A 57,671-nucleotide genomic window follows, 5' to 3' on the forward strand; every position below is an offset into this window, starting at 1 on the left:
CTTTAAAACACAAAACTTCTTAAAAACATACCTTTAATATAAGTATTTATTCGGTTTATGTAAAATTTAACAGAATAAATAATATTTATTTTTACATGAACAAACCAAATAACCTGCCAAAACCATTAAACACAATCCTAAGCAGACTCCATTTCTGATTATAAATTGGCTTATTAATTCCAAAAATTAATTTTTGGCATAAATTTTATAATTATTTAAGGCTAGAATATGAGAAGTGAAAAATCAAAAGCCGATTAAAACTTGGTGCAACCGAGCATAGTGTATCATCCGTTTAAAAATTTGATTCTCAGGGTAGACAAACCGGATTCGGGAATTTAGAAAGAAAAAAAGGTATCATCCTATATTTTTGAGATTAAGAATAAAAGAAAAACCTTTTTATAGAAACGAATAGTTCTTATTTTAGCGAATTAATATAAATTTTCAAATTTTATATTTGATTATTGCAATAAAGATATTTCATAAAGATAGGACTTGGGAAGCAATTCAAAACCCTCTGATTATCAATTATATAATTCTGAAATGACCCATAATAATATTAACGAAACTGAAAGGTTGGAAACCCTCAAATCCTATGATGTGCTAGATTCACATTCAGAGAGTGAGTTTGATAGGCTGACCACAATAGCTTCTTTAACATGCCAAACCCCTATGGCGGTCATTTCTCTTATTGGAGAAAACAAGCAGATTTTTAGATCCACGGTTGGTGTCGAAATAAAGGAAACCGATATCCAGTGTATTTTTTGTTTAGAATGCATTAAACAAAAAGAACTCGTCATCTCTGAAGATGCTAGCAAGGATGAGCGCTTCAAAGACAATTCCCTAGTTACTGGACCTCCCCATATCCGTTTTTACACAGGCGTGCCCCTATTATCCCCAGAAGGCCATGTCCTGGGGACATTAAGCGTGATGGATGACAAGCCCAACAGCCTGGACGATAATCAAATCAAGGTTTTAAAACTTTTAGCCCAACAAGTTATCACGGCCATCCTGGATAACAGGAAGAGAAAACAACTCCAGCAATATGAGGCGCTTTTTAAGTCCTCGTTGGATATAATGACCATTGTAGATAAAGATGGCAAAAACCAAATAATCAACCAGGCCTATATGGACATCACTGGTTGGGATGAGGAGAAAATCAAAACTAAAGGTGAAACTATCGTTCACCCCGACGATGTGCCTAGAGCTTACAAGGAGTATGAGAAAATCCTAAAAGGCAAAAAAACTATTAACTACCTTCAGCGGACGCTTACTAAATCCGGAGAATATAAGACTATTCAATGGCATGCCAACAAAAACCCTGAGACAGGGGACGTTGTAGCTGTAGGCCGCGATGTAACTGAAGACCTTAAAACCAAAGCAGAACTTCAGCAACAGAAAGACTTTCTCAATTCAATTGTAGAAGGAATGTTGGAAGGCTTTGCCATGGCTGATAGAAGCGGCAAGAAAGTTCGGGTCAACAAAGCACTATGCCAGATGACTGGCTTCTCGGAAGAGGAACTTCTGGGCCAGACTCCGCCTTACAGCTATTGGCCTAAGGATATGCAGAAGAAAAATAGCTACTACTTCACCAAGGCCATAAAAGGCGAGCTGGATGAAAATGTATTTGAGCTTGTTTACCAAAAAAAGAACGGTGAAAGATTCCCTGTATTGGTAAATACCTCTGTTATCCAAGACCCCTCTACCAAGGAAAAATTTGTTTTTGCTACGGTACAAAACATATCGGCTACCAAAAGGACCGAGCAGAAACTTCTGGTGACTCAAAAAATGATGGAGCAGACCAATCGTGTCGCTCATGTCGGGGGCTGGGACGTGGATTTAGAAACCAACACCACCTATTGGTCAGATATTACCAGAGAAATTCATGAGGTCCCTGATGACTTCAACGTGACTCTTGAGGCTGGACTCAACTTTTACAGACCGGGACGCTCACTGGAAACGATTAAGGAACATTGGAAAAAAGCAGAAGAAGAAGGGGTTCCTTTTGATTTGGAGCTCGAAATTATCACCTATAAAGGAAAATATAAATGGATACGGACCAAATGCCAGTGTGAGAAATTGCATGGGAAAGTGACCCGTATTTATGGGACTTTCCAGGATATCACCGGTAAGAAAAAGTCGGAGTTTGAAATTGAAAACAAGGAAAAGATGCTTAAAGGTATCTCCTTGGCTACCGACCAGCTATTATCCAACCGAAAATTTGAGGATGCTATAGAACGTTCTCTTAAGATTTTGGGGCAAACCGTGGAAGTTGGCAGAGTTTATCTTTTTGAAAACTCAAAAAATGAAAACGGGGAATTGGTAGCCTCCCAAACTTTTGAATATGCTGCGGATGACTGTTCCCCTCAATTTGAAAATCAGGATCTACAGGACATTTACCACAAGGACTTCGAGGATTTTTTCCAGCCCTTGAGTCAAAATAAAGTCTTTTTAGCGAAAATAAGTGATATTCAGGACAAGCCGCAATTGAAGGAATTTTTGGATATGCAGGAAATCAAATCTATCCTTGTTATTCCGATTTTCTATAGCGATAATTTCTGGGGCTTTATCGGATATGATGAATGTTATGAAGAAAGAGACTGGTCAGATGCGGAAATCTCACTTCTGAAGAGTTTTGCCAAGACCATTGCCAACGCTATTGAACGTAAAAACATGGACCTTTCCATGGAAAGAGCCATTGATCAGGCAAAATCTGCCAATATAGCCAAATCCGAATTTTTGGCCAACATGAGCCATGAAATCCGCACACCCCTGAATGGTATTATCGGGTTTACTGACTTGGTGATGAAAACCAATCTGGACCCAACCCAGTCCCAATATCTGGGAATCGTCAACAATTCTGCTAATGCACTATTGAGTATCATCAATGATATTTTGGATTTCTCTAAAATTGAAGCGGGTAAACTTGAATTGGACATCGAACGGTTTGATGTATATGAAATGGCCAGCCAAACGGCTGACATTATCAGTTACCAGGCCCAAAGCAAGTATTTAGAAATGCTATTGAACATTTCTCTGGATGTTCCAAGGTTTATTCATACAGACGAGGTGCGCATTAGGCAAGTACTCATCAACCTGCTTAGCAATGCCGTGAAATTCACGGAAGTAGGTGAAGTGGAATTGAAGATAGAGGTAATTGAATATCAAGATGAAGAATGTGTGCTCCGCTTTTTGGTAAGGGATACCGGAATTGGTATCAAAAGAGAAATGCAGGAAAAAATATTCGAGGCTTTCTCCCAGGAGGATGGCTCCACCACTAAAAAATACGGCGGTACAGGTCTGGGGCTTGCGATTTCAAACCAGCTTTTGGGACTGATGAGCAGCCATCTCAACTTGGAAAGTGAACATGGAAAAGGAAGTACATTCTACTTTGATTTAAGAGTAAAGGCAGATCAAGGTGAAAGCATTGAGTTTGAAGAGGTGGAAAACATTCAAAAAGCATTGGTCGTTGACGATAATGACAACAACAGAACCATCATTCACGAAATGTTGAGGCTGAAAGGTATTGACATCGAGGAGGCCTCCAGCGGATATGAGGCGTTACAGATGATGGGCACCAGGAATGACTTTGACGTCATTTTGATGGATTATCACATGCCTTATATGGATGGTCTGGAAACAATCCGCAAAATAAGAAGCAATTTCGGAACCCAAGCTGATGAGCAGCCTATTATTCTCTTATATAGTAGTTCTGACGATGAGCGCGTAATCAGAGAGTGTGAGGAACTACATGTCACCCAACGCTTGGTGAAGCCTATTAAGATGCACGACTTGTACAATTCCTTGGCAAAGCTTCACAAATCCGATGTCAAAAAGAAGAAGGAAATTGAAGAGTCTACTGCCGAGGCGAGCTTTGAGTCCAAATACAATGTTTTGATTGCCGAGGATAATCAGATCAACATGTTCTTAGCCAAAACCATCATTCAAAGGATTTTGCCTAACAGTACCATATTCGAAGCACCAAACGGCCAAATCGCCTTTGAACTCTACAAAACCAAGCAGCCGGATCTAATTATCCTGGATATTCAGATGCCAATCATGAACGGCTATGAAGTCACCGAAGCAATACGTAAGGCAGAATCAGGGACCAGGACTCCAATATTGGCACTTACTGCGGGCAATGTGAAGGGAGAAAAAGAAAAATGCCTCAATATTGGCATGGATGACTTTATTGCCAAGCCTGTAGTGGAAGAAACCTTGGAAATGGCCCTCCATAAATGGTTACCTTTGAATAAGGACAAAAAAGAAGAACCTGAACAGGTAACAGAAACAGAAGATATGAATAGCGAGCGATTTGATATTAAAGTGTTGGAGGGTTATGTGAAAAACAATCCAGACTTAATGCAGGCTTTTATGGATATTACCATTAAAGAGCTCGAAAATGCCAAAGTAGAGTTGAACGAAAGTCTTTCTCTACAAAATCTAGCTGATATCAATTCGGCCGGCCACAAACTGAAAGGTACAGCATCCTCTGCAGGTCTAAATTGGCTGTTTGAAATCGGACTGGAGCTTGAGGGACTCGACGAGTTTGATTACAGAAAGATCAAAATCCTGATTACAAAGGCTCAAAATGAGATTGATGAAGTCCTCACGCTATTGAAAGCAAAAAAAGAAGAATAGATAAAATTTGAGATTGAGAAGGGGAATTGTTAAATTAAAAACAAATCCTTAATCATGAAATTCAACAGAAGACAATGGTTAAGAAGCGCTGCCCTCACAGGTGGTGCTTCTTTAATTTCCGGCCTAGGCATTATCCCCAAACTTTCGGCCGAAGAGATAGCCAAATTCAACCCTCGCCCCTTAGAAGATCTCGCCCGACTGAGTTCAAATGAAAACCCCTATGGCCCTTCAAAAAAAGTCAGGGATAGGTTGTTCAAATCATTTGATGACGGGTGCCGGTACCCTTATAGCTACCAAAACGAACTTTTAGATAAACTAGCCGAAAGGGAAGGTGTGCCCAAAGACCATATCGTGATTACCGGAGGCTCTACTGAGGCTCTCAAAGTAGCCGGGATTACATTTACCCGCAATGGTGGAGAAATCATTGCCAGTAAACCCACCTTTCTTGCCATGATGAGTTATGCGCAGATGTGGGGTGCCGAAGTCAATTGGGTGGATGTGGATGAGAACCTGCAACATGATCTTGATGGTATGCAGAAAGCCATAAACCCTTCCACTAAAATGGTTTTTCTCTGCAACCCCAACAATCCAACGGGAACGCTTCTTTCCGCTGATGACTTTGAAAAATTCTGCAGGGAAACCTCCAAGCATACGACTGTATTTTCCGATGAAGCCTATTTTGAATTTATAGACGAGCCTAATTATCCCTCCATGGTCAAGTTGGTCAAAGAAGGCGAAAACATCATCGTAAGCCGTACCTTTTCCAAGGTTTTCGGCCTGGCTGGGCTAAGAATTGGCTACATAGTGGCCCGACCCGATTTGGCGCATAAAATTAGGGAAAATGTAGTGGCCTTCACCAATGTACTGGCGCTGGAAGCCGCAAAAGAAGCCTTGGATGATAAAGAGTTTTTTGAATTCAGCTTAAATAAAAACAAGGAAGCCAAGAGCACTATTTATCATACCCTAGATGATTTGGGGCTTCGCCATTTGGAAAGCCACACCAATTTTGTCTTTTTCGAAAGTGGGATGCATATAGACAAGCTGGTCGATCAAATGAAGGACAAAGGGGTTTTGATTGGCAGGGAATTCCCACCTTTCTCCAATTGGTGCAGAATTAGTACGGGGACGCCAGAGGAAATGGAAAGGTTTGACAAAGCATTGAGAAGTGTTTATACCTAGATCACCACCATATCCAACTTCTCCCTACTCAAAAATGACCTGAGGATCAGACCCGTTTCCAAAACGGGCTTGACCGGTGTAAGGTAATCCAAAATCGACTCTGCCTGCACCTCCATTTCTTGACTGATGAATCCATAGGCTTTTAGAATACCATTATCAAAAACAATGGCCGCATGTTCATCTCTGGTCCTACCGGCAGACTTAATGAGAAGCTGTTTCGACACTACTGTTCCTTGGTTGAGCCATTCTTCCATTTTGAGATTATAGGTCTCAGGGCTTTCTTTTCCAAGGCATGCCCCTTCGCATTTGCCAAGAGGATAGTCATAGCACTCATGGGCTGACTTCTGGATTCCCGCCAATTTGGGGCAAAAACCAAATGCCCTCACACCACTCTGAACTTCTGCCCAAGCCTCGGCATGGGAATAGAATGTCATAATTGGTTTTAAGGCCTTTTGGACCTTCCCTACCTGTATACGCTGATAGCCGTTTCCATCCTCATAGGTATAAATACCCCATGAATGGCTAGGACGTTTCTGGGCACGATTATATTTAGGCCACAGCCTTTTGATCTCCAAGGCTTCCAATAGCAAAGCCAAAAACTCACTGCCTGTTTCGGAGAAGCTCACATCATGAATTTCACTTTTGAGGTCATTTCGGCTTTTGCCGCCAAAATGCCCCTTAAACCTGGATTGAATATTATTGGCTTTGCCTACGTAGATAACTTCATTGGTCTGGTTGAAAAAATAATAAACTCCCGGCCGCTGGGGCAAGGCATCAAATTTCTCTTTGCTGATATGTGGAGGCAAAAAAGCTTCCCCAGAGTTTCTTTTCAGGGATTTATCGATAATGCTGCGATCCAATGAAAAAACCTGTTGAAAGAGAATGGCCGTAGCCGCAGCGTCGCCATAGGCCCGGTGCCTATCCGTGATCCGAATGCCTCTTGATTCGCAAAGCCTGCCCAGACTGTATGAAGAATATCCAGGAAATGCTTTTCTGCTCAAGCGTACCGTGCAAAGTTTTGGCCTCCGGAAGTTTAGGCCCACCTTTCCAAATTCATGGTGGAGAAAATTGTAATCAAAATTGACATTATGGGCCACAAAGATTTTATCCTCCAGAAGCTCATAAAGCTCCTCGGCAATTTCTGCAAAAGTCGGCGCATCCTGCACCATTTCATTATCTATACCTGTAAGGCCAGTGATAAAACCAGGCACTATCCGCAAGGGGTTGACCAAGGTCTGGTAGGTATCCAAAACCTGCTTACCATCATGCACGATCACAGCCACTTCAGTAATCCCTCCACGTTGGGCTGTGCCGCCTGTCGTCTCAATATCTACTATCGCAAAAACCATCTTCGAAAGTAACGTCAAGTATTTGTTAATCATTCGAAATGAGATAAGTTTTTTGATTCCAGTGACAGCAGTTGTCCATTTAAAAATTTTTGAACCGAATTTTGTAACTTTAGGCAACTAACCGAATAAACCAATGAGCCAAAAACCAACCGAATGGGTAGCGGAAATAGATCGCATTACTGCTAAGTTTGAAAGAGAATTTGCGGAAATGAGCCTAGAGCAAATTTATTGGAAACCCCACCCGGAAGTCTGGTCAATCGGGGAAAACATCCAGCACTTGATACAATTGAATTCTTCCTACTTCCCAATGTTTCAGGAGTTGAAGGATGGGAAATATCAGAAGCCCTGGTCGGGAAATTTCAGCTTTATTTATAACCTAATAGGAAATTCCATTTACAAATCGGTTTCGGATGGCAGAAAAAAGAAAATCAAAACTTTTGCCTCTTGGGAACCCAAAATAGGCGGTACCCATCAGGACATTGTCCAAAAATTCACCAAGCATCAGCAGGAATTAAAAAGTTGGATAACCAAATTGGCTCCACAGTTTGGCAAAAACGTGGTGATCAATTCTCCCATTAACAAGCTCTTGCCTTACACCTTGGATAAAGCCATGGATATCATAGTGGCCCACGAAGACAGGCATTTCCAACAAGCCCTAGAGGTAAAAGAAGCCATAAAAAAAGCCCCATGACGGGGCTTTTTATTTTTAGGATTTGCCTTCGTGCATTTCCTTTATTTTTCTTCTAAGAATCTTTCCAACATTTGATTTCGGGAGTTCATTTACAAAATAAACCTCCTTTGGCACTTTGTAATTGGTCAGATGCTGCTTGGAATGGGCGATGACTTCTTTATCAGTTAGGCCGTTATCTTTTGGCACTACATAGGCCACCACCTTCTCGGTGGATTTATCATCGGCAATTCCTATGACACCTACCTCCAAAACTTTGTCATGGGCAGCAATTACATCTTCCACTTCATTAGGATACACGTTGAAACCGGAGACAAGAATCATTTCCTTTTTTCTGTCCACTATCTTCACGAAGCCGTCTGCCTCAATGATCCCGATGTCACCAGTTTTGAACCAGTCTCCGTCGAAAACCTGCTTGGTTTCCTCAGGCTTGTTCCAATAGCCGCGCATCACTTGAGGTCCTTTGATGCAAAGTTCCCCCTTCTCCCCTATTGGCACCTCATTGCCATCATCATCAATGGCCTTGATTTGCGTATTAGGAAGCGGAACCCCGATAGACCCAATGCGCTCGGTCCCATCGATTGGGTTACAGGTCGCGACTGGCGAAGTTTCAGTCAGTCCATACCCTTCGGCAATTGGCACTCCGGTCACTTTTTTCCATTTTTCAGCCACAGCTTTCTGCACGGCCATCCCGCCACCTACAGCAACACGCAATGAGCTGAAGTCCAGGTTTCGGAAAGCCTCCTGATTCAAAAGACCGTTATAGAGCGTATTCACGCCTGTAATTACACTGAATTTGTGCTTGCTCATTTCCTTGATAAAGGCCGGCATGTCTCGTGGGTTGGTGATCAACACGTTGTGTGCACCTATTTTGAGCATGGCCAGACAGTTAACCGTCAAGGCGAAAATATGGTAAAGGGGAAGGGCAGTGATGACCGTTTCCCGGTTTTCCTTCAGCTTTGGTGTCATCCATGCCGAAATTTGCTGCATATTGGCAATGATGTTGGCATGGGTCAGTTCAGCTCCCTTAGACACACCTGTCGTCCCGCCGGTATACTGCAGAAATGCCGCGTCACTTGCCACCATTTCCTCATGGCGGAAAGACATCGAGGCACCTTTGCTGAAAGCATCCTTCAAATTCAAGGCACCGTCAATCTGATAGGGTGGCACCATTTTCTTGATATGCTTGACCACAAAGTTTACGATGCCTCCCTTAAGCCCACCTAGCATATCCCCAATCTGGGAAATGATAATGTGCTTGGCCTTGATTTCACCTCTGATTTTCTGAAGATTGGAGGCAAAGTTTGCCAAAATCACGATGGTATCCACTTGGGCATCATTAAACTGATGCTTCATTTCACTCGGGGTGTAAAGCGGGTTGGTGTTTACCACAATCATCCCCGCCCGGAGGGCTCCGAACATCACGATGGGATATTGCAGCAAGTTGGGCATTTGGATGGCTATCCTATCCCCTTTTTTCATTTTGAGCTCATTCTGAAGATAGGCTGCGAAATTTTTGGAGAGTTCGTCTACCTGCTTAAAAGTGAGCGTTTTGCCCATACATTCATAGGCTATTCCATTTCCATATTTTTTGACGCTTTCCTCAAAAAGGTCGACCAAACTGTTGTAAGCATTTACATCTACTTCTTTGGCCACGGAGGGTGGGTATTGCTTAAACCATGGGAAATCTTGCATATTTGTAGTTATTTGGATTTACTTAATTTAAGTTCAGTTTTATTATTTTATACTAATATAAAATAAAACTTGTGTTAAAAAAAAGAAAACCACTTTTCCTACTACAGAAAAGTGGTTTTGAAACACTCTATGGTTTTTCAAGTTACGCCAGTATTTTTCTGGCTATCAGCTCTTTCATTATTTCATTTGTACCGGCATAAATCCGCTGCACACGGGCATCGGCATAGGCCCGCGCTACAGGGTATTCCCACATGTATCCATAGCCGCCGTGAAGCTGCACGCATTCATCCGCCACTTGACATTGAAGGTCGGTCATCATCATTTTGGCGGCAGAAGACATGGCCGCATCCACTTTCTTATCATTGTGCAACACCACCAATTGATCGCAATAAATCCTTGCCTGTTCTAGCTTGGCTGCCATCTCGGCAAGTTTAAACCTGGTATTTTGAAAATCAGCAACGGTTTTGCCAAAAGCAGGACGGCTTTTCACATACTCAATAGTTGAATTGAGGGTAAATTCAGCCAAAGACAATGCTGCAAGGGCCACAATTAGCCTTTCTTGTGCAAGTTCGGTCATCAGGTATTTGAAACCTTCACCGGTTTTTCCCATAAGGTTTTCTTTGGGCACCTTCACATCTTCGAAGAATAGTTCGCAGGTATCCTGAGCGTGTAGCCCCACTTTTTCAAAGGGAACCCCCTTGGTAAAACCTTGCATATCTTTGTCCACTAAAAACAGACTAATTCCCTTGGCTCCTAGTGTAGGGTCAGTTTTGGCCGCCACTACTACCACATCGGCCAAATAGCCATTTGTGATAAAAGTTTTGGTGCCGTTGATCAAGTAATGATCGCCTTTATCCTCGGCAGTAGCCCGGATGCTCTGAAGGTCACTTCCCGCGCCTGGCTCTGTCATGGCCACAGCCGAAATGTATTCCCCAGAGATCATCTTTGGGACATATTTCTCCTTGGCTTCTTGAGTGGCGTAGTGAAGCACATAGGGGAAAACAATATCATTGTGCAGCGGATAGCCAATCGCCGGCCCCGCACAGCCGCTCAATCCCAGTTCTTCGGTAAAGATGGCGTTGTACCTAAAATCCTGGATGTCCAATCCACCAAATTCCTCCGGAGCCTGGATACATAGAAATCCGTTTTCCCCAAGTTTCAACCAAGACTCCCGGGAAACCATTTTATTGTTTTCCCAATCCAAATTGTTGGGCGTAATTTCCTTGGCAATAAAATCTCTCAAAGACTGTCGGAACATGTCATGCTCCTCATTGAAAATAGTTCTAGGCAATTTTTGCATTATATTTCGGGTTTATCTTTATCTAAACAGAATAATATTCAAATCAACAATATGATTTTCACCATTGACTTTGTAATATAGTAGAATTATATAAAATTTAAAAAATTAATTTGGATCATGGGCATCAAAGGAGTCATTTTTGACATGGACGGGGTAATACTGAACAACCACCAATTTCACGTGGATGCATGGAAGCAGTTTATCGCAGACCACGGCAAGACAATCACCGATGAGGAGTTTTCAGCAAACTTCAATGGTCGGACTACCGGGCAGGCCTTAAAATACCTTTTCCCAGACATTACTTCGGAAGAAATCGAAACCTTAAAAGAGGAAAAAGAAAGTCTATACAGGAACTTGATTTTACCTACACTCAAAGAAACCGAGGGGCTGACTGATTTTTTGAAACAGTTGAAAGAAAAGGGATACAAAACGGCTGTTGCCACCTCTGCTTATCCCGCCAATGTGGAGTTCACACTTTCGAAACTGGGCCTTCACTCCTATTTTGACTCCATTTTGGATGAGACCTTTGTGAAGCACGGTAAGCCAGACCCGGAAATTTACTCCAAAACCATTGCAGCATTGGGCCTTGAGCCCGGGGAATGCGTGGTGTTTGAGGACAGTTTTTCCGGAATAGAATCAGGCCAGCGTGCAGGGACGGAAGTGATCGGCGTGGTGGGCACCGAAACTGAGGAGAACCTGAAAAAAGTGGTCAAAAGCACTGTCCTAAATTTTGTTAACTTTGAATTTTCCCTTTTGAATAAAGATTAAATCAATAAATTGGGATTAACTTAAAGCTTACTAGATTAAAACTAATGATTAGATTTTTACTCGGAATTGTAGTCACCTTAATAATTGGTTTGGGCGTTTTGTTTTTTATCAACAAAAACGAAAAACAGGAGCAAACGGAGATCAATTCCTCTATGATCCAGGAACAGATAAAAAATGTGGGCAAGCTGGTCGTGGTGGAAGGGCACTTCAGCCAAGTGATGGATTATAAAAACACCCGCCAAAATTTCTTCAGGATTTTTCCCTCCAATAAAAAGGTATTGGTGGTGGTCAATGCTAAAGTGACGGTTGAGTATGACCTAAGCCAACTTCAAACCCATATCGATGAGGAAAACAGAATGGTTTACCTCAATTACATCCCAGACGCTAACATCAACATCTACCCTGATTTGGAGTACTACGATGTGACTCAGGATTATTGGAACCCACTAAAGGCTGAAGACCTGAATAAAATCCGCAAAACGGTCGACAATGTGATCCATGATAAAATCGACAAAAGCGACCTGAAAAAGCGGGCACATCAGAATTTAATTTCCGAGCTGCAGAAAATCTATATCCTGACCAATTCTATGGGCTGGACTCTGGTGTATGATGAGCAGCCTGTGGAGTCACCGGACATGCTCATGAATATCCGTCTCAGATAAGCTTACTGCTGAAGCTTCAGCTTTATGGCCTTTACCCTATCCTTCAATTCCATTTTCGAAATATCCAGATTCTCAGAAGTGGCTTTCAAATAATCAACGACTGCCCCCTCATGCGTCGTCAGCTTTCCTTCTTTTATGGTCACATATTTTAAGGTGGTCCACAGCACGGTTTTCAGTTCCTTTCGAGTATCATCGGTCATATAGTACTCGACCAGCACCGTGTTGTGGTCATACCACAATATCCGGGTCATAATTCTCACCCACTCCCCCACTTTGGCAGGCCGCACATAGCTAATATTGTGATTGTACACCACCCAGGCAGCTTTGTATTTCTTGATAAAATCAATCATTTCTACACCGTACAACTTGGGCACCTGATCTTCCCGGGCATTGAAGAAATAATCAAAATATTTGGCATTGTTGAGATGCTGCAGCGGGTCACAATCTTGAAATCTGATGACTACCCTGCTTTCGGTTTCTTTTGGATAATGCTTTTCCGGATTATATTCAAACATGTCTGGTATACCTCTCTTTTAAAATGTTCATATGATGGATAAAATGCCCGGCCAAAATATTGACAATCGCCCTTGGAGAAATGTTTTTCCCATTTGCCGAACCTACTCTTTGCCAGTCCTGTTCCGAAAAACTGTGCCCCAAAAGCAGAATTGATTTTCTGGTCTGCTTAAAATCCTCCACCAGGTAATCAATAGACAACACATTGCCGTGAGAATGACTTGCGTAATCATCCTCATCAAAACCTGGCAAATTTTGCAGATCCCCTCTGCCAATACACAAAGCTCTATAAGCCATCACCCGCTCCGTATCGGTGATGTGCAAGAGCAATTCCTTTGGGGACCATTTGCCCTCCTGATAAGGAGTCCGCAGCCACTTTTCATCCATTTCCAAAAACTCCTCCTCCACCGTCTCCATTTGCTTGACCAGCAAATCCATCAGGATGGTATCTTCTGGAATCAGTTTCAGGTAGCGGACAAAATATGGATCATATTCACCTTCTTTGGGTACTATGCGCTCATTCATATAAGAAAACTTTCATGCCATGATCAAAAGGTTAAATTTAGCCTTTATTTCCAAACTAATTATTGAAACCATGAAGCAATTAATTGCGCTAGCACTATTTCTCTTAGCCTGGGACCTTTCGGCACAGACCAGGATGATCAACCGAAACCCGGAAATTGAAAAAATGGTAAACGAGGTGAAAGCCGAAAACCTGGAACAATACGTAAGGGACCTGGTGGATTTTGGCACCCGCCATACGCTAAGCGGCACTCAAGATGGAAACAGGGGAATTGTACCCGCTCAGCAATATGTACTGGAAAAATTCCGATCCTTTGAGGCAGATGCAGGCGGAAGACTTTCTTCCGAGATCGACATGTTCGACATCCCAGGTGATGGAAGAAGGATTCCAGAGGATGCAGAAATCGGAAACGTAGTAGCCACACTTAAAGGAACCGACCCAAATGACGACCGGATATTCCTAATCAGTGGCCACTTGGACAGTAGAGCCTCAGATGTCATGGACGCAGAAATTGACGCCCCAGGTGCCAATGATGACGGTTCCGGAGTCGCTGCCGTGATCGAAGCCGCAAGAATATTAAGCAAAATGGAATTTCCCGCCACCATTATCTTCATGGCGGTGTCAGGCGAAGAGCAGGGCCTAATCGGTGCTGCGCATATGGCCAAAAAGGCAAAGGAAGAAGATTGGAATATCGTAGCCATGCTCAACAACGATATGGTGGGCAACAGCTACTCAAGTGAGACCCACATCAAAGACAACACCAGAGTGAGGGTGTTCAGTGAAAGCATTCCTTTACTTGAAACCGAAGAAATGGGCAATATGAGAAGATACACCAATGGTGAAAATGACAGCAAATCCCGCCAACTCGCCAGGTACATCAAGGAAATCGGTGACCGCTATGTAGACCAGTTGGAAGTGAAACTGATTTATCGCAACGACAGGTTCCTGAGAGGCGGTGACCACACTCCATTTGCAAGAGAAGGCTTCACAGCTATCAGAATGACCGAGTACAATGAGAACTACCATTATCACCACCAGGATGTGCGGGTGGAAGACGGACAGCAATACGGGGACCTTCCTGAATTGGTAGACTATGAGTACCTGAGAAAGATCACCGCAGTGAACTTGGCCACTTTAGCTAGTTTGGCGGCAGCCCCATCTGCCCCCGAAAATGTGGGAATCGATGTAAGCAGACTTGTCAATACCAGCACCCTAAAATGGGAAAAACCAGCTACCGGAAATCCAAAAGGTTATTATGTCCTGATGAGAGAAACAGATCAATCCATGTGGGAAAAGAAGTTTTACACAGAAGACCTTGAGTTGACCGTCCCCTACTCCAAGGACAACTATTTCTTTGCCGTGCAGGCAGTGGATGAGAAGGGAAATGAAAGTTTGGCTGTATTTCCAAGGCCCTTGAGAAGGTAAACCCAAAAGCTGTCTCCCATCAGGAGGCAGCTTTTTCATTTTTAAGCCTACTCCTATTTTTTCTCCCCCTATTTGAACACCGAGGTTATTCAAGAGTTTTGTATTTTTACAAACAGACAAAGACACACAAACCAATTAATATATGAATCCATTGTTGGAAAAATTTGACACTCCATTTGAAACCCCACCTTTTGAGAAAATAAAAACTGAGGACTTTTTGCCGGCGATAAAAGAAGCCATTGAGCTTTCCAAAGCAGAAATTGAAAAAATAAAGGCAAACGAAAACCCGACTTTTGAAAACACCATTGAGGCAATGGACAACGCCGGAGAGAAACTAAACGTAATTTCCTCCATCTTTTTCAACCTCAACTCTGCCGAGACAAACGACGATATCCAGAAATTGGCCAGAGAAATCTCCCCTTTGCTCACCGCTTACAGCAATGATATCCTATTGGACAAGGAGTTATTTGATAAAGTGGATGCCGTACACCAGCTAAAGGACAAGCTGTCCCTGGACGAGGAGCAGCAGATGCTTTTGACCAAAACCTACAAGTCCTTTGTGAGAAATGGCGCAAACCTTAATGAGGAAGACAAAACCAAGCTGAGGGAGATAGACAAGGAGCTTTCCCAGCTTAGCCTTCAGTTTGGTGAAAATGTGCTGGCCGAAACCAATAAATACGAAATGGTAATCGAGCAGGAAGAACAACTCGAAGGACTCCCTGATTCCATAAAAGAAGCGGCCGCCCATACAGCCACCGAAAAAGGGCATGATGGCAAGTGGGTCTTTGACCTTTCATTTCCGAGCTATGTCCCATTTATGACTTATGCCAAAAACAGAGAGCTGAGAAAAGAGCTTTTCATAGCCTATAACACCAAAGCCTCCAAAGGCGACAACCTGGACAATAAAGAGATTATCAAAAAGCTTTTAAAGCTTAAAAATGACCGCATCAAGCTCTTGGGTTATGAGAAATATGCCAGCTTCATTTTGGAGGAAAGAATGGCCAAAAGCCCTGAGAGCGTGTTGAACTTCTTAAATGACCTGATGGTAAAAGCCAAGCCTTTTGCAGAGAAAGAGGTGAAAGAGTTGACTGAGTTTGCCAAAAAACTTGACGGGCTGGAAAAGCTTGAAAAGTGGGACTTTGGCTATTATGCAGAGAAACTCAAAAAGGAGAAGTATGCCGTAGATGACGAGTTGTTGAGACCTTATTTTGAATTAAAAAGCACAGTAAACGGTGTATTTACCACAGCTGAAAAGCTTTTTGGAATCACATTTAAAGAGAATATAGATATCCAGGTCTATCACCCTGATGTAACCGCCTATGAGGTATTGGACAACCAGGGCAACCACCTTGCAGTATTTTACGCTGATTTCTTCCCTAGAGCAGGCAAGAGAAACGGAGCCTGGATGACCAGCTATAGAGGGCAAAAAATCAAGGACGGCAAAAACCAAAGACCGCATGTGAGCATTGTGTGCAATTTCACCAAGCCCACCAAAACCAAGCCTTCCCTGCTCACATTCAATGAGGTGACCACCTTGTTTCATGAGTTTGGCCATGCCCTTCACGGCATGCTTGCCAACACAAAATATGAGTCCCTTTCTGGCACCAGCGTGTATTGGGATTTTGTGGAGCTACCTTCGCAGATCTTCGAAAACTGGTGTTATGAGAAAGAATGCCTGGACCTTTTCGCCAAGCACTATGAGACCGGTGAAAAGATTCCAGAGGAGCTAATCGAGAAAATCAAGGCTTCAAGCAACTTCCACCAAGGCTACCAGACCATCCGCCAGATCAGCTTCGGGTTACTGGACATGGCCTACCATAGCACGGACCCCGACAAGATTGCTGATATTCCTACTTTCGAAAAGCAGGCTATGAGCCAAACGGAACTGTTGCAACCGGTGGAAGGTACGTTGATGAGCACCTCCTTTTCCCACATCTTCCAGGGCGGGTATGCAGCAGGTTATTACAGTTATAAATGGGCTGAAGTGCTGGATGCAGATGCCTTTGAACTATTTCTGGAAAAGGGGATTTTCAATGAACAGGTAGCAAAGTCCTTTCAGGAGAACATTCTATCCAAAGGTGGAAGCAGACACCCTTTGGAGCTTTACAAAAATTTTAGGGGCAGGGAGCCCAAGCCAGATGCCTTGTTGAAACGGGCCGGATTGGTATAAAATAACAAAAGGGGATGATAGATCATCCCCTTTTGTTTTAACTAAAGTAAATTTTTATACCATATCTAAAAAGTAAGGTTTGAAAATTAAATTACTACGATGAATCCGATGATAACGGCCCATGCAATCGCTGAAAGGGTTAAAAACACCTTGAATTTTTTGTCCTCGTTCATGATAATATAGTTATTTGGTTAATTGATTTCTTTAATATGTACGCAAGGTACATTAAAGATTGTTCAAAATCAACTTTTATAGGTACAAAATACACTTTTACGTAGTTAATTTTACAAAAGATGGCCGTAAACGTCTACGTGGCAGATTTTATTATAAAAAAAATATTTTTTATTCTTTGGAAATTTATCGAATGGGCTAATTTTCTTTGCTTTTGGATCAATGTTAGGAATCATGGTCGGCCAGGAGAAAGAAGGATCTGAGGACAGTATATTTACTAATTCCCTTTCCTGAAAAAACGAAAGGGATGCTTTCGCATCCCTTTCATAGTGTGTAATTTTCTACCATATTAAAAAGTTTTAATGTGGAAACTGCATGGTGACAGTACAAGTGAACAAACGATAGCTCCTAAATCACAATTATGAAGCCGATTATGATAGCCCAAATAATTGCGGATAAAGCTATAAATACCTTGAATTGCTTTTCCTCGTTCATGACCTTTTTGCGTTTTATAGATTCTTGACCAGTTACTTAATACATATGCAAGATACATAATTTCAGGTTTTAAATCAATATTTTTAGGCATCAAACACAAAATATTTATTTGATTTTAACGATCCTTTCCAAACATAGCCCAAATATTATAAAATTTTCAATTCAAAATATAACTTAACCTTTTGGATTTAATTTTTTTAGAAATCAATAGACATAGGGTTTACTAAACATTTTATCCCAAAACCTGTTAAGCCGGACAATGAATTGATTCCCAATTTTTTAAGGAAAATTTGACAGAATTTTATCGCTTGGTAAGATCGTGGTAGTGCTTTTGGTTCTTGGCCATATTTACGGCATTCCACCTCACCCTTTTGATCATCTCATATTCCCGAACTTTGCAATCTGTAATTTGGCAGTAATGACAGCACTTAAACGGCACACACGGGTCCACATGAACGAACACCTCAATATAACCCGGCAAGTTTTCCTTCAGCACATCTTCAACCTCCTCTACCTCGTCATGGACTTTCTTGAGATCGTAGTAGTATGGAAGAGTCAGGTGAAGGTCAATATGCTTATCAGGGCCATATTGCTGAACCCGCATATTATGAATATCAATCCAATTGTTTTTCCTGCTCAAGTTTAGGACTTTCACCGCATCAGCCATGGCTATCGGGTTGGTTTCATCCATCAACCCCGCTACTGATTTCCTTACCAAGAGATACCCATTGTAAAGGATGTAGCCTGCGAAAAACAAAGAAAACACGCTGTCCAACATATACAGACCCGTCCAGTAGATCACCCCAACACCTACCAGCAACACCAAACTCGACACCGCGTCGGTTTGTAGGTGGCGCCCGTCGGCCTCTAAAGTTAAGCTATGTAGCGCCTTGCCTTTTTTATAAAGCACTAATCCCAGCAGGCCGTTTATCAAGCCACTTATTCCTACTAGGAACATGCCGGTAGGAAGATGCTCCAGAGGTTCTATGACAAATAAGCCGTAAATGGCCCTGTAAATTATAAAAACCCCAGCGAGCATGATCAAGGTCCCTTCTATCCCCGCACTAAAGAACTCGATTTTCCCGTGTCCATAGGGATGGTTTTCATCCTTTGGCTGGGCAGAAAGGTAAATACTGTAAAAGGCAAATCCCGAGGCAATTACATTCACTATGCTCTCGAGGGCATCCGTGAGTATTGCTGTTGAATTGGTAATGTAGTAGGCATAGAATTTCACCATAAGCAAAACTACGCTTACAATAACCGAAAGCACGATCCATTTTTTTCTCTCAGAATACACCTTGACACTCAACTAGGATGGGACATGTTACCAAAAAAAATCCCTCAAAAAGAGGGCAAATTAAATAAGGCTTTTTACATTTTCAGGTGGCCTGCCAATGACCGCTTTATCACCTTTTATGATTACTGGCCTTTCCATCAGGATAGGATTTTCTGCCATGGCCCTGATCACCTCTTCGGCAGTAAGGTTTTTATCTTTGAAATTTTCCTTCCACACTTTTTCGTTCTTTCTTACCAAGTCTATCGGTTCCACCCCCAGCTTTCCGACCAGTGACTTCAGATCTTCTGCATTCAGTGGGGAATCAAGATATTTGACCACCTCAGGATTAAGGTTGTTATCCTGCAAAATTTTCAAAGCCTCTCTGCTCTTTCCACAGCGGGGATTATGCAATATTTTCATGTGATAAGGTTTTTGATGGAAAATAAAGGTACAAAAAAAGCCGGATAAACCGGCTTTAGATATTTAATCATCAAAAAGGGTCTTTTTGAGATTGTCTTTGGTTTCTCCAGTCTTTTTCTGAAGCTTGCCCAATAGCTCATCCTCTTTTCCTTCGATATAGGTTAGATCATCATCGGTCAAGTTACCGTATTGTTGTTTTAACTTGCCCTTGAGCTCATTCCAGGTTCCTTTCAATTTCAAATTGGCCATAGTGGTTATATTTATGTTTATGATACGTTCCACTATCCAAAAACTATTCCACGTTCCTAAGCCATTTTGAGAAATTGCCAGCATGATTGCAAACCTTTCCTTAACTTTGCACCAGCTTCAAAAAAATCCCTATTATGAAATTCCATTACCTGCATTTATTTCTTTTATTTGCCTTGACTACCGTTTCATCCTGCGACAGTCCAGAGGACAAAAAGGGGAGATTTTTACTCAAAGGAAACAACCAGATACAGGAAAATGACTACGCAGGCGCCATACGTTTTTATGACGAGGCGTTGAGAATTGATGAGAATTTTGCCGAGGCACACCACAACCGCGGCATTGCCAATTATAAATCGGCCAACCTTGCCGCCGCAATCCAGGATTTTACAAACGCTATCCAAATAAACCCTGATTACACCGATGCCATCCATCAACGAGGGCTCGCCTACCTGGATCAGGGGGAGTATTACAAATCGCTGGAGGACGCTAACCGCCTGATTAAATCCGAGCAAGAGGACAGCAGGGGGTATTTTCTAAGGGGATTGGCAAATGAGGCAGTAAAAAGACATGAAGAAGCCCTAAACGATTTTGAAACGGCTTTGGGCCTCAATCCCAACAACCCGGATCTGTTGGTCAACAGGGCTACTATTTATTTTTACTTGGACAGATTTGACCTTGCGGAAAATGACCTTCAACAGGCCCTTGACCATGCGCCTAGAGAGTCCAACATTTTCAACCTGCAATCCATGATTGAATTTGAGCGGGGCGAGTATCAAAAAGCACTGGAGTCGGTAGAAAAAGCAATTGCGCTAAATTCTCGGCAGCCATTCTTTTACAACAATAGGGGCTTGTATAGAATCAAAACCGGAGAAATGGAAAAAGGGCTGGAAGACATTAATTTCAGCCTTAAGCAAAATCCACGCAACCTATATGCCCTGAGAAACAAAGGCATCTATTACTACTATGCAGGCCAGAAAACGCAGGCGCTTCAATATCTGGAAGAAGTCTACCAAAAGGACGCTTCCATCCCCTTGACCGCTGAATACCTGGAAAAATCCAAAAACCTTAATTGACCCTGATCAGGTGCTTAATCTCTGTTAACAAAGCCTTGGCATTAATAGGTTTGGAAACAAACCCGTCAAAACCATTCATTGCAATTTGGTCCTGAATTTCGGTTCTATTGGCTGCCGTCAAGGCAATTACCGGCACGCTGGAAATTGACTTAATGGTTTCGGTGGCCAAAAACCCATTCATTACCGGCATTTGTATATCCATCAGCACGATATCGTAGTGCTTTTTACCCACCGCATCCACGGCTTCCAAGCCATTGCTTACCCGGTCAAACTGGTAGCCCCATTTCTTTATGATCTTGCCCAACACCAAAGCATTAACTTCATTGTCCTCGGCTACTAGAATTTCAAGTTTCTGAGAAGGGATATTGGGATTAAATTCGGCGGATTGATCCATTTCGCTATCTTTTTTGGTTTCGTGGTTATTGGCTAAGGGTAAACTCAACATGAAATAAAACCTGCTCCCCTCCCCGACTTTGGAGTCAAGATGGATCTGGCTTCCCATTTTGTCGAGCAGCTTTTTGGTGATGGAAAGACCAAGGCCCGTCCCACCATATTTGCGGCTAAACGAACTGCTCACCTGTTCAAAGTCGTCGAAGATTTTGGAATGAAACTCTTGGGGAATCCCAACCCCGGTATCGACTACCTCAAAGTTAAAGTCTGCTCTCCCATCCCTAAATCCGGCAAACCCAACATTCACATCCACCTGCCCTTTTTTGGTAAACTTCAGGGCATTGGTCAACAGGTTATTTAAAATCTGTCCTATTCTGACCTTGTCACCCATTACTTCAAAATCCATATTGCCGATAAAGCTCATATTCAACTCATTACCGGTATCTGTGGCGTGAAAGCTCAAACCGTTCACCACCATCTCAACCAAATTCTGGATTTTGATGGGAGCTGATTCCAGTTTGATTTTCCCAAACTCTATTTTCTGAAAATCCAACAAGTCATTGATGATAGTAATTAAGTTTTCTGTAGCGAAATTGATGGTCTTCAAGGAGGATTCTAACCCATTTGGCAGGTTTTCCTGCAACAGGGAATATACCGATCCGGAGATCGCATTGAGCGGAGTGCGGATCTCATGGCTGATCATGGACAGGAATTCCGACTTGGTTTTGCTGGCCTGTTCGGCGGCTGATTTGGCCTGCTCCAGCTTGGACTCGGTCTGCTTGATTTCCGTGATATCGGTGAAGTAACCATACCAGGTAATCTCGCCGTTGGAAAGTTTCTCAGGAATGGAGCTGGCCTGGACCCATTTGTAATTCTCCCCATTTTCGGAAAGTATCCTAAACTGCCCATGCCAAGGCTTGAAACTTTGGGCTGATTGCAATATCCCTTCCACAAACTCTTCCACATCCTTGGGATGGATCCTGTTTAGGACCGCCTCAAATCCTCCATGCTGGTCAAATTCCTCCTCGCTGATCCCAAAAATCCTATTGATACCACTGCTGATGTAAGGAAATTGCAGCTTGCCATCCTCACCGCAAACCAACTGGTAAAGTACTCCGGGCATCTGATCCGTTACTCTTTGCAAAAACTGGTGGGATTCTTTCAGCGAAGCTTCCAACATGATCCTATCAGAAATATCTCTGGACATAGCCAAAACATATTCCTTGCCGCCCAATTTCACGAGCTTGGTATTCAGCTCCACGGGCACGCTTTCTTTTCCTATGATATGATGCTCACTTAGCGAAAGAAGGGACTTCTGCTTTCTCAGATTCTCCAAATGCTTTTCCCAACTTCCAGGTTTTCTAAATGCCGGCTCAAGCACCCTTAAATTCATCGGGCTCTTTTCCTCCCCTTCCTTCAGAATCCTTTCCTTGGCCTCCTCATTTTGGAAAATAATATTTCCATCCAGCTCCGCCACCTGCACAGCGTCTGGTGTAAGGTTGAATATTTCTTTGAACAACCCAAGGTTGACCATCACCTCTTCTTCTTGGGTGATGTCCTGAAGGGTACCAAAGGCTTTCTTCAAAACCCCATTTTCGGTCTCGCCTTTTCCAATGATCTTTACCCATTTGAAATTGTTTTCCTGGGTGGAAATCTGAACCTTGGTTTCAAATGACTTCCCGCTCTCGAGCAGTTCGCCAAAAGCAGCTTTTAATTTGGTCCTACATTCAGGCACACAAAGCTGAATCCATTCGAATATATCATAGCGGTTACCAGCAGGGAATTCATAAATATCATAAATCTCTTGGCTCCAAAAGGTGCGGTAAGTCAACAAATCCACTTCCCAAACCCCAAACTTGGCAGCCAGCTCTCCCATTTTGAAGAGTTGGTTTTGGGAATCCAAGGCCAACTGTTGGGACTTGAGGTTGTCTATGTCCCTGCCCACAGCGTGGAGCTTATCATGCTTATAGGAAACATTCCACTGCAACCATTTATAAGACCCTGACTTGGATTTAAACCTGAAGGAAAAGGATGTGGACCCGTTTTGAAGCTTAGCCTCCTGAAGAGCTGTTCTGAATGCCTCCCGGTCTTCGGGATGCACAAATAGGATCAAACTGGTGTTGGCAAATTCAGAGGGTAGATACCCTAGTAAATTGGTAATTGAATTACTGACCCAATGAAAAGAGGTCCCCTCCCCTATACCAAAAATATCTAGGCTGTTTTCAAAAAGTGGCAATGGAGAGGCATTGATCGGCTCGGGACTGCTGCTTATTTTCTTGCCTTTATGGAAGAGTAAGTAGTTCTCCCCCAGCCCTTTATTTCTTTCAAACTCAAATGAGAAAAGGCGCTCATTCAACTGAAAAGTAACCCGGTCGTTATTCTCAAAACTGGTAATATCTACACCTAAGCCTAACAGTGATTCTTTTTCAAGATTATACCCTACTGCTTCCTTAAAGGCTGCATTGACATAAAAAATCGTAAAAGGCGTTTCTCCATCTGCCATAAAAATCAGATCCGATGAGGCATCGATGATTTTTTTAAAAGTAGAATGGATCCCTCTGTTTTCCATCTGTTTATTTGTAGTTCAAAAACTGATTTTTGTATTTCATACAAATTTGATTAAATAATTGAATAAAACAAACCTTATATACAAAATAATTTACACACAGTTACAGGTGAATTACAATGGTTTACCGCCCTTTTATATATAAAGATTGGTGCCAATTGGCCTATAGGTACATTTTACCAAAAAACTAACCTAAAAAAGGCCGCTCAATTTGAGCGGCCTTTCAGCAATTTATTCAATTTCCGTTCCTCGGCTTTCGGTCTTCCGTCTTCGGTCTCCCGTCTTCCGTCTTCGGTCTCCCGTCTCCCGTCTTCGGTCTCCCGTCTCCCGTCTTCGGTCTCCCGTCTCCCGTCTTACTTATTCTTCTCCTTGATCAAGTTCAAAGCAGAACCGGCTTTAAACCAACCGATCTGACCTTGGTTGTAAGTATGCAACACCTCGATCTCATTCTTGGAACCATCAGCATGGTTAAGAACCACCGTCAAAGATTTGCCCGGAGCAAAGCTTTCCAAGCCAACGATGTCGATGTTGTCATCTTCCTGGATCAAATCATAATCTGCAGGATTGGCAAATGTCAAAGCCAACATTCCTTGCTTCTTCAGATTGGTTTCGTGGATCCTGGCAAATGACTTCACCAAGATAGCTCTAACGCCCAAGAACCTTGGCTCCATGGCCGCATGCTCTCTAGAAGAACCCTCTCCGTAATTTTCATCACCTACCACGATAGAACCGATGTTGTGCTGCTTGTAATGTCTCTGCACAGCTGGAACCTCTCCGTACTCACCAGTCAATTGGTTTTTTACAGAGTTGGTCTCCTCATTGTAAGCATTCACAGCTCCTATGAGCATGTTGTTGGAAATGTTATCCAAGTGGCCTCTGAATCTCAACCATGGACCAGCCATAGAGATGTGGTCAGTGGTACACTTGCCTTTTGCTTTGATCAAAAGCTTCAACCCATTCAGGTCAGTACCTTCCCAAGGCTGGAATGGCTCAAGCAACTGCAATCTTTCTGACTGTGGATCAACAATTACGTTGACACTGCTACCCTCTTCGGCTGGAGCCTGGTATCCTGCATCCTCAACTGCAAAACCTTTGGTTGGAAGTTCCAAACCAGTTGGTTCATCAAGTTTCACCTGCTCACCGTTCTCATTGGTCAAGGTATCTGTCAATGGATTGAAGGTCAAGTCACCTGCAATAGCCATAGCAGTCACAATTTCCGGAGACGCTACAAATGAGTGCGTATTTGGGTTACCATCAGCTCTTTTTGCAAAGTTACGGTTGAATGAAGTGATGATGGAGTTCTTCTCCTTCTTCTCAGCACCGTGACGCGCCCACTGTCCGATACATGGACCACAAGCGTTGGCCAAAACCACTCCGCCCATAGAACCAAATGTATCCAGGAAACCGTCTCTTTCTACGGTAAATCTTACCTGCTCAGAACCAGGTGTGATGGTATATTCAGATTTCGCTTTCAAGTTCTTGTCAACGGCCTGCTGGGCCAAAGAAGCTGCGCGAGAAATATCCTCGTAAGAAGAGTTGGTACAAGAACCGATCAAACCTACCTCTAACTTGGCTGGCCAGTCGTGCTTCTTCACCGCTTCAGCAAACTTGCTGATCGGCCACGCCAAGTCCGGAGTGAAAGGACCGTTGATGTGTGGCTCCAACTCAGAAAGGTTGATTTCTATCACCTGATCGAAATACTGCTCTGGATTATTGTACACTTCATCATCACCAGTAAGATGTTCTTTCACCCCATTGGCCAAGTCAGCTACGTCAGCTCTGTCAGTACCTCTTAAGTAGGCTTCAGATTTTTCATCGTAACCAAAGATGGAAGTTGTAGCACCGATTTCCGCTCCCATGTTACAGATGGTACCTTTACCGGTTGCGGAAAGGTTTCTGGCACCTTCACCGAAATATTCAACTACAGCACCGGTTCCACCTTTTACCGTAAGGATACCGGCCACTTTTAGGATTACATCCTTTGCAGAAGCCCAACCAGAAAGTTTACCTGTCAATTTAACCCCGATAAGCTTTGGAAACTTCAGTTCCCAAGGCAAACCAGCCATTACGTCGCAGGCATCAGCACCACCGACACCGATAGCAACCATACCTAGACCACCGGCGTTTGGGGTGTGGGAATCGGTACCGATCATCATACCCCCTGGGAAAGCATAGTTCTCCAATACTACCTGGTGGATGATACCCGCACCCGGCTTCCAGAAGCCAAGTCCGTATTTATTAGAAACAGAGCTAAGGAAATCATATACCTCTCTGTTTTTGTCTTTAGCTTTGTCCAAATCAGCCGTGGCTCCAACCTCAGCTTGGATCAAGTGATCACAGTGAACTGTGGAAGGCACAGCAACCTGGTCTCTTCCTGCTTGCATAAACTGCAATAGAGCCATTTGCGCAGTTGCATCCTGCATGGCTACTCTATCAGGCTGGAAATCCACGTAAGACGCTCCTCTTTCGAAGGCCTCAGAAGCTTCCCCCTGCGATAGGTGGGCATAAAGAATCTTTTCAGTTAAAGTCAGTGGCTTACCCACCGCTTTTCTTGCAGCCTCTATACGCTCTGGAAATTTAGCGTATACTGCCTTGATCATTTCTATATCAAATGCCATTTTGAAATGAATTATTTAAAGAATTTATTTAGTTTCAAATTAATCTCAGGCAAAGATAAAAAAATAGAGGTAAAATTGAAGGATTAAATGCTTGCCATTCTTATTTAGAAAATGTATAAAAGAGCGCCAATCCTGCTAAAACATCAGGTAAACCCCTACTCCTAAGACCATGGCAGCTACAATGAACACCAAGGCTGTGTACTTGATCACTTCCTTTGCTGACACGCCGGTGATGGCCAAAAGCGGCAAAGCCCAAAAGGGCTGCAGCATATTGGACAGCTGGTCCCCATAGGCCAAAGCCATGATCACTTTGGCATACGGCAACCCAAAAGCCCGGGCGGCCTCCATCACTACTGGCCCCTGCACGGCCCACTGCCCTCCTCCCGAGGGAACAAACAAATTAATAAGGGCGGCGCTGAAAAAGGTCCAAACCGGAAATGTGGACGGGGACGAATTTTCCACAAAGAAGCCTGCCACCAAAACCAACAGTCCAGAATACTTTAAAACACCCAAAATCCCAGCGTAAAACGGAAACTGCAACACAATGCCAGTAGCGCCCCCGATGGCATTTTGAATAGCTTTTACATAATTATTGAGATCAAGATGCAGGCATAGCCCCAAACCCAACAGGAAAAAGTTGACAAAATTAAGGGTGATAAAACCCAGGCCTTTTTCCGGTATGTTGAAGAAATCGAAAAGGCTCAAACCCAAAATCACCAATCCCACTATTAAGCCCAAATAGTTCTTGGGGGTAGCCAGTTTTAAAAAGTCAACTTGAGGGGGAGGGTATGATCCGGTATTATTTCTTTTGGATAAAATGACAAAAGTCATCAGTATAGCCACCACCAAAATGGCGTTGATGACAAAATTGAATTGGCTCAACAGGGTTTCTTCCACTCCTATCACCCCGATCTTGTCTACCAGGAAATGATTAGGTTCGGCTACTTTCAAAGGAGCCGAGCCCGAAAAACCCCCATGCCATACCAACATGCCCACATAACCTGCTGCAGCCACAAGTGGATAATTGATGCTAATGCTATCCCGCTGGCATTGTTCGCCGATTTTCCTGGCCAGCACAGCGCCCAGTATCAAGCCAAAACCCCAGTTGATGTATCCGGCAAGAAGTGTAACCGCTGCCGTGAGGATCACAGCGGCCGTATTGCTTTTGGCCTTTTGGGCCAAAGCAGCCAATCCCTTGTCTACTATTGGAGAAATGGCCAAGGCGTGACCAAAGATCAGGATCAGCACCATCTGAAGGGTGAATTCCAACAGCTCCCAAAAACCCATTTTCCAAAACTCCAACACCTCAAAAGCATAGGCCCCAAGGCCCACATTTTCCGGTCTGGTAAATAAAATTGCCCCAGCCAAACAGAAAACTGTCAGCAACAGGGCAATCTCAAAAGGTGATGGAAAAGTAAGCTTCAGGCTGGATTTCATTTCAGGTCAATCAAAAAAGCCATGGTATCCACATTGTCGGCATAATCTTCCAATCCCGGACACTGCGCATCCCCAAATGGCAAACTATTTTTCAACTGCCCTTCCTTGCTTACCACGCATTGAATTTTATCAGTATAGGAGGAAAGCTTGCTCTCCAATTCCTGTTGGTCCTCATAAATCTCATAATAAAGTACTGAAATCGGCGAAACCAAACCCTCCCCTTTTGTCAATAGCAAAAACCCATTGTCCAAATGCGGCTGCTGATTGACCAGGTAAATGGACTTGTTGTAATCGTAATTATTACGGTACTTATGGTGGTTGATCACCGATTCAAAGGGCTGTATAGCCTTGAGGAAGTCCTGCAACTGCTCCTCATTGGGAAGAAACACTTTAGAAATATTCCTGCAGCCCAAGCCATAATATTGAAAAATATCATGGCCCAAAGCCAGGTAATCCTTTTCCCCTTCCTCACCTGTGAACACAGCCACTGAACTGCGGTTTTTCCGGATGATGTTAGGATATTTGCCAAAGTAATACTCAAAATAACGGGCCGAATTATCACTGCCCGTAGCAATATAAGCATCCATTCCCTTGAGCATGGACTCAAAATAGATGTAATCCGCAAATCGGGGCTCCGCTGCCACCAACTCCTCAGCAAGCCATTTCATGAGAACCTCATCGTTGGAACTGAGTTTACCGTGAAACTCATGACCGCTCAAAAGCACGGTCATAAAATCATGAAAACCAACCGCAGGCACGTTTCCAGCCATCAACACCCCTATTTTTCTTGGGCTCTCAATGCTTACAAGGTCATATTTCCCCAGCCAATCGGCCAAAGCTTTTTCCTGCAAAAAGACCTGCAAGCCTTCCAGCGCTGACCGGGTCTGCTCCTGAGTAAACCAATTATTGTTGTTTTCTACTCTTCTGGACAAGGTTTCAAACTCTTCTTCAGAGAGGTTTTCAAGGGTTTTACCTAGATTTACAAAGGCCTGTATTCTTTCTTGGAGGGTCATCATCGTACTAATTTAGGGAAGCAAAGATAAAAATTAAAGCCCTAAACCATACAGGGCATTTGTAAATCATTAAGAACGATTATAAATTAGTTAGCACACTAACATTATTATTGGGAGATTGTTAATTGCTTATTAGATTTGAAAAAAAATTAGAGAATAATGGCCATAATGATAACCGACGAATGCATCAACTGTGGTGCATGCGAACCTGAATGCCCAAACACTGCCATCTATGAAGGCGGGATAGAATGGACTTGGGGCGGAGGAACCAACCTGAAAGAGGTAGTGCTGCCGGATGGCACCGTAGTGGATGCCAACGAAAAGCAGGAGCCTTTATCGGATGAATTTTATTATATAGTGTCGGACAAATGTACCGAATGTATAGGTTTCCATGAGGAACCACAGTGTGCGGCTGTATGTCCGGTAGACTGCTGTGTGGATGATCCAGACCGCAGAGAAACCGAAGAAGAGCTGCTGGCGAAAAAGAAATTCATGCACGGTGAATGAGGTCCTAAAGAGTGGTAAATTCCACTCTTTTTTTATTTTGGAGCTGTAAAACACTTAAATTAAACCATTTATAATTACACAGCACCTTGTTTTTCAAAAAAAATACCTAAATGGTTTGATTTTAATAAGTATAATGATTTAAATTGTCTCGAATTTAATTCATTTCGATTATAAAACAATTTTGGACAGTGGAAGAGAATAACGGAAATGCCAGAGAGGAGATCTTCTCAAAAAAAGTAAAAGCAGGAAAAAGAACTTACTTTTTTGACGTGAAGTCAACCCGTGCTAATGATTACTACCTCACGATCACAGAAAGTAAGAGAAAGACAAGAGATGACCAATTTGTATTCGAAAAGCATAAGATTTTTCTTTACAAAGAAGATTTCGGCAAGTTTGTAGACGCTCTTCAGGATGCGGTAGAGCACGTGAAAAATGATTTGATGCCAGAAATTGACTTTTCTCAATTTGATGAGCAGCCGGAGGAAGTAACCTCTAACGAATTTGGTGAAGAGCTTAAGTGGGATTAATCTCCCCTTTACATAAATTCTAAAATAAGGCCATATCCTGGGTATCACCATTTGGATAGGCCTTTTTTTTGTGTTATCCGTTTAAGAATTTATAACTTCACGTCATGATAAACAGGCTGCTGCTCTCCATATTAATAATCCTGTTGATTTTTATCCTTTTGGGTTGGTATTTTTCCAATATCACCCTTTATTTTTTATTCTCCTTGGTACTGGCGGCCACTCTGCGACCATTGACCAACCGGATCAACAATATCCATGTCTTTGGACAGCAAATCCCCAGGTGGACAGCCATCCTATTTTCCTATCTGTCCATCCTATTGGTCATTTTCCTGATCAGTTTGTTATTTATCCCCTTGATTCGGGCACAGATCGGCATTATCACTGAACTTGACATTGACTTCCTTTACGACCAAATACAGCGCCCCGTTGGCAGGATAGAGGAGATCCTGATCCGCTGGGATTTGGTCAAAAACGAACCGGGTTTTCTGATCACCATGGTGAGAAACAACCTGATGATGAGTTTCAGCGAGATAAATATCCAGGGATTTATTAATGGGGTGATCAATACTACTTCGAGCTTTCTGATTAGCCTTTTGGCCATCGCCTTCATATCCTTTTTCCTGCTGCTGGAAAATGGGCTGTTAAGAAGGAACCTGATCCAGTTGGTTCCCAATAAATACTTCGAAATTTCAGTTTCCACTTTTCATCAGGTGGAGCAATTATTGTCAAATTACTTGATAGGACTGCTTTTGCAGATGACCGCCATTTTCTCACTGGCTTCGTTAGGATTAAGCATTTTACGGGTGGAATATGCCTTTACCATTGCAATTTTTGCCGCTGTGGCAAACCTCATCCCCTATGCGGGACCGCTTCTGGGCGGGATTTTTGGGATTCTGGTTGGTCTATCCACAGGTGATTTTAATAGCGGAGCCGAGGTTTCCTGGTTTGTTTTAAAAATCATTTCCGTGTTTGCCCTGGTGCAAATGACAGATAATATTCTCCTTCAGCCGCTTATTTTCTCTAAATCTGTAAAAGCGCATCCACTTGAAATATTTGTTATTATCTTTGCGGGTGCAAAAATTGCAGGTGTTCTTGGAATGATTTTCGCAATCCCAGTCTATACTATATTCCGGGTATCTTTCAAAGAGTTCTATAAAGGTTACAAAGAGTACCAGATATTTAAAATTTAATAGTAAAAAGATCCATGGCATTACAATGTGGAATCGTGGGCTTGCCAAACGTTGGCAAATCGACATTATTTAATGCATTATCCAGTGCAAAGGCTGAGGCAGCCAATTTCCCTTTCTGTACCATTGAGCCAAATGTTGGCGTGGTAACAGTTCCCGACAGAAGATTGCAGATTTTGGAATCTTTGGTCAACCCTCAACGAGTAATGCCGACCGTGATTGAATTTGTCGATATTGCAGGCCTTGTGAAAGGCGCAAGCAAAGGTGAAGGTTTGGGAAATAAATTTTTGGCCAATATCCGGGAGGTGGATGCCATCGTACACGTGATCCGTTGCTTCCAAGATGACAACGTGGTCCACGTAGCAGGATCTGTGGATCCTATTTTTGACAAAGAAGTAATTGACACCGAGCTCCAGCTGAAAGATTTGGAATCGGTGGAGAAAAAAATCCAGCGTTTGGAAAAAATCGCCAAATCCGGTGATGCCAAAGCTAGAAAAGAATTGGAAACCCTTCAGTTATTCAAAAAAGGTCTTCAGGAAGGCAAAAACGCCAGGGCCATTGAAGTAGAAAAAGAAGATTTAGAGGCAGTTAGAGATTTACATCTTTTAACTATCAAGCCAGTTTTATATGTAGCCAACGTAGATGAAGGCAGCATCTTGACTGGAAATGAGTTTGTAGACAGGCTGAAGGAGAATGTAAAAGATGAAAATGCTGAGGTAATTGTGTTATGTGCGGCAATAGAGTCACAGATTGCTGAATTTGATGACGCAGAAGAGAAACAGATGTTTCTTGAAGAATACGGTTTGGATGAAAGCGGATTAAACAAACTTATTGCAGGTGCGTATAGTTTACTTAATCTGATCACCTACTTTACAGCAGGCGTTCAGGAAGTGCGTGCATGGACCATAAAGCGGGGCTGGAAGGCTCCACAGGCCGCTGGAGTAATTCATACCGACTTTGAGAGAGGCTTCATTAAGGCCGAAGTTATTAAATTAAATGACTACGAACAGTATAAATCTGAAGCTTCCTGCCGTGAAAATGGCAAAATCTCCATAGAAGGCAAGGAATATGTGGTACAAGATGGAGATATAATGCATTTTAGGTTTAACGTTTAATGGATTTCAGGATTTTATTGCTAATTTTGAATCGACTATATTGACTAATCCTTATTTAATTAGTAAAATTTAATTATTGTTTAACTTTTCATTTTTATAATCGTGAGAATAAGACTTATATTTTCGTTGAAAAACAAAGGAGCTTATTTACCCTTTCATCACCAGTACATTTTGGCCCAATTTCTTAAAGGCCTCATTGTAAAAGGTGGACGAGAAGAGTTTTTTAACTACAATTACTTCAATTTCTCTGGTCTAAAAGGACAGACCAAAGTAAGTAGAAGCGGCTTACACTATTACTCAAGCTTAGTTACCCTCGTGCTTTCATCACCCAATGAAGACTTTATGGATTATCTGCTGGAGCAAGTGTTCAACACGCCTAAAATTGAGTTAGGAAATCTTATCATTTCACCCGAGTACACTGAGCAGGAAATCGAACCTACTTTGGAGACCTCAAACAAATTCGTTTGTATCTCTCCTCTAGTATTGTTGACTCCTTCCTTTAATGACGACTCAGGGAAAAGATTCATCAACCCAGATACCGACGAATTCTCGGATCTGCTTTATGAATCCACCCTAACCAGAATGGAAAGGTCAGGCTGGTATTCCCAGGAACAAATGGAATCTTTCTATAAATTCCAGGTGGTACCAGATATGAATTATGTAAACAAGCTTCGCGAGCAGCAGAAGAAATTCGCAAGAATCTATTCTGTGTATGACATGGATGTGAAATATGAAGTAAGAGGATACACCCTTCCTTTCACTTTGTATGCAGCACCTGAGGTACAGGATTTCGTATTCAAATGCGGTCTTGGAGCATTTACCCACAAAGGGTTTGGTATGCTAGACCTTGCTAACAATGCGCCTAGCCAAAGGACAGAGCCTTACAAATTCAAGCGTGAAGGCTTCGTGCCTTACAAATCGCAGGATTCCAGCAGGCCTCCTAGAACCTCCCCTACAGAAGAGGAAAAAAATCAGGAAGATTAAAAATTGAAAAGTCCCGGCGCTTAGTGCTGGGGCTTTTTTTTTGCTCTTAACGTACTTGGCGTACTTACGTATGGGTACAAAGTACTAGGTACCAAGTACCAAGTACACCGCAGGACATGGCGCTTTGTGGAGCAATTTAGAGGCTTTTTTGTTATCCAACCTTCTTACTCTCGTGTCCCTCCCTCAGAGCTTCGCTCTTCGGATGGGGCATCAATGAAACGAGAATTTACTTCATTATTCATCATTCGACATTCATCATTCATCATTCCAACCCGTGACTGTCCCGAATCCTCCTTCGTCCCTCGTACTTCTAATTTCGTACTTGCGTATGGGTACAAAGTACTAGGTACCAAGTACCAAGTACACCGCAGGACATGGTGCTTTGTGGTACCATTTTAAGGCTTTCCTGATATTAACCGTTCTTATTCTCATGACCCTCCCTCAGAGCTTCGCTCTTCGGATGGGGTATCAGTGTAACGAGAACTTACTTCATTATTCATCATTCGACATTCATCATTCATTATTACCCAAACGTGGCTGCACATTGAACTCCTTCGTACTTCGTACTTCTAATTTCGTTCTTACGTATGGGTACAAAGTACTAGGTACCAAGTACAAAGAGTACACCGCAGGACATGGCGCTTTGAGGAGCACTTTTGAGGCTTTTTTGTTATCCAACGTTCTTACTCTCGTGTCCCTTCCTCAGAGCTTCACTCTTCGGATGGGGCATCAGTGTTACGAGAACTTACTTCATTATTCCCGCCCCGGCGGGCAAGCATCATTCATCATTCTCCATTCATTATTCCGGTTACTCCTCTCCGGTCTTCCGTCTTCCGTCTTAACCTTCGTACTTCGCTAAATCCTCCTCTTATTCGGATTCACCACCGTGTACCCTATAAGCTCATCATACCTTGACCCCATGTCACGGTAATAAATGAAAACCTCGTACTCGTTCTCTGTCTGAAAATGGTTGCCTTCGATGGACTCCATGTCATACCCTTTGCCTGTCGGAATGCCATATTGATAATCGTACCAGCCTTGCTTAAGCAATAGAGTGGCCTGATAGGTATTGGTCTTGGTATTCAACTCCATCTGTGCCTCTGGCTCCTGCCCCCAATTGCTCAGGGCGCCAAGGATCACGGGTGGTGTAGGAAGTCCGTCAGCAGCCAAATTAAATGTGACCAACATGTATTCACTTTCTAGGTGGTGGTTTTGGCGCTCCACATTGATGATTCCAAACTGCCCATTGATATCCATGTACTCCACATAGGCCAAGCCTTTTCTCTTCTTGTCTACCCCCGCCTCGGCAAAAACCACATCCTCTTCCATTTCAACTTTGGCGACATTTTGCCCCCGCGTCCGCACATACCTCAAGTCAATGAACCTAAATTCATTCCCAGCTTCAAAAACATTGCTCCCGTCAAACAGCTGGTATTCAATCATCTTCTGATCTTCTCTGATGAAGGTCGGAGTCAAACCATAAATAGCATTATCCCATCGCTGGTTTTGGCGGATCACCACTTTAATATTGGACCTTGGGTCTACCAGTTCACGGTTATTGAAATTTACATTGATGTTGAGTTGCTGTCCCTCTCTCCTATCCTCTGTCCGGCTTGGAGGCACGATGCTGGCACCTACTGGCAGCTGGTTATTGAAAACCATGAAACGCTTGGTCAATATGGCCTCCTTTTCATTTCGCCCACGGTAAACCTTCAAGACATAATTTCCCGAACGTTTTAATCTTGGGACCTGGAAGGTGTAATGAATGTAGGGGATCCTGGTATTGATGGAATACTCGTAATCGTTGACGTTAAACTCATTGTACTGGTCAAGATAGTCATTGTCTCTTAAGTTGGACGGCGTCCAATCTGCATCGCAATGGATGATCTTGGCCGAATACATATCCGCATCATAGGCCAAATCATCAAACTCCAAGACCAGAGGAACAGGGTTGTTCATGGAAATTACGGTTGAATTGAATTGGCTGGAAAAATCCTGGGTTCTGGGATAAAGCCTCACGGACTGTATGTTCTCCTCAAATACCCGATCCTCCAGCTGCTGGCCGAAAGCTGCGCTACTAAAAAGGAAGAGGAATAGTAGTATGTAGTTTTTGATCATTATTTATTTTTTAAAGACCGAAGACCTGAGACCGAGAACCAAGATTTCCAAAAATTTTCGCTGCGAAGAGGCCTCCCGATACGCAAAAGCTACTCGGGACAAGTTCTGCGAAACTCCATTTGAACTCTGTGAAACTCTGCGTCTATTTTTGTCGGCATCGCGGTTATACCTGATCCTGAAGCTGCTCAATTTTCTCGGCGAGATTTTCCCACTCGGTGTTTAATATGGTTTCCTTTTCCACCACGGCGTGATATTCTTTATTCACCTTTTCCATCTCCTCAGGGCGTTCGTATAGGCTTTGATCTGCCAAAACATCCTCCAAACTGGCCTTTTGGATTTCTATTTCAGCGATCTGGGCCTCCACATGTTCAAGCTCTTTCTCCAGTTGACGGACGATTTTCTTGATTTCGTTTTGCTCAAAGGTGGACGCTGATTTTTTCTTTGGGGCAGGTTTTTCCTTTTGCGCAGCAGGGACAGTTTGAACAGTCTGCTTTTCTACCTGGGTTGATTTCCACTGCACATATTCCTCATAAGTACCTAGATACTCTTTGATTTGATGATTTTCGATATACCAGATCTTGTTAGCCACCCCTCTGATAAAATGCCTGTCGTGAGAAACTGTGATAAAGGTACCCTCATACTGCTGCAGGGCTTGTATTAAGATATTTACGGATTGCATGTCCAAATGGTTGGTCGGCTCATCCAAAAGCAAAAAGTTGGCTTCTGAGATCAGGGTTTTGGCCAAGGCCACCCGGCTTTTTTCCCCACCCGACAACACCTTGATTTTCTTAAAAACATCATCATTGGTAAAAAGAAAACAGCCAAGCACATTCCTCAACTCCATTTCCGTTTTCTTGCTGCCGGCCTGAAGCATTTCCTGCAAAATCTCATTATTCACATTCAGGGCTTCCAATTGGTGCTGCGCAAAAAAGGACTTGATCACATTGAATCCTTCTTTTCTTTCCCCTTGGATGGGTTCTGTGCCATCGATGATTCTTAGCAAAGTAGATTTACCTTTTCCATTGGCTCCTATCAGGGCAATTTTATCCCCTCTCTCGATTCTAGCTGTAGTGTTTTTCAAAATCTGAATGTCACCATAGGCCTTTGACACTTCCTCAAGAACCACAACATCCCTACCCGACTGTTGGGAAAACTTAAATTTAAAATTGACCGCCAGATTATCATCTATCACCTCATGAACCTTATCCATTCTTTCCAAGGCTTTTACCCTGGACTGCACCTGGTTGGATTTGGAGGCTTTTGCACGGAAGCGCTCGATAAAGCGCTCCGCCTGCTTGATCATCTGCTGCTGATTTTCGTATGCGTTCTGCTGGATTTCCTGCCTTTCCTTTTTCTCAGATTTGTAGAACGAATAATTCCCTGCATAGGCTGTCAATGTGTGCTGCGACACCTCCACAGTAGTTTCAATACAATTATCCAAAAAATCTTGGTCGTGGCTGACTACAATCACGGCACCTTCATAAGTCTTGAGGTAATTTTCCACCCATTGGATGGAAGGTAAGTCCAAGTGGTTGGTAGGCTCATCGAGCATCAGCAAAGAAGGTTTTTCCAAAAGCAGTTTTGCCAGCATTACCCTCATTCTCCAGCCCCCTGAAAATGTCTTCAATGGCCTGCTTAGGTCTTTTGTAGAAAACCCAATCCCCTCGAGCACCTCTTCCGCTTTTGCCTTGATGGTATAGCCTTCATTGGCTTCAAACCTATCCTGCAGATGGGCAAGTTTATTGATGATTTCCTCAGAATAATCCGTTTCCATCTGTTTCAGCACCCCATCAATCTCAGCCTGCAAAGCCAAAGTTTCCTTAAAAGCTTCCAAAGCAACCTCCAAAATACTGTCTTCGGACTGATAGCTGAGCAAATCCTGATTTAGGAAGCCTATGGTACAGTCCTTCGACTTTTGAATTTCACCACTGGAAGGCTGGTAATCTCCGGAAATGATTTTGAGCAAAGTAGACTTGCCCGTTCCGTTGAGACCTACCAGGCCTATCTTGTCCTTAGGCTTGATATGGAGAGAGGCATTTTCATAAAGGGCACGACCGCCGATGAAATAAGATAAATTGTTAATTGAAATCATAATGTAAAAATAAGGATTCTTCCGCTTATAAAGGAAAGCCGCCAAGTTTTTCGCTTTTTTCTTATATTGAACCTTCAATCAGAAAAGAAAAAACCATGATCAAACCAAAACTATGGCTCGCATCGCTGTTGATAGCCGGTGTGGCTGTAAGTTGTGATAGCCCTCAAAAGTCTACCCGAGTGACTGCAGATGAAGGAGATAATCGGGTGACTATTACTGATGCAGAAGCTGAAGTTTATCTTGACAAGATAAAGCTTCCTGAAAATTTCAAAATTGAAGTATGGGCTGCAGACGTACCCAATGCCCGTTCTTTGGCCAAGAGTGACAATGGCGTCATCTTCGTAGGTAACCGACAGGGAGACAAAGTATTTGCGCTTTTGGATGAGGATGGTGATGGAAAGGCAGACTACCGCTATACCTTGGCTGAAGACCTCAACATGCCCAACGGCGTGGCATTCAAAAACGGGGATCTTTATGTCGCTGAAGTAAGCAGGGTATTACGCTTTAGGGATATTGAAAATACACTCGCAAACCCCTCGTTTGAAGTGCTTTTTGATCAATATCCTACAGATAAGCACCATGGCTGGAAGTTTATAGCCTTTGGCCCTGATGACAAACTCTACATTCCAGTAGGCGCTCCTTGTAACATTTGTAATCCTGAGAAAGAGATCTATGCCTCTATAACCCGGATTGATGTAGATGCGGAAAATATAGAACCGGAGGTTTTTGCCCATGGGGTAAGAAATACCGTTGGGTTTGACTGGCACCCTGAAAGCGAGGAATTGTGGTTTACTGACAATGGCCGTGACATGATGGGGGATGATATTCCGGATTGCGAGTTAAACCACGCTCCTCAGAAAGGCATGCATTTCGGTTATCCTTTCTGGCATGCCGGGGATGTGAAAGACCCTGAATTTGGCAGTGAGGGAAAGGGCAAAGAAGATTATACCAAGCCCAAGGTAAACTTGGGTGCCCATGTGGCTCCATTGGGAATGCGATTCTATACAGGAGATATGTTCCCGAGCGAATTCAACAACACCATTTTCCTGGCCAAGCACGGTTCCTGGAACCGAAGTAAAAAGGTTGGTTACAACGTAACTACTGTATCCCTTAATGGAACAGATCAAATAGATAGCCATGAGGTTTTTGCAGAGGGTTGGCTGGATGATGCTACCCAGGAAGTATGGGGCCGTCCTGTAGATGTGCTTCAGCTAGAGGATGGCAGTCTGCTGGTTTCTGATGACATGGCCAATTGCATCTATCGAATCAGTTATCAGAATTAGATTTAAACAACGCTAACTAAAAGCCTGTTCTGTAATGGAACAGGCTTTGTTATTTTATGCCTACCACTAAACCACACATTTATGCAAAAAAGTCATTTAATTGTCACCCTATTTCTCCTATTGACCTTGGGGTCTTGTAGAACGGCCACAGAAGTTACCGCTTCGTGGAGAGATACCGACCGACCTACCCAGCAATACAACAGTATATTTTTGGCCGCAATCGTGGACGACCTTTCCTTAAGACAGAATCTGGAAGGAGAATTTGCCAATCGACTTGCAGGACGAAATGTGAATACCACCAAAAGCATTGACACCTTCAAGCCAACATTTTTTGACGAGGGTCAGCCAGAAAGAGAGCAACTCGTCGAAATCATCAGGGAAACGGAGTGTGAAAGTATTCTGACCATCACTTTGATAGATGTGGATGAGGAAGAAAGGTTCGTGCCAGGCGGTGCGGGCGGCCGCATGTATCATCCCGGAGGGACATTCAGGCATTACGGTTCCTTTCCCGGCTATTTTGATCACTGGTATGGCACTGCCTGGAATCAGGGATATTATCAGACTGACAGGAATTATTTTATTGAAACCAATCTCTACGACGCGGCTTCCCTAGAACTGGTATGGAGCGCACAATCCAAAACCTTGAACCCCTCCACCGATGCCCGCTTCGCCCGTGAATATGTGGATGCTATAAAGGCTCAACTTAGAGAGGAAGGTTTGGTGCAGTAATGGAAAAAGTACCCTTCACCATAATCCTGAAGGGTACTTTTTTTCATTTAAAGTCTTCTACGCTCATCCTCTGATCCGGATTTAATGTTTACTTCTTTAAGCTTCTTGTTTCCAAAACTCTTGGTATAATTTAACCTGATAGCCTGCGCATGATAATCAAATTTAAAACTACTATAAAGGTTTGATTCTGGAATATGTGAATCCATTCTCCAAACGAACGTATAGAATACATCATCCACTGATAATCTCAGCGTACCGCCGTTATTGGGCATTTTTTTCTGTAATCCAGCACTTATTCCTCCAAAGGGTCTGGACTCTAGAATCCCATATAATGTATTTGACTCATAATAGCCCAACAGCTCTAAAGTATAATCCTTCGGGAACTTGATAGTATTTATGAAGTTCACATTATAATTATAAATATTTCGAATATTGTTAATTTCCAAATGGGAAGTTTGGAGCTCTCTATAATAACCTTCATTATTGATTTGAATATCCCACCAATCGGTAAAAATCCAGGGCAAGGTTAATGCTACACTATACACTTTTTCAAAATTTAAATTCTGCGAACGGATCATTTGCCTTCCGCTAATAGGATCCACTTCAGGTTGCCAGTTTGCTATTTCATTTTTCGAATTGCTATAATTAAAAGCCAATACAGCTCTTTTAATACTCAGGTCCAACCTATACCCATCCAGTATGGCTGGTCTAAGTGCAGGATTTCCCGAAAAGTAGGTGATCGGATCCAAGATGTAAACAAAGGGAGCCAAATCCCAGAAAGTCGGCCGCGTAATCCTTCTGGCGTAGCTTAGGTTTATATTAAAATGATCATTAAATTTCCTGTTGTAATAAAATGTCGGGAAAAAATTCCCGAAATCCCTATCTACGACCCCAACTTCTCCCAAGGTGCTAATGTACGTCTTGGTATGTTCGTACCTGATTCCAGCTTTTATTTGGTTGGTTTCATTGATGTTCCAATCAGCAGAAAGGTATGCTGCATAAATGGTTTCATCCAAATCAGCAACATCTGTTAAGGTCGGATCCATTCTTACTGCCCCATTTTCTATAAAAGCAACCCCTACATCATTGATGAAATTAGATTGAGAAGCTTTTACTCCTGATTCCAAGGAAAAAGAATCTTTGGGTTTAAGAGTGTAGTCCATTGAAGCCACTATAATATCCAAGGGGGTCTCCTTGCGGATATCTATCCGTTCATTCCTATTTTGTCCAGTCTCTGGAAAATAAAACTCATTCAAATAGCTGGAGGGGTTATGATTGTGGATTTTTAAATAGTCAAGGTCAAGTCTAAGTTTTGACTTTTCATTAACCTCATACCTAAAATGGACATTACCTGTAAGATGCCTCCAATTATTGGTTTCTCGAATAATTGTAGTGACAAGGGCAGTTGAGTCTTGGGAGACTATATTGCTTGAGACTGTATTGGCATCCAAGCCCCAATTTCTTAGCGCAAAAGTAAACATTGCTCCCACCGCGGATTTTTTGCTTATTTGATATTCTCCACCGGTTCTAAAGTTTTGTGTAGTGGTAATACTATACCGGTCTGTATGCGAATTCAACTCCGAAACAAAATCTGGCTGGATCACACGGATTTGGTTAGTCCATATCTCTATATTTTTATCATAATGTATAGAATAATCGAGAAAGTAAGATACCTTATTTTTACGATGATTGATATTGAAATTTGCTCCAAGGGTTTCCCTTGCATTTCTCCCAGCAGTCAATCCCCAATTCCCATTTGTGCCAATGTCTTCATGATCAACGGTGACAATATGAATTATTCCTCCTGTCCCCTCGGACTCATATTTTGAAGGAGGGTTGGTGATCAGCTCAATCTTTTCCACATTGGCGGCACTCATTCCCTCCAGCAGCTGGAAAACAGCCTCCATGGGTAGCCTGGTAAGCTTGTCATTGATCATGATCATTACCCCACTTTTTCCATTTAACGTAAAAGAATTAGATTGCCTATTTACGGTCACCCCGGGGGATTTTTGCAGAACCTCCAATACCGTATTTCCAGCTGAGGTGATACTGGTCTGCACATTAATCACCATCCGGTCAATTTTTCTCTCATAAAGGGGTTTTGAAGCAGTGACGGTCACCTCTTCTAACTCTTCGTCTGACTCTTCCAAAACAATCTGGGGAATACGAACCGCTTGGTTTGCTGCTATTTCCAATAATTGCGTATGGTTTGCAAACCCCACCATGGAAACTGATAACAGATAAGTATCATGGACCACTTCTGCAAATTGGAAGTCACCATTTTCTTCAGAAACACCACCCCTTACCAAACTCGAATCTTGAGCGGAAAGAAGCAGAATGTTGGCAAAAGAAATTGGTTCTCCGGAAGCATTCAAAATTTTCCCGGAAACTTGTGATTGGGCAAATAGCGGATTATAAATTTCTGAAATTAGCAATCCAAAAAATAGAAATATTAGTAAGGTAAAGGTTGGCGTTTTCATGGCAGTTGAGGCAGAAGTGGTCCTAAACAGGTGGTTTCTAAACTTCCTTTTCCCTGAGAGTGGGTAAAAAAGGCACCATGGGTATCTACTACCAAAAAAGAAAAAAGATTAAAGAATGGAGCTATTTACCTCTTGGAAAACATCCAAACTTTGCGCTTTCCCGCATATAACAAAGATAAGGAGGTATGATTTGAGGAAATTGTAAAAATGCGAACAACAAGTTAAATCACTCAAAAAACCATGTTTGGTCTTGTTGCTGATGATGGTATTGAGATGGCTTGATAAAATTGAATTTTTTAAAATCCTTCACAAAATGTGACTGATCATGAAATCCGTTTTCTAAAACTATTTCTTGCCAGTCCACTTTCTGCATTCTTGAAACTCTGTCGGTTACTGTACTGAACCGCTTGATTCGTGAATATAATTTGGGAGTAACTCCCACTTTCTCCAAAAACTTTTTTTCTAAATACCTTGAACTGAATTTGTACTTGGTTACAATTTCCTGTATTGTCACCACTCCCCTTCTGTCGTTAATAAAATCGATTGCTTCGTCAATAATCGACAGGCGGGATTTGGCGGTTTCATAATAGGAATTCAAAAAGTCCTCTATCTTAATTATTTTAGACTCAATAGAAGGGGAATTGGCTAGGTCATCATAAATAATATTTCCTGTTTTACCCACCATCAAATCTAGCGGCCTTCTTTGATTTACTAAGTCTTTCATGTAAAAACTAAATAAATTATGGAGGCCTGATGCCGCAAATACAATCCCTGTCACTATAACTTTTTGCACAAATCGCATCCGGTATATCGAGGTGTTTTGTCCAGAAACATAGGACTTCGAAATTTTGATTATTGGGCCATAAATCGATTTGACATTAAAAGGCATACCAAAGTTAAAAACCATAGTTGGGAAACCTTCAGGCAAACATTTATACTCTAAAGGCCTATCAATATCTCCCTCCAAAAAGTAATAATACTTCACATATGGCCGAAGATACTCAGAACAAGGAACTTCCAAGTAAAGCATTTTTTACAAATATTTTATTTTACAAATTTAAATCATTACGAAATATAAAAACAGTTCTTTAACATTTCACTTCACAAAAAAAGGCGGAAATCCCGCCCCTTGTTTGAGTATATACTTCGGTCGTCCAAATCACATCCAAATTTTACTTGACACTTTTCCAAATCAGTTTTGCGTCGAAGTGGCTTTGTCCATGATGACCTATTTTTATCTTCTTCTGACCTGCCTTGCCGAATCAGACAGTGTCTTCGGTCTCCCGTCTTCAAACTACTTCACCAACCACTCCGGCTTGGTGGTTTTGATATTAGCTCCCAGCTGGTGTAGCAGGTTATAAATCCCAAAGTAAGTCCGGTTGATATACAACCCGTGACGGGACCCGCGGGCCTGCCGGGATTTCTTGAACATCTTGTCGTTGCCGATTCTGTCGCCCATCTCAAAGATCTCCATGAAGTAGCTTTCGTCAGCAAAATCAAAGCTCTCCGAATGAAAAGGGCGTCCCAACAGGGAAATCATGGCTCTAAATACCCCTTTGAAATACTTTTGCTCATCTTCGGTATCCTTGTCGCTGATAAAGCCCAAATCAAAGAAGATTTTATCCAGTTCCTCTTCTTTAATCAACAGGTCGCTTTTGATCAAAGAAAAATAACCTTGATAGAAATCCTCTGGAATTACTTTCACACAGCCAAAGTCAATGATGCCTAACTTTCCATCCTTTTGAATGATGAAATTACCTGGATGCGGGTCGGCATGCACTTTTTTGAGATTATGGATCTGATGGTTATAGAAATCCCATAGCGCCTGACCTATCCGGTCCCTTTCCTCTTGGGAAGGGTTGGTGAGCATCCATTCCTTGATGTGCTTGCCATCAATCCAATCCATGGTGATGATCCGGTCGCTGCTCCATTCGGGATAATAATTGGGAAAGTATAGATCTGGAATATGGCTGCAGGCCTGACTGATCTCCTCGGAACGCTGTACCTCAAGCACATAATCCGTTTCTTCAAGCAGCCTTTCCTCCACCTCTTCCATATAGTGGTCGAGCTCCTTTTCATTCATGTTCAGCAGCCGGTAGGCAAATGGCCTAACCATTTTCAGGTCTGAACTCACGCTTTCGGCCACACCCGGGTACTGAATTTTGACCGCATATCTCTTCCCTTCTTTTTCAGCCTGATGCACCTGCCCCATGGAGGCGGCGTTTACCGCTGATTTGGTAAAGGATTCGAAAAGAGCCTCTGGGGTGGTTCCCAAACTTTTCTGAAAAGTTCTTACCACCAAGGGATAGGATAATGGCGGCGCACTATACTGGGCCATCATAAATTTATCCTGATAGGCTCTAGGAAGGATGTTTTTGTCCATAGACATCATCTGCGCCACTTTCAGCGCACTTCCCTTAAGTTCGCTCAAGGAACTGTAGATATCCTCGGCATTGCTGGCATGAAGGTCTTCCTTGGTGAGATTTGGGTTGACCATTTTTTTTGCGTAATGCTTCACATAGTTTCCTCCTACCTTGGCGCCTGTTTTGAAAAACTTGGTCGCCCGTTGCACCTTGGAAGTGGGAATATGTTCTTGTTCTCTGTAATTCTCGCTTTTATCGCTCATCTTTATTTGGACTGGTAAATAAACTTGGCCAGATCCAAAAAGGAATCCAGCGCACTTTTGCCCATCAGGTCAAAAGCCAGGCTCACCGACTTCTCGATGGCCACATCGGTTTTTTCAAAACCCGGTGAAGTATCCTTCAACCAATATTGCAAGATAAACAGGGTTTCAAGCCACAAGGCATCTTCATAGCGGTCTGAAATAAATGAACGGTCTGCTATCTCCTCATTTTCTTTCCCCTCCAAGATCACATCTGCGGAAAACGCCTTGAACTTCTCCTTAAAGCCCTTCAGCTCCATAGGCACATTTCTTTTGAAACTCAAATGCCCCTCATACATGCTTAGCAGGTAACTTCGGTGTTTTTTAAGCTCCTCCACTAGGGTAAAGTAAAAAGATAGCATTTTCTCTCTGGCGGAATATTCCTGATACACCTCCTGAGACTCCATTCCCCGCACCGTGTCATCAATTATCTTTTCCCAAACGGCTGATTTGATGGAAGCAAAGGAGGTAAAGTATTCATAAAACTCTTCCTCTTTCATTCCGAGACTTTTGACAAACTTGAAAACCGAAACAGGTTCGCGGCCATGCTCAAGCACATAATGCACATAGGCCTCCACGATCTCAGTTCTTCTGTCCCTTAATTCAACTTTATTCTCTTCTTGATTTTCCATAAGTGTTTGATTCTTCACATGCTAAACAGGATTTTCCAGCCAGAAGTTTGTGGTGTGAAGGAATAAATGTGGTTATAGATGTTATCGTTAGTTAATCCCCACCGTTTTCTATCTCCCGTCTCCTGCCTCCCTCCCGTCTTCGGTCTTCGGTCTTCAATCTCTATACCCCAAAGTTTATTTTACAACAGCAACTAATCATATTTTTTTCATACATTTAATGACTTTATTCGTTAAGAATATCAACCCCATTATTTTCTTTTGAAATAGTATGAAAACATGGATAAATAAATGGAAGTTCTTCCTACCAATCATCTTTTTGGTAGCTTCCTGTACGCCCGAAGTAGATGATCCCCAGATGATGGAGGACAGGGTCAAAACGGCTTTATTCAGAAGTATGCAGGAATGGTACTTTTGGAACGACAAATTGCCCCAGGGGACAAACCCAACCCAGTTTTCTTCCAATGAGGACCTTTTATCCTCCATCATCCATGCACCCTTGGACCGCTGGTCCTATCTGACCACACCCGATGCCTTCACCCGCGCCTTTACGGGACAAAATGCCGGACATGGCTTTGGTTGGGGCTTTGATGAAAACGAGCATCTTTACCTACTTTTTGTTTACAAGGAAGCACCTGCCGGAAAAGACAACTGGCAAAGAGGCTGGCGGGTGCTGGAGGTCAACGGGAAACCAATTTCTTCCTATAAGCAATCCAATGGAAGCTATAATTTCCAGTTGGGGCCAAACGAAACGGGCATCACCAACACCTTCAAATTTTTGCTTCCTGATGGTACGGAAGTTGTCAAAACTCTGGGAAAGGCAGAATACCAAAGCAACTCAGTCCTTCACCGATCCGTGGTTTCACTGGATGGAAAAAATATAGGCTACTGGGTCTACAACAGCTTTAGGGCTACCGCTGGCACCACGCCAGCTTCCAGCGTGGAAGTGGATCAAACCCTCAACTATTTCATCAGCCAAAATGTGGATGAACTTGTCCTCGACCTCCGGTACAACGGAGGCGGGTCCGTGGGCGTGACCGAACAGATTCTTAATTACCTGGTGCCCTCCCATGCCAATGGCCAAACCATGTACACCAACACCCTGAACAATTCAAAAAGCAGTCAAAACAGCAGTAAAAAATTTGAGAAAAAGGGCAACCTGAATCTGAACCGGCTAATTGTGCTTACATCACGCAGCTCGGCCTCAGCCAGTGAGTTGCTGATCAACTGTCTGACGCCCTATATGGAGGTAGTACTAATTGGGGCCAATACCTATGGTAAACCTGTGGGATCTTTCCCCCTATCAAGCTACAACAAAACACTAAAAGACAACAACGTGGAATTAGTCCCCATCACCTTTGCTTCGGCAAATGCGAATGGAAGGGCGGAATATTTTGACGGTTTCCCGGTAGACTTCCAAGTGGCAGATGATCCCTCAAGGGATTGGGGCAACCCGCAGGAAAGAAGGTACAAGGCAGCCATAGACTACATCCGCACAGGCAGTGTGCATTCCCCTGGGGCCAGGATCATCACCTACCAGCCAACATGGGAAATGATAGACTCCTTCACCGGCCTTCAAAAAGAATTCCCAGCTTATTAAACTCGCTCTAAAACCAAACACCCTGGCGCTATTGCCAGGGTGTTTTCATAACATCAACTCTTATGCCTCGCCATCAGCACCTCCATTACCTCATCAAGGCTGTAGCCTTTAGCTTCCAGCAAAATCAGGTAGTGAAAAAGTAAATCCGCTGCCTCACCCATGAACAGCTCCTTATTATCATCCTTGGCCTCAATCACAATCTCTACGGCTTCCTCCCCTACTTTTTGGGCCACTTTGTTGATGCCTTTTTCAAACAGGGAAGAGGTGTAGCTTTTGTCGTTTGGGTTTTCCTTGCGGTCTTTGATTACCGTTCTTAGGTGATCGATAAAAGCCGTTTTGGACCGGTTTTCTTCCTTGAAGCAGGTATCATCTCCCGTATGGCATACGGGTCCCACGGGATCCACCTTGATAAGCAGGGCATCCTGATCACAATCCACCTCCATACTTACAAGGTTGAGAAAATTCCCAGAGGTCTCCCCTTTGGTCCAAAGCCGTCCTTTTGTCCGGCTAAAGAAAGTCACCTTTCCCGTTTCCACCGTCTTGTCAATGGCCTCCTGGTTCATGTATCCCAACATCAGCACCTTGTTGCTGAAAGCATCCTGGATTATCGCCGGCACCAGCCCGTTTACTTTTTCGAAATCTATGTTTAGTTTCATTTTTATCGGTTATTTCATTATTCATTATTCATCATTCTTTATTCATTATTCTATCCTATATGACAGCATCATTAAATAATAATGAATGGTGAATAGCGAATGATGAATGATGAAGTAGCTTTCGTTAAAATGTAGTCCTCACACTCACCCCTCTACCACTCAAATACTCCTTCAATTCCGGGATCCCTATCTCCTTAAAGTGAAATATGCTAGCCGCCAGGGCCGCATCAGCTTTGCCAGCGGTGAAGGTATCCCAAAAATGCACCATTTTCCCCGCTCCGCCTGAAGCAATAATTGGAATCGGCAGCATAGAGGAAAGTTCACTGGTGATTTCATTTGCAAAGCCGTTTTTTGTCCCGTCATGATCCATGGAGGTCAGAAGAATCTCACCCGCTCCTCTATCGGAAACCTCCTTGGCCCAGGATTGAGTTTTCAAAATCGTCGGCTTTCTACCGCCGTGGGTATGCACAAAATCAATCCCATCGATATTCTTGGTGTCGATCGCCACGATAATACATTGGCTACCGAACTCTGCCGCCATTTCATCAATAATTGCAGGGTTTTTAACAGCTGCTGAATTGATGCTTATCTTGTCGGCACCAGCTCCCAACAGCATTTTTACGTCCTCCACCGTACTCACTCCCCCACCAACAGTAAAAGGAATATTAATCGCCTTGGCCACCTTTTCCACCAGCTCCAACAAGGTCTTGCGCTTGTCCACGGTGGCGGTGATGTCTAAAAAAACCAGCTCATCGGCTCCCTCATCAGAATATATTTTTGCAAGCTCCACCGGATCCCCGGCATCTTTTAACTCCACAAAATTCACCCCCTTTACCGTCCTGCCTTCTTTGATATCCAGGCACGGTATTATTCTCTTAGTCAACATGTAACTTCATTATTCATCATTTACCATTCATTATTCATCATTTCGAAAAGACAGTCTGAAAATGGGTACTAAGTACCAGGTACCAAGTAATACCATCAGCTGAGGTTAATCTTAGCCAATCTACTCGGCAAAAGTAATTGAACTAACTACAACCAGCTGACATCGGTCAGTCCACAGTCCACTGTTTCAAAATGGTTACTAGATTTCCGTTTTCGCCCCCCACCCCCCTAAAGGGGGAGCTTAACTGACTTTAAGTACGCTAGTTAGTCCCCCCTTTAGAGGGCGGAGGGGGCAAATTTCGCAAAAAAGCCTTTGTGCTCTTCTTTTTCTTTGTGTCCATTGTGACCGTTTTCCGCGAAGAGAAACTCTGTGTCCCTTTTCAAAACGTTACTCCATCCGTCATCCTTACTTCCCGAAAGCTGCCAGCTCCTCCAACGTCACCTTTCCTTCATAATAGGCCTTTCCTACAATAGCCCCATAAACGCCGACTTTCTCCAGGTCTTCCAGGTCTTTCATGGAGGAAACACCGCCGCTGGCGATCAGCTTGACCCCGGGCACTTCTTCCATAATTTCTTCATAAAGTTCCAAGGAGGAGCCCTGAAGAAGACCGTCCTTGGCTACATCTGTACAAATGACGTAGCGCAGTCCTTTTTTCATATATGATGAAATAAATTCCACTACATCCAATTCGGTACTTTCTTCCCAGCCGCCGATGGCTATTTTTCGGTTCTTGGCATCTGCCCCCAAGATGATTTTTTCAGTCCCATATTCACGGATCCAACGGTCAAAAAGGTCAGGTTTTCTTATGGCCACACTTCCACCGGTCACCTGGCTCGCCCCTAAACGGAAAGCCAATGCGATATCCTCATCAGACTGTACGCCTCCCCCAAAATCAACTTTCAGGGAAGTGTTTTGGGCAATATCTTCCAAGACCTGTTTGTTGACAATCTGCTTTTGCTTGGCCCCGTCAAGGTCTACCAAATGCAGCCTCTTCACCCCGGCCTGCTCAAAGCGTTTGGCCATTTCCAAGGGGGAATCGTGATAGGTTTTCTGTTGGCTATAATCACCTTGGGTTAGGCGCACGCACTTGCCCCCGATGATATCAATTGCGGGAATGATTTCCATTATAATAAATTAGAGTGCTAAGAAGTTTTTCAAGATCGTTTCGCCCACCTTACCGCTTTTCTCGGGATGGGCCTGCATGGCATAGAAGTTATCCTTATGGATCAAAGCCGTAAAATCATGCATATAATGGGTAGTAGCAATAGTATAGGGAGAAAGCTCCGCATAATAACTATGCACATAATAAGTATAGGGATCCTCTTCCAGATCTTTGAATAGGGGTGAATCCATGTTTTCCAGAGAATTCCAGCCCACATGTGGGACCTTGTCAAAGGCCGGGAATTTTTTCACTTTTATGGGAAAGATGCCCAGACATTCGGTATCATTTTCCTCGGTATGTTCGCAGAGCAACTGCTGGCCAAGACAAACCCCAAAAAAGGGCTGCCTGAGGTCTTTGATTAGCCGGTCGAGATTCCTTTGCTTGAGATACTTCATTGCCGAGCTGGCTTCCCCCTGACCGGGAAAAATTACCTTGTCGGCCTTTTGGATGGTTTCAAAATCATCCGTCAGAACAGCCTCCACCCCCAGCCTTTCCAACGCATACAGCACCGACCTCACATTGCCGGCGTTGTATTTTATTATTGCTACTTGCATTTATTTACGTTATTTTTTGGGTACAAAGTACCAGGTACCATGTACCAAGTTGATCTAGATTTTACCGCCTTTTTATACCCACTTTACCTTATTGCTTAATTAAGCGGATTTTGCTTTAATTGTTTTCTAAGATTCAAGGCTAAAATTTTATTCAAAAGCACCCTTATCTTCCTATACTAGTAAATACTTCACCCATCACCCTATTTGCGCCTCTCTGTGTCTTTGCGGTTAATTCCCTTACTAAAAGAACCTCGAAGTTGCCATCACCTCGAGGTTCCTTTTGAGCCAAGTGCCTAAAACTTCCTTTCTTCTTCAGGTGTTTCGGCGAGCATTTTTTCGAGTACCCGCTCGATTTCCGGCAGGGATTCATAGAGTTGCTCGTAACCTTCAATGATAAAGTATTTGTCCTGGAATTTATCTTTCCAATAAGCGGTGCTCATGATTTTCTCCACATCGTATTCGTAGTGGGCTGGCTCATCGGAAAGGCTGAATTTGGTCTCACCTGCTGAACTCAGGATACCCGCACCATAGATTCTCAACTCCCCGTTTTCACGGATCAAACCAAACTCGATGGTAAACCAGTAAATTCTGGAAAGCAGTTGTATGGCCCAGGGGTTGTCAATATGCTTTAGCGCTATTCCGCTTAGTTTTTCCAAAAAGTCCACATACGGCTGGTTGGTCAACAGCGGCATATGGGCAAAGGCATCATGGAACATATCTGGCTCTTCCAAATAGTCAAGTTGCTCCATTTTTCTCAACCAGGTGGAAGAGGGAAAACGTCGGTTGTTCAAAAGCCCAAAAAAAAGATCGTCGTCGATCAGCCCCGGCACCACCTGTATGGCCCAGCCGGTGGATTTAGCAAGTCTTTGATTGGCCTCCTCAAAGTTGGCAATCTTGTCAGCCGTAAAGTTGATTTCCTTGATACCCTCCAGATATGCTTTGGAAGCAGCCTGGGGTAGGTTGACGATCTGTCTATCATAAAGAATCTTCCAGACCTTAAAATCCTCCTCGGTGTAGGCATCGTAATCCTGCCTCATGTCTTTTAACCTTGAGTCAGTAAAGACCCAGTCTTTCGGTTTTGCAGTCATTTCTTAATTGGGTTTATGTTCATATTAATTCAACGTTCATCCAATAGCTAAGTTTAAATAAAAAAAGCCCAATCCATACAAAGAGGGATTAGGCTTGATATTTTCACTCACAGGCAATAGCAAACATTCATCCCCAAAAGGAAGTATGATAATGGCTATAGCTGTGATAGGTCTGATTCATGTCCCTAAAGTAAGAAGTTATTGCAATTAATGCAAACTTTTGAGTATCGGAGATTACGTATTTCGGTCAAAAGCGACGTGGTTGTCCGCCCGAATGCGCCTCCTGGGGGAGGCGCATTCGGGATGTTGTCCCGGCCTGCTGCGCAGACCTGGGTTGTCATGGTTGTCATTGTTCTATTCTCGCGCCCAAGTACGAAAGTGTTCTCGTTGATCGGCCTTCATCCCCGCCCGTGATAACCCGTACATAGAACAATGACAACTCCGACAACCGAGCCGGCGAGGCGAAGCCGAACCACGGCGGGACAACCCTGACAACCACGCTGCACTTTCGTAAGCAACCTCCTGCCGGGCGCGAGAACCTGTCACGTCCTAAATTTACTTGACACTTTTTTCTCAAACTTTTAAATTTTTCTCCGCGAAGTGGCCTTTGTGAAACTTCGTGAAAACTTGGTGGCCTTTGTGGCTTTTTTCAGCCCGTGTACCTTGTACTTGGTACCTAGTACCTCGTACTTCTATATAAACGATTTCCTCAACTCAAACGCATCCTTGATCTGCTTGACCAGCTTGGNTTTTTTCAGCCCGTGTACCTTGTACTTGGTACCTAGTACCTCGTACTTCTATATAAACGATTTCCTCAACTCAAACGCATCCTTGATCTGCTTGACCAGCTTGGTGCTTTGATCAAAATCCAGGGTCTGCTGCCCATCCGAGTAAGCCAGGTCAGGCGTCTCGTGGGTTTCGAAAATGATCCCGTCGGCACCGCACATCACCCCGGCCAAAGCCATCTGAGGCACAAACTGGCGAATACCAATCCCGTGAGATGGATCCACCACCACTGGAAGATGGGATTTATGCTTGAGTATCGGCACCGCATTCAGATCCAAGGTATTCCGGCTGGCTTTCTCATAGGTTCGGATGCCACGCTCACACAGGATAAGCTTTTCATTCCCTCCTGAAAAAACATATTCTGCCGACTGTAAAAGCTCCTCAATTGTCCCTGAAATCCCCCTTTTGATCATCACCGCCTTGTCCACTCGTCCAAGTTCATCCAACAAGTTAAAATTTTGGGTATTTCTTGCCCCTACCTGATAAATATCCACATAGTCATACATTTCCTCAATTTGGGATACCTGCATTACTTCGGTCACTATCTTGATTCCTGCCGCCTTGGCATGTTGATACCACAGCTTGAGGCCATCAATACCTAACCCCCTAAAGGCATACGGACTGCTTCTTGGCTTGTAAACCCCTCCACGCATGATCTGGATTCCCGTAGCTTTTAAGTGTTCAATGGTTTTGACGATCTGTTCTTCGGTCTCGATCGAGCAAGGTCCGGCCATTAGCGCCATATCGCCATCCTTTATTCTGACCCCATCCCCGAGGTCAATCGAGGTAGGCTTGGCTTTCCATTTTTTGGAAACCAGCTTGTAATCATCCGACACAATATGGATATCCTGAATCCCTTCCTGCAGTCCGAGTTTCCTGATGTCAAAATTTGCTTTGCCGATACCGATTAGGTAGGTGGAAAGCTGGGTTTTGACTTCCGTAATCTTATATCCACTCTGGTTTGCCTCCTGAATGATCCGATCTTTCTGAGAGTCAGAAATATCAGGCTTTACTTGTATAATCATATTCTCCGTTCTTAATTCCTTTGATAAAAATTCCTATGTCGTTATTTAGACTCTCTGGGCTGGCATTGTTTAAAACCTTGATAAAAGCACTTCCGATAATCGCCCCATGGGCATGTTTGGAAGCCTTTGTAAAGGATTCGTGGTCGCTTATCCCAAATCCAATAAGCCTTGGGTTCTGGATGCCCAATTGCCCTACCCTTTCAAAATACCTCTCCTGCTCCTGGGTGATGCCGGATTTGGCACCCGTGATGCTGTGGGAAGAAACCATATAGATGAAGCTATCAGAATGCTCATCTATGGCTTTAATCCGCTCATCGCTGGTTTGGGGTGAGATCAAAAAGGTGTTTCTCAGGCCATACCTTGAAAAAACCTCCTTGAATTCATCCAGAAACTGTTGCATGGGCAAGTCGGGCAAAATCAGCCCGTCCACGCCCACTTCCTGACATTTTTGGCAGAACTTTTCTACCCCAAACTGTATAATGGGATTCAGATAGCCCATCAGGATTACCGGAAGGCTCACCGTTTTTCTCATCTCGGCCAATTGGGCAAAAAGCTTCTTCAGGGACATGCCGTTATCCAATGCTATTTTATTGCTCTCCTGAATGGTCGGTCCATCGGCCACGGGATCCGAAAAAGGCATCCCTACCTCAATGATATCCGCTCCCCCAGCCTCTATGGCCTCCATCACCGGCACCGTATCCTCCAGCTTCGGGTATCCGGCCGTAAAGTATATGGAAAGGACGTTCTTTTGCTTGTTTCTAAATAGTGTATCTATGCGGTTCTTCGTTTTCATAATTCATCATTTTGGGTACTAGGTACCAAGATACCAGGTACAAGGTACAAACACACACATCAATTACAGGTGCCTTGATTGCACAGCAATCAAGCACCTCCCTCATCTCGCCGCGAAGCAGCTACTTTATACTTTGTACTTAGTACTTAGTACTTAATATTCCCCCCACTTAATATACGTCTCCAAATCCTTATCTCCCCTGCCGGAAAGGTTGATCACAATTACGTCATCGGGTTTGTATTCGATCTGGTTCAAGGCATGGAGGGCGTGGGCGGATTCGATCGCGGGGATGATCCCCTCCAGCTTACTCAACTCCACACCGGCCTTCATGGCATCCTTGTCTTCCACTGCCACAAATTCTCCCCTACCCACATCAAACAAATGGGCATGAACTGGCCCTATACCTGGATAGTCAAGTCCTGCGGAAATGGAATGGGGCTCCACCACCTGTCCATCCTCCGTCTGCATCAGCAAAGTCCTGCTGCCGTGTAGGATGCCAAGCTTGCCTAGCGCTGTAGTGGCCGCTGACTTGCCACTGCTGACTCCCAAGCCCGCTGCCTCGGCAGCTACAAGTCTCACCCCAGGGGTGTTGTAGTAATGATAAAATGCACCCGCTGCATTGCTGCCACCACCAACACAGGCAATGACAATATCCGGATTTTCACGTCCTTCTTTTTCCTGCAGCTGTTTTTTGATTTCTGCGCTGATCACCGACTGGAATTTGGCTACCATCTCAGGGTAAGGGTGCGGGCCGACCACAGAACCTATTATATAATGCGTGTCCACAGGGTTGTTGATCCACTGCCGCATGGCCTCGTTGGTGGCGTCTTTGAGCGTCTTGCTGCCGGATGTGGCGGGCACCACCGTGGCACCGAGCAGCTTCATCCGCTCCACATTGGGCTTTTGCCTCTCCATATCGACCTCGCCCATGTAAACCGTGCACTCCATTCCCATCAAGGCGCAAACAGTTGCTGTCGCTACCCCATGCTGCCCGGCACCGGTTTCGGCGATGATCCTTTTCTTGCCCAGCTTTTGGGCCAGGAGGATTTGACCAATGGTGTTGTTCACCTTATGGGCACCTGTATGGCAGAGGTCCTCGCGCTTGAGGTAGATTTTGGCTTTGTATTTTTCAGATAGCCTGGCGGCAAAATATAAAGGAGTAGGCCTTCCCACGTAATCTTTGAGCAGGTCATAAAACTTCTTCTGAAAATCCTCATCTTCAATGATGCCCAGATAGCTATCCCTCAACTCTTCTATATTGGGATACAGCATTTCGGGGATGTAAGCCCCACCAAATTTGCCGTAAAACCCATTCTTATCTATTTCAATTTTCATTTTCTTGTGCTCTAAGTTTTTCTACAAAAGTCTTTACCAGCTCCACATCCTTGATACCCGGCTCCAGCTCAAACTTGGAATTGATGTCAATCCCTGCCATTTTGGGATGCTTTTTCTGCAGTTTAACCAGTTCACCCACATCATCGGAGGCTATTCCGCCGCTCAGGAGATAGGGAGTCTGAAGGTCATAGGCTTCTAAAAGCTGCCAATCAAACCTTCTTCCCGAACCTCCAAAAGAGCTCGTTTCGGTATCAAAAAGGAAGTAATCAGCCAAGCCATCAAACGGCCTCAAATCCTCCATGCGCAGCTCTTTGCCGATTCTGAAAACCTTGATCACCTTTACGTCCAATGCCTCTTTGATATTTTTGACAAAATCGGCATCTTCATTCCCATGGAGCTGAATGACATCCAATTGAAATTCCTGAACAGTTTTCAGGATCTCAGAAAAGGCACTGTCCACAAATACCCCCACTCTATCCTGCCCTTGGGAACTGAAAAAATTGCTTTCATGAACACTTTCACCGATAAACCTTGGTGATTTGGAATAAAAAATCATTCCCAACATATCCGGACTGCAATTCTGCAGGAGGCTATTTACATTTTCAGTGTCTTTTAATCCACAGACTTTTATGATCATTTTGTTATGGTTTGGTTTTTAAGTAAACGTCTGTATTGTTTCATAAACTGGTAAGCAGCTTCCTGCGGGTTGGAGGCCTTCATGAAGTTTTCCCCGATCAGAAACCCATCAAACCCTGCCTTTTTCAGCTGTAGCATTACCTCAGGGTCAGAAATGCCGCTTTCGGAGATCTTGACAAATTTATCCGGAATGACATCCACTAGGGAAAGAGAGTTTTCCACTGACACCTCAAAGGTTTTCAAGCTCCTGTTATTCACCCCCACCAAGTCCAGGTCATCGCAAATTGACCTTTCCAGCTCCTCGGCATCGTGAACCTCCATCAGCACTTCCAGCCCCAATGATTTGGCGGTTGCTGCTAAGCTCTTCAACCTATTTGGCTCCAATGCCGCTGCTATTAGCAACACACAGTCAGCCCCAATGGCCTTTGCCTCTACCAACTGATATTCATCAATCACAAAATCTTTTCTCAGAATAGGGCAAAAGTTGAATTTCCTGGCCATGGTCAGGTCATCATTCTTTCCACCAAAAAACTCCGTATCCGTCAGGATGGATAATCCCGAGGCTCCGGCTTGCATATAGCCAATGCTCGTGGCCTCCACCTTAGCAGAATCATTGATTATTCCTTTGGAAGGAGATTTCCTTTTGAACTCAGCGATTATGCCCGTTTTTTCGGGATTGCACACGTACTTTTTCATGGAAACCACCTGGTTGGGGAAAAAGATGCTTTGTTCCAAAAACTTCACGGGAACAAGACTCTTGCGCTCCTCAACTTCCTTTATTTTGTGTGATATTATTTTGTCTAAAATATTCATAGGTAATAGGTTTATGCTAAAGAGATACTTGTTTTGGGGTTGATGAGACTTTTGAATGCCGTCAGGGCCTTTCCGCTCTTTAGGGCTTCAGATGCTTGGCTTACTGCTTCCTCACGGGAAAGTTCTGGTCTGCCTGTCATTAAGGCTAAGGATGAATTGGCTATAACAACCGCATTTTGTTCCTTTGTTCCTTTTCCTTTTAAAATGCTTTCGAAAATCTTGGCAGACTCCTCAATCGTTTCTCCTCCTTTGATGCTGGAAGCTTCCAGCTTTTCAAAGCCCAAATCCTCGGGAGTCAGCACTTCCTCTCCCCGATTGGAAATCACCTTGAAATCCCCCGTGAGGGAAACTTCATCGTAGCCATCCAAGGCATGTAGCACACTGAACTGCACTTGGTTGTTTTGATAGAGGTAGCCATAAAGCCTGGCCAGTTCAAGGCTAAATACGCCTACCAGTTGCTTTTTAGGAAAACTGGGGTTCACCATGGGGCCCAGCATGTTGAAGAATGTTTTCACCCCCAGTTCCTTTCGGATTGGTCCCACATTTCTCATGGCTGGATGAAACAAGGGCGCATGTAAAAAACAGATACCGGCCTCGTCCAGATTTTTTCTCAAAAGCCCCTGATCTGCCGTAAATTCATACCCAAAATAGGCCAGCAGATTGGACGAACCGCAAATGGAGCTCACCCCGGTGTTGCCATGCTTGGCAACTGGCTGCCCACAAGCCGCCACGATAAAGGAGGAAAGGGTGGAAATATTGAAGGTATCCTTCCCGTCACCCCCCGTGCCGCAAAGGTCTATGGCATCATATCCGTCCAAGTCCACGGGATTGCATAGCTCCAACATGGCCTCACGGAAACCCATGAGCTCTTCCACGGTGATGCTTCTCATCAGATAAACGGTCATGAAAGCGGCCATCTGGCTGGGATTATACACCCCACTGGTAATGTTTTTCAATACATCCCTGGCCTGCTCCTTGGATAGGGTCCGGTGCTCAAAAAGTTGATTCAGTATTTGTTTCATTTTTTTTAAATATTGTACAAAGTACTGGGTACTATGTATTAAGTATATAATTGCGTTTTTGACCGGTCCTACTTGGTACCTGGTACTTGGTACTTGGTACTCTGAATCCAATTTTCCATCACCTCTCTCCCCCACTCCGTCATAATGCTTTCTGGGTGAAACTGGACGCCGCGCAGCCTATATTCTTTATGCCTGATGGCCATCACCTGGCCGTCCGGGGTCTTGGCAATTACTTCCAGTTCAGCGGGCAATGTGGATTCATCGATCACCCAGCTATGATATCTCCCTATCTTGAATCGCTGAGGCAAACCAATAAACAAACTGTCTTCCTGAACTTTAACTTCAGAAGCCACCCCATGTACTACTTCAGAAAGATTGGTTAGG

General features: G+C 43.5%; 46 protein-coding genes (1 of these 46 only partly in view). 16 read left to right on the top strand and 30 right to left on the bottom strand.

Features of this window, described 5'->3' with window-relative positions:
- Positions 1-540: 540 nt before the first annotated feature.
- On the top strand, positions 541-4,638 hold the full coding sequence (locus KI659_RS13795; protein ID WP_213945951.1) for a response regulator: 4,098 nt from the start codon (positions 541-543) through the stop codon (positions 4,636-4,638).
- A gap of 54 nt (positions 4,639-4,692) precedes the next feature.
- Positions 4,693-5,817 carry a pyridoxal phosphate-dependent aminotransferase gene (locus tag KI659_RS13800; protein WP_213945952.1) on the top strand — a complete coding sequence of 375 codons (1,125 nt, stop codon included), beginning with the start codon at positions 4,693-4,695 and terminating at the stop codon, positions 5,815-5,817.
- Here the strand turns inward: KI659_RS13800 and KI659_RS13805 are convergent.
- Positions 5,814-7,199 carry an exonuclease domain-containing protein gene (locus KI659_RS13805; RefSeq protein ID WP_246535415.1) on the bottom strand — a complete coding sequence of 462 codons (1,386 nt, stop codon included), beginning with the start codon at positions 7,197-7,199 and terminating at the stop codon, positions 5,814-5,816. The genes KI659_RS13800 and KI659_RS13805 overlap by 4 nt on opposite strands.
- A 100-nt stretch (positions 7,200-7,299) precedes the next feature.
- Between KI659_RS13805 and KI659_RS13810 the strand changes: the two genes are divergently transcribed.
- The gene (locus tag KI659_RS13810) at positions 7,300-7,857 is read left to right on the top strand and encodes a DinB family protein (protein WP_213945953.1); all 558 of its coding nucleotides are present in this window, start codon (positions 7,300-7,302) and stop codon (positions 7,855-7,857) included.
- A 15-nt stretch (positions 7,858-7,872) separates the two neighbouring features.
- On the opposite strand, the gene KI659_RS13815 is transcribed toward KI659_RS13810, so the two are convergent.
- Positions 7,873-9,549: an AMP-binding protein gene (locus KI659_RS13815; RefSeq protein ID WP_213945954.1), complete on the bottom strand. Its 1,677-nt coding sequence runs from the start codon at positions 9,547-9,549 to the stop codon at positions 7,873-7,875.
- A gap of 142 nt (positions 9,550-9,691) precedes the next feature.
- Complete coding sequence (locus tag KI659_RS13820) at positions 9,692-10,849, bottom strand: acyl-CoA dehydrogenase family protein (RefSeq protein ID WP_213945955.1); 1,158 nt, start codon at positions 10,847-10,849, stop codon at positions 9,692-9,694.
- Positions 10,850-10,966: 117 nt separating this feature from the next.
- Between KI659_RS13820 and KI659_RS13825 the strand changes: the two genes are divergently transcribed.
- Positions 10,967-11,617, top strand: a complete 651-nt coding sequence (locus KI659_RS13825) for an HAD family hydrolase (protein ID WP_213945956.1) — start codon at positions 10,967-10,969, stop codon at positions 11,615-11,617.
- A 44-nt stretch (positions 11,618-11,661) separates the two neighbouring features.
- Positions 11,662-12,279 (top strand): DUF4230 domain-containing protein, encoded by a 618-nt coding sequence (locus tag KI659_RS13830; RefSeq protein ID WP_213945957.1) that lies wholly within the window; start codon positions 11,662-11,664, stop codon positions 12,277-12,279.
- Positions 12,280-12,281: 2 nt separating this feature from the next.
- On the opposite strand, the gene KI659_RS13835 is transcribed toward KI659_RS13830, so the two are convergent.
- Positions 12,282-12,794, bottom strand: a complete 513-nt coding sequence (locus tag KI659_RS13835; RefSeq protein ID WP_213945958.1) for an acyl-CoA thioesterase — start codon at positions 12,792-12,794, stop codon at positions 12,282-12,284.
- A complete protein-coding gene (locus KI659_RS13840; RefSeq protein ID WP_213945959.1) occupies positions 12,787-13,317 on the bottom strand; it encodes a DinB family protein in 531 nt (176 codons plus the stop codon). Before KI659_RS13840 ends, KI659_RS13835 begins: the two co-directional genes overlap by 8 nt.
- Positions 13,318-13,387: 70 nt before the next feature.
- Between KI659_RS13840 and KI659_RS13845 the strand changes: the two genes are divergently transcribed.
- A complete protein-coding gene (locus KI659_RS13845) occupies positions 13,388-14,740 on the top strand; it encodes a M20/M25/M40 family metallo-hydrolase (RefSeq protein WP_213945960.1) in 1,353 nt (450 codons plus the stop codon).
- Positions 14,741-14,882: 142 nt separating this feature from the next.
- Complete coding sequence (locus KI659_RS13850) at positions 14,883-16,910, top strand: M3 family metallopeptidase (protein WP_213945961.1); 2,028 nt, start codon at positions 14,883-14,885, stop codon at positions 16,908-16,910.
- Positions 16,911-17,877: 967 nt separating this feature from the next.
- Here the strand turns inward: KI659_RS13850 and KI659_RS13855 are convergent.
- From KI659_RS13855 to KI659_RS13865, 3 genes are all read right to left on the bottom strand, one after another.
- Positions 17,878-18,873 (bottom strand): cation diffusion facilitator family transporter, encoded by a 996-nt coding sequence (locus tag KI659_RS13855; protein WP_213945962.1) that lies wholly within the window; start codon positions 18,871-18,873, stop codon positions 17,878-17,880.
- 60 nt (positions 18,874-18,933) lie between these two features.
- A complete protein-coding gene (gene arsC / locus KI659_RS13860; protein ID WP_213945963.1) occupies positions 18,934-19,272 on the bottom strand; it encodes an arsenate reductase (glutaredoxin) in 339 nt (112 codons plus the stop codon).
- 63 nt (positions 19,273-19,335) lie between these two features.
- Complete coding sequence (locus KI659_RS13865) at positions 19,336-19,521, bottom strand: CsbD family protein (protein WP_213945964.1); 186 nt, start codon at positions 19,519-19,521, stop codon at positions 19,336-19,338.
- A 134-nt stretch (positions 19,522-19,655) separates the two neighbouring features.
- On the opposite strand from KI659_RS13865, the gene KI659_RS13870 reads away from it, so the two are divergent.
- Positions 19,656-20,594 carry a tetratricopeptide repeat protein gene (locus tag KI659_RS13870; protein WP_213945965.1) on the top strand — a complete coding sequence of 313 codons (939 nt, stop codon included), beginning with the start codon at positions 19,656-19,658 and terminating at the stop codon, positions 20,592-20,594.
- Here KI659_RS13870 and KI659_RS13875 read toward each other — a convergent pair.
- The 4 genes from KI659_RS13875 to KI659_RS13890 form a co-directional block, all read right to left on the bottom strand.
- Entirely contained in the window at positions 20,587-23,553 is a 2,967-nt protein-coding gene (locus KI659_RS13875; protein ID WP_213945966.1) for a PAS domain-containing protein, read from the bottom strand. The two genes, KI659_RS13870 and KI659_RS13875, sit on opposite strands and share 8 nt — an antisense overlap.
- 350 nt (positions 23,554-23,903) lie before the next feature.
- Positions 23,904-26,168: an aconitate hydratase gene (locus tag KI659_RS13880; RefSeq protein WP_213945967.1), complete on the bottom strand. Its 2,265-nt coding sequence runs from the start codon at positions 26,166-26,168 to the stop codon at positions 23,904-23,906.
- A gap of 135 nt (positions 26,169-26,303) precedes the next feature.
- Positions 26,304-27,605 (bottom strand): TIGR00366 family protein, encoded by a 1,302-nt coding sequence (locus KI659_RS13885; RefSeq protein WP_213945968.1) that lies wholly within the window; start codon positions 27,603-27,605, stop codon positions 26,304-26,306.
- The gene (locus KI659_RS13890) at positions 27,602-28,621 is read right to left on the bottom strand and encodes an aldehyde dehydrogenase family protein (protein WP_317195976.1); all 1,020 of its coding nucleotides are present in this window, start codon (positions 28,619-28,621) and stop codon (positions 27,602-27,604) included. Before KI659_RS13890 ends, KI659_RS13885 begins: the two co-directional genes overlap by 4 nt.
- Positions 28,622-28,777: 156 nt before the next feature.
- Here KI659_RS13890 and KI659_RS13895 point away from each other — a divergent pair, with 156 nt between their 5' ends.
- From KI659_RS13895 to cas6, 5 genes are all read left to right on the top strand, one after another.
- Positions 28,778-29,125, top strand: coding sequence for a 4Fe-4S dicluster domain-containing protein (locus tag KI659_RS13895; protein WP_213945969.1), 348 nt, complete (start codon positions 28,778-28,780; stop codon positions 29,123-29,125).
- A 188-nt stretch (positions 29,126-29,313) separates the two neighbouring features.
- Positions 29,314-29,652 (top strand): DUF3276 family protein, encoded by a 339-nt coding sequence (locus KI659_RS13900; RefSeq protein WP_213945970.1) that lies wholly within the window; start codon positions 29,314-29,316, stop codon positions 29,650-29,652.
- A 107-nt stretch (positions 29,653-29,759) separates the two neighbouring features.
- Positions 29,760-30,842 carry an AI-2E family transporter gene (locus KI659_RS13905; protein WP_213946000.1) on the top strand — a complete coding sequence of 361 codons (1,083 nt, stop codon included), beginning with the start codon at positions 29,760-29,762 and terminating at the stop codon, positions 30,840-30,842.
- Between the two features lie 14 nt (positions 30,843-30,856).
- Positions 30,857-31,954, top strand: a complete 1,098-nt coding sequence (ychF, locus tag KI659_RS13910) for a redox-regulated ATPase YchF (protein ID WP_213945971.1) — start codon at positions 30,857-30,859, stop codon at positions 31,952-31,954.
- A gap of 102 nt (positions 31,955-32,056) precedes the next feature.
- Positions 32,057-32,938 carry a CRISPR-associated endoribonuclease Cas6 gene (gene cas6, locus KI659_RS13915; RefSeq protein ID WP_213945972.1) on the top strand — a complete coding sequence of 294 codons (882 nt, stop codon included), beginning with the start codon at positions 32,057-32,059 and terminating at the stop codon, positions 32,936-32,938.
- A gap of 855 nt (positions 32,939-33,793) precedes the next feature.
- Here cas6 and KI659_RS13920 read toward each other — a convergent pair.
- Positions 33,794-35,056 (bottom strand): type IX secretion system plug protein, encoded by a 1,263-nt coding sequence (locus KI659_RS13920; protein ID WP_213945973.1) that lies wholly within the window; start codon positions 35,054-35,056, stop codon positions 33,794-33,796.
- Positions 35,057-35,219: 163 nt separating this feature from the next.
- The gene (locus KI659_RS13925) at positions 35,220-37,148 is read right to left on the bottom strand and encodes an ABC-F family ATP-binding cassette domain-containing protein (protein WP_213945974.1); all 1,929 of its coding nucleotides are present in this window, start codon (positions 37,146-37,148) and stop codon (positions 35,220-35,222) included.
- 95 nt (positions 37,149-37,243) lie between these two features.
- On the opposite strand from KI659_RS13925, the gene KI659_RS13930 reads away from it, so the two are divergent.
- Together KI659_RS13930 and KI659_RS13935 are read left to right on the top strand one after the other, a co-directional pair.
- Positions 37,244-38,431, top strand: a complete 1,188-nt coding sequence (locus KI659_RS13930) for a PQQ-dependent sugar dehydrogenase (protein ID WP_213945975.1) — start codon at positions 37,244-37,246, stop codon at positions 38,429-38,431.
- Positions 38,432-38,512: 81 nt separating this feature from the next.
- Positions 38,513-39,160, top strand: a complete 648-nt coding sequence (locus tag KI659_RS13935) for a hypothetical protein (RefSeq protein ID WP_213945976.1) — start codon at positions 38,513-38,515, stop codon at positions 39,158-39,160.
- Between the two features lie 47 nt (positions 39,161-39,207).
- Here the strand turns inward: KI659_RS13935 and KI659_RS13940 are convergent, their stop codons facing one another.
- From KI659_RS13940 to KI659_RS13955, 4 genes are all read right to left on the bottom strand, one after another.
- Positions 39,208-41,640: an outer membrane beta-barrel family protein gene (locus tag KI659_RS13940; protein ID WP_213945977.1), complete on the bottom strand. Its 2,433-nt coding sequence runs from the start codon at positions 41,638-41,640 to the stop codon at positions 39,208-39,210.
- Between the two features lie 226 nt (positions 41,641-41,866).
- Complete coding sequence (locus KI659_RS18730) at positions 41,867-42,670, bottom strand: helix-turn-helix domain-containing protein (protein ID WP_317195977.1); 804 nt, start codon at positions 42,668-42,670, stop codon at positions 41,867-41,869.
- A 264-nt stretch (positions 42,671-42,934) separates the two neighbouring features.
- Positions 42,935-44,266, bottom strand: coding sequence for an ABC1 kinase family protein (locus KI659_RS13950; protein WP_213945979.1), 1,332 nt, complete (start codon positions 44,264-44,266; stop codon positions 42,935-42,937).
- 2 nt (positions 44,267-44,268) lie between these two features.
- A complete protein-coding gene (locus KI659_RS13955; RefSeq protein WP_213945980.1) occupies positions 44,269-44,934 on the bottom strand; it encodes a TetR/AcrR family transcriptional regulator in 666 nt (221 codons plus the stop codon).
- 268 nt (positions 44,935-45,202) lie between these two features.
- Between KI659_RS13955 and KI659_RS13960 the strand changes: the two genes are divergently transcribed.
- Positions 45,203-46,531, top strand: a complete 1,329-nt coding sequence (locus KI659_RS13960) for a S41 family peptidase (RefSeq protein WP_213945981.1) — start codon at positions 45,203-45,205, stop codon at positions 46,529-46,531.
- Between the two features lie 53 nt (positions 46,532-46,584).
- On the opposite strand, the gene hisIE is transcribed toward KI659_RS13960, so the two are convergent.
- From hisIE to KI659_RS14020, 12 genes are all read right to left on the bottom strand, one after another.
- On the bottom strand, positions 46,585-47,187 hold the full coding sequence (gene hisIE, locus KI659_RS13965; RefSeq protein WP_213945982.1) for a bifunctional phosphoribosyl-AMP cyclohydrolase/phosphoribosyl-ATP diphosphatase HisIE: 603 nt from the start codon (positions 47,185-47,187) through the stop codon (positions 46,585-46,587).
- A 124-nt stretch (positions 47,188-47,311) separates the two neighbouring features.
- Complete coding sequence (hisF, locus tag KI659_RS13970; RefSeq protein WP_213945983.1) at positions 47,312-48,073, bottom strand: imidazole glycerol phosphate synthase subunit HisF; 762 nt, start codon at positions 48,071-48,073, stop codon at positions 47,312-47,314.
- A gap of 405 nt (positions 48,074-48,478) precedes the next feature.
- Positions 48,479-49,198 carry a 1-(5-phosphoribosyl)-5-[(5-phosphoribosylamino)methylideneamino]imidazole-4-carboxamide isomerase gene (gene hisA, locus KI659_RS13975; protein WP_213945984.1) on the bottom strand — a complete coding sequence of 240 codons (720 nt, stop codon included), beginning with the start codon at positions 49,196-49,198 and terminating at the stop codon, positions 48,479-48,481.
- 9 nt (positions 49,199-49,207) lie between these two features.
- A complete protein-coding gene (gene hisH / locus KI659_RS13980) occupies positions 49,208-49,789 on the bottom strand; it encodes an imidazole glycerol phosphate synthase subunit HisH (protein WP_213945985.1) in 582 nt (193 codons plus the stop codon).
- A 293-nt stretch (positions 49,790-50,082) separates the two neighbouring features.
- The gene (locus tag KI659_RS13985; RefSeq protein ID WP_213945986.1) at positions 50,083-50,877 is read right to left on the bottom strand and encodes a phenylalanine 4-monooxygenase; all 795 of its coding nucleotides are present in this window, start codon (positions 50,875-50,877) and stop codon (positions 50,083-50,085) included.
- A gap of 797 nt (positions 50,878-51,674) precedes the next feature.
- The gene (gene aroF / locus KI659_RS13990) at positions 51,675-52,688 is read right to left on the bottom strand and encodes a 3-deoxy-7-phosphoheptulonate synthase (RefSeq protein ID WP_213945987.1); all 1,014 of its coding nucleotides are present in this window, start codon (positions 52,686-52,688) and stop codon (positions 51,675-51,677) included.
- The gene (trpA, locus tag KI659_RS13995; RefSeq protein ID WP_213945988.1) at positions 52,666-53,481 is read right to left on the bottom strand and encodes a tryptophan synthase subunit alpha; all 816 of its coding nucleotides are present in this window, start codon (positions 53,479-53,481) and stop codon (positions 52,666-52,668) included. Before trpA ends, aroF begins: the two co-directional genes overlap by 23 nt.
- 153 nt (positions 53,482-53,634) lie before the next feature.
- Positions 53,635-54,816: a tryptophan synthase subunit beta gene (gene trpB, locus KI659_RS14000; protein WP_213945989.1), complete on the bottom strand. Its 1,182-nt coding sequence runs from the start codon at positions 54,814-54,816 to the stop codon at positions 53,635-53,637.
- Positions 54,806-55,453, bottom strand: a complete 648-nt coding sequence (locus tag KI659_RS14005; protein ID WP_213945990.1) for a phosphoribosylanthranilate isomerase — start codon at positions 55,451-55,453, stop codon at positions 54,806-54,808. The genes trpB and KI659_RS14005 overlap by 11 nt, the downstream gene beginning before the upstream one ends.
- Entirely contained in the window at positions 55,450-56,265 is an 816-nt protein-coding gene (trpC, locus tag KI659_RS14010) for an indole-3-glycerol phosphate synthase TrpC (RefSeq protein WP_213945991.1), read from the bottom strand. Before trpC ends, KI659_RS14005 begins: the two co-directional genes overlap by 4 nt.
- Before the next feature lie 11 nt (positions 56,266-56,276).
- A complete protein-coding gene (trpD, locus tag KI659_RS14015; protein ID WP_213945992.1) occupies positions 56,277-57,287 on the bottom strand; it encodes an anthranilate phosphoribosyltransferase in 1,011 nt (336 codons plus the stop codon).
- A 68-nt stretch (positions 57,288-57,355) separates the two neighbouring features.
- On the bottom strand, positions 57,356-57,671 hold the 3' portion of the coding sequence (locus KI659_RS14020) for an anthranilate synthase component II (protein ID WP_213945993.1). Its footprint extends 278 nt past the window's final position; only the last 316 of its 594 coding nucleotides appear in the window; its start codon lies beyond the right edge, outside the window — the gene reads right to left on this strand; it ends in the stop codon at positions 57,356-57,358.

This window comes from Litoribacter ruber (genome assembly GCF_018449405.1).
Taxonomy (GTDB): Bacteria; Bacteroidota; Bacteroidia; order Cytophagales; family Cyclobacteriaceae; genus Litoribacter; species Litoribacter ruber.

Coding starts and splice junctions, on each gene's coding strand:
- KI659_RS13800 (WP_213945952.1), top strand. CDS start 4,693: ATGAAATTCAACAGAAGACAATGGTTAAGAAGCGCTGCCCTCACAGGT.
- ychF (WP_213945971.1), top strand. CDS start 30,857: ATGGCATTACAATGTGGAATCGTGGGCTTGCCAAACGTTGGCAAATCG.
- KI659_RS13840 (WP_213945959.1), bottom strand. CDS start 13,317: ATGAATGAGCGCATAGTACCCAAAGAAGGTGAATATGATCCATATTTT.
- KI659_RS13930 (WP_213945975.1), top strand. CDS start 37,244: ATGATCAAACCAAAACTATGGCTCGCATCGCTGTTGATAGCCGGTGTG.
- KI659_RS13835 (WP_213945958.1), bottom strand. CDS start 12,794: ATGTTTGAATATAATCCGGAAAAGCATTATCCAAAAGAAACCGAAAGC.
- KI659_RS13960 (WP_213945981.1), top strand. CDS start 45,203: ATGAAAACATGGATAAATAAATGGAAGTTCTTCCTACCAATCATCTTT.
- KI659_RS13925 (WP_213945974.1), bottom strand. CDS start 37,148: ATGATTTCAATTAACAATTTATCTTATTTCATCGGCGGTCGTGCCCTT.
- KI659_RS13845 (WP_213945960.1), top strand. CDS start 13,388: ATGAAGCAATTAATTGCGCTAGCACTATTTCTCTTAGCCTGGGACCTT.
- KI659_RS13885 (WP_213945968.1), bottom strand. CDS start 27,605: ATGAAATCCAGCCTGAAGCTTACTTTTCCATCACCTTTTGAGATTGCC.
- KI659_RS13895 (WP_213945969.1), top strand. CDS start 28,778: ATGGCCATAATGATAACCGACGAATGCATCAACTGTGGTGCATGCGAA.
- KI659_RS13950 (WP_213945979.1), bottom strand. CDS start 44,266: ATGAGCGATAAAAGCGAGAATTACAGAGAACAAGAACATATTCCCACT.
- arsC (WP_213945963.1), bottom strand. CDS start 19,272: ATGAAAATATTGCATAATCCCCGCTGTGGAAAGAGCAGAGAGGCTTTG.
- hisIE (WP_213945982.1), bottom strand. CDS start 47,187: ATGAAACTAAACATAGATTTCGAAAAAGTAAACGGGCTGGTGCCGGCG.
- KI659_RS18730 (WP_317195977.1), bottom strand. CDS start 42,670: ATGCTTTACTTGGAAGTTCCTTGTTCTGAGTATCTTCGGCCATATGTG.
- KI659_RS13955 (WP_213945980.1), bottom strand. CDS start 44,934: ATGGAAAATCAAGAAGAGAATAAAGTTGAATTAAGGGACAGAAGAACT.
- KI659_RS13805 (WP_246535415.1), bottom strand. CDS start 7,199: ATGATTAACAAATACTTGACGTTACTTTCGAAGATGGTTTTTGCGATA.
- trpB (WP_213945989.1), bottom strand. CDS start 54,816: ATGAAAATTGAAATAGATAAGAATGGGTTTTACGGCAAATTTGGTGGG.
- KI659_RS13850 (WP_213945961.1), top strand. CDS start 14,883: ATGAATCCATTGTTGGAAAAATTTGACACTCCATTTGAAACCCCACCT.
- hisH (WP_213945985.1), bottom strand. CDS start 49,789: ATGCAAGTAGCAATAATAAAATACAACGCCGGCAATGTGAGGTCGGTG.
- KI659_RS13870 (WP_213945965.1), top strand. CDS start 19,656: ATGAAATTCCATTACCTGCATTTATTTCTTTTATTTGCCTTGACTACC.
- KI659_RS14005 (WP_213945990.1), bottom strand. CDS start 55,453: ATGATCATAAAAGTCTGTGGATTAAAAGACACTGAAAATGTAAATAGC.
- trpC (WP_213945991.1), bottom strand. CDS start 56,265: ATGAATATTTTAGACAAAATAATATCACACAAAATAAAGGAAGTTGAG.
- KI659_RS13920 (WP_213945973.1), bottom strand. CDS start 35,056: ATGATCAAAAACTACATACTACTATTCCTCTTCCTTTTTAGTAGCGCA.
- KI659_RS13935 (WP_213945976.1), top strand. CDS start 38,513: ATGCAAAAAAGTCATTTAATTGTCACCCTATTTCTCCTATTGACCTTG.
- KI659_RS13825 (WP_213945956.1), top strand. CDS start 10,967: ATGGGCATCAAAGGAGTCATTTTTGACATGGACGGGGTAATACTGAAC.
- hisF (WP_213945983.1), bottom strand. CDS start 48,073: ATGTTGACTAAGAGAATAATACCGTGCCTGGATATCAAAGAAGGCAGG.
- hisA (WP_213945984.1), bottom strand. CDS start 49,198: ATGGAAATCATTCCCGCAATTGATATCATCGGGGGCAAGTGCGTGCGC.
- KI659_RS13815 (WP_213945954.1), bottom strand. CDS start 9,549: ATGCAAGATTTCCCATGGTTTAAGCAATACCCACCCTCCGTGGCCAAA.
- KI659_RS13820 (WP_213945955.1), bottom strand. CDS start 10,849: ATGCAAAAATTGCCTAGAACTATTTTCAATGAGGAGCATGACATGTTC.
- KI659_RS13865 (WP_213945964.1), bottom strand. CDS start 19,521: ATGGCCAATTTGAAATTGAAAGGAACCTGGAATGAGCTCAAGGGCAAG.
- KI659_RS13795 (WP_213945951.1), top strand. CDS start 541: ATGACCCATAATAATATTAACGAAACTGAAAGGTTGGAAACCCTCAAA.
- trpD (WP_213945992.1), bottom strand. CDS start 57,287: ATGAAACAAATACTGAATCAACTTTTTGAGCACCGGACCCTATCCAAG.
- KI659_RS13875 (WP_213945966.1), bottom strand. CDS start 23,553: ATGGAAAACAGAGGGATCCATTCTACTTTTAAAAAAATCATCGATGCC.
- KI659_RS13985 (WP_213945986.1), bottom strand. CDS start 50,877: ATGACTGCAAAACCGAAAGACTGGGTCTTTACTGACTCAAGGTTAAAA.
- aroF (WP_213945987.1), bottom strand. CDS start 52,688: ATGATTATACAAGTAAAGCCTGATATTTCTGACTCTCAGAAAGATCGG.
- trpA (WP_213945988.1), bottom strand. CDS start 53,481: ATGAAAACGAAGAACCGCATAGATACACTATTTAGAAACAAGCAAAAG.
- KI659_RS13830 (WP_213945957.1), top strand. CDS start 11,662: ATGATTAGATTTTTACTCGGAATTGTAGTCACCTTAATAATTGGTTTG.
- KI659_RS13890 (WP_317195976.1), bottom strand. CDS start 28,621: ATGATGACCCTCCAAGAAAGAATACAGGCCTTTGTAAATCTAGGTAAA.
- KI659_RS13880 (WP_213945967.1), bottom strand. CDS start 26,168: ATGGCATTTGATATAGAAATGATCAAGGCAGTATACGCTAAATTTCCA.
- KI659_RS13810 (WP_213945953.1), top strand. CDS start 7,300: ATGAGCCAAAAACCAACCGAATGGGTAGCGGAAATAGATCGCATTACT.
- KI659_RS13940 (WP_213945977.1), bottom strand. CDS start 41,640: ATGAAAACGCCAACCTTTACCTTACTAATATTTCTATTTTTTGGATTG.